The following is a 55559-nucleotide window of genomic DNA, read 5'->3' as shown; positions in this document are numbered from 1 at the left end:
ACCGGCGGTCAGGCGCTGCAGGAGGTCGTGCTGGTGGTGGAGGAGCAGGTCGAGGTCGAGCTGCAGCTCGTGGAACCGGCGAGCACGACCTCGCTGGCGTCCGAGTAGTCGGAGATCTCGAACGTCTCGGATTCGAGTTCGAGGATCTCGTCGGCGAGCGAGGCGAGGGGCGACTTCTCCATGATGGCTCCTTCGGTCGGTGGGCGGGGCCGTGGTGCCCCTCCATCAGAGCCGGTCGCGCCGTCAGCTCACCCCCCGGACCGCTGGCACCTCTCTGACAGGAAGTGTCAGCGCCCTGACGCCATCGCCCCGCGGACCCTGTCCGACCATGGGTCCCATGCTCTCCGACCTCATCAGGCCCCTGACGACCCTCTACCTGGAACTGCACCGGGATCCGGAGCTGTCGGGCCGGGAGCGGCGCACGGCGGCCCGGTTCGCGGGCGCGCTCGAAGCCGAGGGATACGCGGTGACGGGCGGGATCGGCGGGTACGGCGTCGCCGGGGTGCTGCGCAACGGCGCCGGGCCGACGGTGCTGCTGCGCGCCGAGCTCGACGCCCTGCCCGTTCGGGAGACGACGGGGCTCGCGTACGCGAGCGGGGGCGAGGCCGCCCACGCCTGCGGGCACGATCTGCACCTGGCCGCGGCGGCCGGGACCGCCGCCCTGCTGGCACGGGAACCGGGCGCCTGGCGCGGCACGCTCGTCGTGGTCGGCCAGCCCGCCGAGGAGACCCTGGAGGGCGCGCGGGCGATGCTGTCGGACGGGCTGTACGAGCGGACCGGGCGGCCCGACGCCGTGCTGGCGCAGCACGCCGCTCCGCTGCCGGCCGGGATGGTCGCGCACGGGTACGGGCCGATGACCGCCGGGAGCGTCACCTTCCGGATCGTCGTCCACGGCCGCGGAGGCCACGCCGGAGCCCCTCAGCTGACCGTGGACCCGGTGGTGACGGCCGCGCACGTGGTGACCCGGCTCCAGACGGTGGTGGCGCGCGAGGCGGCCCCGTCGGAGCAGGTGGCCGTCACCGTCGGCTCGTTCCGGGCGGGCGAGCGCGCGAACGTGGTGCCCGACCGGGCCGAACTGGGCGTCACCGTACGGGCGGCCGGCGAGGCGGCGCTGACCCGGGCGGCGGCGGCCGTGGAGCGGATCGTCCGCGCCGAGTGCGCCGCCTCGGACTGTCCCCGGGAGCCGGAGATCGTCCGGACCTGCTCCTCTCCGGTCACCCATCCCGATCCGGCGACGACCGCGGCCGTACGGGAGGCGCACGCGGCCGAGTTCGGCGCGGAGCGGGTGGCCATGTGGCCGCCCTCCCTGGCAACGGAGGACTTCGGGCTGTTCGGCGACGCGGGCCGGGCGCTGCACGGGGTGTCGGGGGTGCGCCTCGCGTACTGGATGCTGGGCGTGATCGGCCCGGCGGCCTGGGCGGCGGCGCCCGGCGCGAGCGCGGCGCAGAAGCTGGCCGTCCTGCCCGCCAACCACGCGCCGGATTTCGCGCCGGACGTGCGCACGGCGCTCCCGGCGAGCGTACGGGCCCTGCGGACGGCGGCGCTGAGCTGTCTGGGTTCGCCCCGATAGGCGCCCGTACGCCATCCGCGTCGCTTTCAGGCCATTTCGCACGATCCGAGAACCGTCCGCCGGGGTGGCGGCGTCGGTGGGTTCATCTCCTCGGTATCCGAGCACGGCGAAAGGTCCGAACGATGTCCAAGTCTGCGGCCAAGGCCAAGCGCACCGCTTCCCTCGCCCTCGCGGCCACCGCCGCGGGGGCCGCACTCACGCTCGCCCTCGTCACCGGCGCCTCCGCGACCGCCGGCGCGGGCGCACCGCAGGACGGCCGGGCGGCCGCCGCGGCTCCGTCCGCCTCCGGCAGCCCCGAGGGCGCGTTCTCCCGGATCGCCGTCTTCTACGGCGCCTACATCGACGCGGTGTACGACGGGGACGGCACGCGCGCGAAGCAGCTGCGGGCCGCCTACCTCTCCGCACCGCTCCAGCGCGAGCTGGCGAAGTGGGAGGAGACCAACCACGCGGACGGTGTCCTGCGCGCCCAGAACGTGCCGCTGGAGTGGAAGGTGACGTACGTCGACAGCGGCATGGGCAAGACCAATGCCGACGTCGCCTTGACCTGGAGCGGCAGCGACACCACCCGGCTGCACGTCCAGGCCGATCTGAAGACCCGCAAGATCCTGTCCATCACGGGCTGAACCGGAACTGAGGACGCTCCGGACATGCGGGTGGGGGCCACCGTCGGCGGCCCCCACCCGATCAGCGACGCGCGGCGATCAGGCCCCGCTCGCCTTCAGCATGTCCTCGCGCTCGACGATCTTCACGCGCGCGCGGCCCTCGGGCTCGCCCAGCGCCTTTTCGGCGGCGTCGAGCTTGTACCAGCCCTCCCACGTCGTGAAGCGGACGTCCCGCTCCGCCAGGAAGGACTCGACGGCCTCCGGTGCGGGCGCGGCGGGCGTCTGCAGGCGGCCGCCCGCGTGGTCCGCCAAGAGGTTCGCGACCGTCTCGTTCGCGTCGCCCTTGGTGTGGCCGATGAGGCCGATCGGACCGCGCCGGATCCAGCCGGTCACGTACGTGGACTTCAGGTGCTCGCCGGCCTCGATCACGCGGCCGCCCTCGTCCGGAACCGTGCCGCTGGCGACGTCCCACGGCAGCTTGGGCAGTTCGTCGGAGAGGTAGCCCACGGCGCGGTAGACGGACTGGACGTCCCAGTCGGTGAACCGGCCGGTGCCCTTGACGTTGCCCGTGCCGTCGAGCTCGGTGCGCTCGGTGCGCAGGCCGACGACCTTGCCGTCCTCGCCGAGGATCTCGGCGGGCGACTCGAAGAAGTGCAGGAAGAGCTTGTGCGGGCGCTCACCGATGTCGCGGATCGCCCAGTTCTCCAGCGTCTTGGCGACCATGTCGGTCTGCTTGTTCTTGCGGCGCTCGGCGATCGAGCCCTCGTCGTAGTCGATGTCCTCGGGGTTGACGATGACCTCGATGTTGGGCGAGTGGTCGAGCTCGCGCAGCTCCATCGGGCTGAACTTGGCCTGTGCCGGGCCCCGGCGGCCGAAGACGTGGACTTCGAGCGCCTTGTTGGCCCCCAGTCCTTCGTGGACGTTCGCGGGGATCTCGGTCGGCAGCAGTTCATCTGCGGTCTTCGCGAGGATGCGCGCGACGTCGAGGGCGACGTTGCCGACGCCGAGGACGGCGACCTTCTCGGCCTCCAGCGGCCAGGTGCGCGGGACGTCGGGGTGGCCGTCGTACCAGGAGACGAAGTCGGCGGCGCCGTAGGAGCCGTCGAGCTCGACGCCGGGTATCGCGAGCGCGCGGTCGGCCGTGGCTCCGGTGGAGAAGATCACCGCGTCGTAGAACGAGTGCAGCTCGTCGAGGCTGATGTCGTTCGGGTAGTCCACGTTGCCGAACAGGCGCACCTGCGGCTTGTCGAGCACCTGGTGGAGGGCGGTGATGATGCCCTTGATCCGCGGGTGGTCGGGGGCGACGCCGTACCGGATCAGGCCGAAGGGGGCGGGCATCCGCTCGAACAGGTCGATGGAGACACCCGGCTCGGCGGCCGCCTCGGACTTCAGCAGCGCGTCGGCGGCGTAGATTCCGGCGGGGCCGGCACCGACGATTGCTACCCGGAGGGGGCGAGGCATGACTGGTTCCCTTCGACCGAAAACACTGGATCAGGAGGAACCCTAAGCTAAGGGAACCCTAACCCAGCACCCGCCCCCCGCTTATGGCCCTATAAACAGAACTTATGACCTTCCCAAGACATCCTTGGGGGTGCCGGTCACACTGGAGTCCGGGAGGCACGCAGGAGGCACTCGGGAGGTACTCCATGGATCCGGTCGCGGCGCTGGAGCGCATCGCCTTCCTGCTGGAGCGCGGGCAGGCCCCGACCTACAGGGTGCAGGCCTTCCGGAAGGCGGCCGCCGCCCTGGTGCGCATGGGCGAGCCGGAGGTGCGCGAGCGCGTCGGAGCCGGAACCCTCGAAGCGGTCAAGGGCATCGGCCCGAAGACCGCCCAGGTCGTGCGGGAGGCGGTCGGCGGGGCGATCCCCGCGTACCTGCGGAAACTGGAGGACGAGATCGCGGCGCACCCCGAGGGCCCGCCGGCGAGCCCCGCCGCCCTGGCACTGCGCGCGGCCCTGCGCGGGGACTGTCACCTGCACTCCGAATGGTCCGACGGCGGCAGCCCGATCGAGGCCATGGGCCGGGCGGCGGCCGAACTGGGCCACGAGTGGGCCGTCCTCACCGACCACTCCCCGAGCCTCACCGTCGCCCGCGGGCTCTCCCCGGAGCGGCTGCGCGAGCAACTGGACGTGGTGGCGGAGCTGAACGAGGGGTGGGCCCCCTTCCGGCTGCTGACCGGCATCGAGTGCGACATCCTGCTCGACGGCTCCCTGGACCAGGAGCCGGAACTGCTGGACCGGCTGGACCTCGTGGTCGGATCCGTCCATTCGAAGCTGCGGATGGAGTCGCCCGCGATGACGCGCCGACTGCTGGCCGCCGTACGCAATCCCCTGATGGACGTCCTGGGCCACTGCACGGGGCGCCTCGTGACGGGCCGGGGGCGCCCCGAGTCCACCTTCGACGCGCAGGCGGTGTTCGACGCCTGCGCGCAGTCCGGGACCGCGGTGGAGATCAACAGCCGGCCCGAGCGGCTGGACCCGCCGCGCCGGCTGCTGCGGCTGGCCGTGGCGTCCGGGGCGCTGTTCGCGATCGACACGGACGCGCACGCCCCCGGTCAGCTGGACTGGCAGCCGACCGGCTGCGAACGGGCCGTGGAGTGCGGGGTGCCGGGCGAGCGGGTCGTCAACACCTGGCCCCGGGAGCAGCTGCTGGAGTGGACCCGGACCCGCCGCCCTCCGGCTCGGACCGCCGCGGCCTGAGCCGCAGGGCGGCTTCAGGCCCGCCCCGCGAGGCCGGCCCCGCGGACCACCAGCAGCACGACATCGGCCCCGGCGACCGCCATCGTCGCCAGGAACGGGATCCGGCTCCGGCCGGCCGGCCGCAGGGCCCCGAGGAGTACCGCCGCGGCCGTCGCCCCGAGCAGCCCCCAGCCGTACGCCGGCACCCGCCCCGGAGGTCCCGCGGCCAGGGCCACCGCCGAGCCGAGCACCAGGAGCCCGCCGAGGACCGCCGAGGCGCGCGCGCCGATGCGGTGCGGCAGGCCCGACACGCCCGTGGCCAGGTCGTCCTCGATGTCGGGCAGCACGTTGGCGAAGTGCGCGCCGGCACCCAGCAGGGCCGCCGCGGCCGTCAGCCACCACGGCGGCCACGGCGCACCCGGCAGCCCGAGGGTGACGAAGGCGGGGAGCAGCCCGAAGGCCAGGGCGTACGGGAGCCAGGAGGCGGCGGTGCTCTTCAGCCGCAGGTTGTACGCCCAAGCGGCGGCCACCCCGCACAGGTGGGCGCAGCCCGCGAGACGGCCGCCGGCCAGTGACAGCGGAACGCAGAGCAGCAGGGCCGCGAGCGCGGCGGCCGTCACCGCGGCGGGCCGTACGGCGCCGGAGACGAGGGGTTTGTCGGGGCGGCCGGTCACCAGGTCTCGGCCGAGGTCCACCCGGTCGTTGCACCAGCCCACCGACAGCTGGCCCGTGCCCACGGCCGCCGCGACGAGCGCGGCGCCGGGGAGGCCGCGCCCCACGGCCGCGGCCAGGGCGGCGGCCAGCAGGGTCACAGCCGCCGCGGGCACCGGATGACAGGCCCTGAGCAGGCCCGATACCGCGCCCGGCGGCCGCCCGGCGGCGGCTGCTGACGCGGGCTCGGGCAGGGTCGGGTCCATGGCTTCTGCTCTGGCGCGGGGCACGCGACCACGCTAAGCCGCGCCGCGCCAGGTATGCGGCATTCCTCAGGAAGTGTCAGTTGTTCCCTATGTTGAGGCAATGACGCGTGTCCTGGCCGTGAGCACTGTGTTCCCGCCCCACCGCTATCGGCAGTCCGAGATCGCGACGGCGCTCGCCCGCTTCCTTCCCCCGGGGTCCGACACCGCCCTCCTCCACCGGCTGCACGCCGCGGTGGGCGTCGACTCCCGCCACCTCGCGCTCCCACTGGAGCGCTACGGTCCGTCGAACGACTTCGGCGCCACGAACGCGCTCTTCGTGAAGGGCGCCGAGGAACTCGGCGCCCGCGCCGTCGAAGCCGCCCTCGCCGCGGCCCACCTGACGGCGCGGGAGGTCGACCTGGTCATGTCGACCACGGTGACGGGGCTCGCGACGCCCTCGCTGGAGGCCCGTCTCGCCACCCGGTCGGGCCTGCGCCCCGACGTGCGGCGGCTGCCGCTCTTCGGCCTGGGCTGCGCGGCGGGCGCCGCCGGACTGGGCCACCTCCACGACCATCTGACGGGCCGCCCCGACCACGCGGCCCTGCTGCTGTCCACGGAGCTCTGCTCGCTCACCCTCCAGCCCTCGGACACCTCGGTGGCGAACCTGGTGGCCGGGGCCCTCTTCGGCGACGGGGCCGGGGCCCTGATCGCGGTGGGCCGCGGGCATCCGCTGCACGGCACACGGCCAGGACCGTCGGTGGTGGCCGCGCGCAGCCGCCTCTACCCCGGCACCGAGGGGCTCCTCGGCTGGGACATCGGCCACTGGGGCTTCCGGATGGTGCTGGGCCGGGAACTGCCCGCCCTGGTCCGGCTGCACGTGGCCGAGGAGGTCGAGTCCTTCCTCGCCCGGCACGACCTCAAGCCGCCGGACGTCGACGCGTGGATCGTCCACCCCGGCGGCCCGAAGGTGCTCGACGCGCTGGCGGACGCGCTGTCCCTGCCCGACTCCGCCTTCGCGGCGAGCCGGCGCTCGCTCGCGGAAGCGGGCAACCTCTCCTCGGCCTCGGTCCTGCACATCCTGAACACGATCCAGGCCTCCGGGCCGCCCGCACCGGGCTCGGTCGGCCTGATGATCGCCTTCGGGCCGGGCTTCGCCTCCGAACTCGTCCTCCTGCGGTGGTGACGCCATGTCCGTGACAGCGCTCGCCTCCATGGACCCGTACTCAATGGACCCATACCCGATGCCCTATTCGATGGACCCCTACCTGCTCCTCATCGGTCTCGTCGCGGCCGAGCGGCTCGCCGAACTCGCCACGGCCCGTCGCAACACGCGCTGGAGCCTGTCCCGCGGCGCCGTCGAATACGGCCGCGGCCACTATCCCGCCATGGTCGCCCTGCACACCGCGCTCCTCGTCGGCTGTGTGGTGGAGCCGCTCCTCGCCGACCGCCCGTTCCTGCCGGCACTGGGCTGGCCGGCCCTCGCCCTGGTGATCGGCGCCCAGGGCCTGCGCTGGTGGTGCATCGCCACCCTCGGCCCGCGCTGGAACACCCGCGTGCTGGTCGTCCCGGGGCTGCCGCTGGTGGCGGCCGGTCCGTACCGGCTGCTGCGCCACCCGAACTACGTCGCCGTCGTCGTCGAGGGCGCTGCGCTGCCGCTGGTGCACACCGCCTGGGTCACGGCGGCCGCCTTCACCCTGCTGAACCTGCTGCTGCTCGGCGTGCGCGTCCGCTGCGAGGAGGACGCCCTCGCGCACGCCGCGCCGGTCTACCGCAGCGCCGTACCTGCGGAGGGCCGGGCCCGGTGATCGACCTGCTCGTCGCGGGCGGCGGCCCGGCCGGGCTGGCCACGGCCATCCACGGGGCACTGGCCGGGATGGAGGTCGTGGTCCTGGAGCCGCGCCCCACCCCCATCGACAAGGCCTGCGGCGAGGGCCTGATGCCGGGAGCCGTAAGGGGCCTGCGGGAACTCGGCGTGTCCGTACCGGGCCGGCCCTTCCACGGGATCCGCTACCTGGACGGAGTGAGCGGCCTGCACGCGGAAGGGAGGTTCCGCACCGGGCCGGGGCTCGGCGCCCGCCGGCCCGTCCTGCAGGCAGCGCTGGCGCAGCGGGCCGAGGAGCTCGGCGTACGGGTGCTCGCGCGGCGCGTCGGCGAGGTCCGCCAGGACGCGGACCGGGTCGGCGCCGCCGGCCTGACGGCCCGCCACCTCGTGGCGGCGGACGGCCTGCACTCCCCCGTCCGGCGCGGTCTGGGCCTGGCGCAGGCGCCGGCCCCGGGCCGGCCGCCGCGCTACGGGCTGCGCCGCCACTACGCGGTGGAGCCCTGGAGCGACCTGGTCGAGGTGCACTGGTCGGCGCACTGCGAGGCGTACGTGACCCCGCTGGGGCCCGGCCGGGTGGGCGTGGCCGTCCTCACCACCGAGCGCGCCCCCTTCGACGTACAGCTGGCCCGGTTCCCGCTGCTGGGCGCGCGGCTGGCCGGGGCCGCCGGTTCGCCGGTTCGCGGCGCCGGGCCGCTGCGCCAGCGGGCGCGGGTACGGGTCGCGGGGCGGGTGCTGTTCGTCGGGGACGCGGCGGGGTACGTGGACGCGCTGACCGGCGAGGGGCTGACCCTGGCCGTGACGGCGGCGGGGGAACTGGTGCGCTGTGTGAGGGAGGGCCGGCCGCAGGCGTACGAGCGGGCCTGGCGGGAGCTGTCGCGCAGCTACCGCGCGCTGACCGCGTCCCTGCTCTGGGCACGCCGGCAACCCCGGCTCGCGGGGCGGATCGTCCCGTGTGCGGCCCGGCTTCCCCGGGTGTTCACGCACGCGGTCAACCTGCTGGCGTAGAACGCGTCCGGGCATGCCACAGGGGCGGGACCGGCGGCGGGTGCCGCCGGTCCCGCCCCCGTCGCGGGGTCAGCCGCCGGCACCCGCCCGGGCCCGCGGCGGCCGCTTCACGAGCGCCAGACCGGCCAGGACGGCCGCGGCCGCGGCGCACAGCACCGCCGTGACGCCCGCCCAGGCCTGGGAAGCGCTCACCGCGCTCTCCAGCGGGTCGAACGCCGCGAGTCCGCCGACCACGTGCAGGGCGACGACGGCGACGGCGCCCACGGCGCCGGCCCGCCACGCCCCGGCGGAGTCGCGCACCGCGATCAGCGCGCCGAGCCCGAGGCACAGCACGGTGGCGAGGAGCGCGGCGATCGCGGTCGGGGTCTGCGACGACAGGGCCGTCACGTCGCTCGGCAGGTGCAGGGCACCGCAGAGCAGCAGGGCCGCGGCCACGGGCCAGCGCAGCACGTGGCGCAGCGGGCCGGAGGCAGCGGGGGCCGCGCCCCGGCTGCCGTTCGGACCGCGCCCGTACTTCCGGCGGTACTCCGCGGACTCGTACCGCTCGTCGTCGTACGGGTCGTCGAACGGCTCCTCGTCCGGGGGCGCCGGCCGCCGTCCGGGGCGTCGCGCGTACCGGGCCGGTGCTCCGTCGGAGCCCGCGGGCTGCCGGGCGGAGCGGCCGGCCCCCGGCGGACGGGCCGGGTGCACGGACGGGACGGACGGAACGGCCGGGGCCGCCGGGTCCGCGGGGTCCGCCGGGTCCGCTGGGTCCGCTGGGGCCGCTGGGGCCGCCGGGACGGCTCGGGCCGGGAGCGCGGGCTGGACGGCCGGGACGGGCCGCGGGGACCGGAAGACGGAGCCGGGGGGCTCGGGCTCGCCGTTCCGGGGGGCCGGGCCGGGGTCCGAGGGCGGCTCGTGCTCTTCGTCCGTGTCCGTCCCGAGGATGCCGACCAGCAGGGCCACGTCCTGGATCGGGCGGCCGACGGCGGCCGCGCGCAGCGTCTGGTGGCCGTGGCCGGGGCTCTGGCCGGTCTCCTCCAGGAGGGTCACCAGTTCGGCCACCTCCTCCAGGGGCCGACAGGTGCCGGCCGTCTCCAGCAGGGTGCGTATGGGCTCGGTGCCCGCCGGGGACGCCGGGGTCGTCGTACCGGTGGGGTCGGGGTCGTGGAGCTCGCGGGGGTCGTCGTCCTGCATCGCCGCGAGCGTGATGGGGTCGTTCATGGAAAGCTCCGTTCGCCGACGCGCGGGTCTACACATCGCACGCCGGTCAACGTGCGTCATGGGAAGCGCACGCTCGGTCACCATTCACCGGCACCCGGCTCCGCTGCGCCATACGGGGCGGGCAAACGGGGGAGCCGCCCCCGCCGGCCGGTCGTCGCGCCGGGCGGTTCGAGATGCGCCCGCGCGGCGCTGCTGTTTCGCTGAATCGGGTCTCCTTACCCCCCACACCCGAGGAGTGATCATGAGCGCAGGCGAATCCCGCGGCCGAGTCCGGCAGTTGCGCGAGAAGGCGCAGGAGCTGAAGACGGCGGCCGAACGCTCCACCGACCCGGAAGAGCGCCGCAGGCTCCAGGAGAAGGCCCGCCGGCTCCAGGAGCAGAGCGAGAAGGAAGACAAGATCGACGACCGGGGCATGGATCCCATGTGACCCGCACGGCTTCACCCGTCGGCCGGTCGCCCCGGGCACCGGCCGATGTCGCACGCCCGGTGACATGACACCACGTCAGGAGGCGGTACATGAAGGCTGCGGAGGCACTGGCCGATGCGTACGGGCGCATCCGCGAGGTGGTGCACGAGGCGGTCGAGGGGCTCTCGGCCGAGGAGTTGAACGCGCGGATCGACCCGAAGGCGAACTCGATCGCCTGGCTGGTGTGGCACCTGACCCGGGTGCAGGACGACCACATGGCGGACGCTTCGGGCCTGGAGCAGGTCTGGACGGCCCAGGAGTGGTTCGCCCGGTTCGCCCTGCCGCTGCCCGCCGAGGCCACCGGCTACGGGCACACGGCCAAACAGGTCGGGACGGTCCTGGTCGAGTCGGACGAGCTGCTGCTCGGATACTTCGACGCCGTGCACGAGCGCACCACCGAGTTCGTGCGGGGGCTCTCCGCCACCGATCTGGACCGCGTGGTCGACACGGGCTGGGACCCGCCGGTCACCTTGGGGGTACGACTGGTCAGCATCCTCGCCGACGACCTCCAGCACGCCGGCCAGGCCGCGTACGTACGGGGTGTCGTGCAGCGCCGATAGCGGGATCTCCGGACGAAGGGGATGAGGGCGGGGACGCAAGGGCAAACGACGAGAGGCGGTCGCCGGTGTCCCCTGGGCGCTTCGTACGACGCTGGAGCGCCCTGTGGTGCGCTCTCCTGCTGCTCTCCGCCGGAGCCGGACCGGCGTCCGCGGCGGGCGGGGCCCCCGATGATCGGCCCGTGGTGGACACCGACCGGGGGCCCGTACGGGGCAGCGCGCACGGCGCGCACCGGACCTTCGAGGGGATCCCGTACGCCGCGCCGCCGACCGGCCCGCTGCGCTGGCGGCTTCCGCAGCCCGCCGCGCGGTGGACGGGCGTACGCGACGCCGGGGCGCCCGGGGCGCGCTGCGTGCAGCTGCCGGCGGTGGGGCCGGGTGGGCCGAGCGGCTCCGAGGACTGCCTGTACCTGAACGTCACCGCGCCGTCGCCGGGTGGGAGCGGACGCCCGGTCATGGTCTGGTTCCACGGCGGCGGCTTCGTCAACGGAGCGGGTGACCCGTACCGCGCGGAGCGGCTTGCCGTCCAAGGCAGCGCCGTGGTCGTCACGGTCAACTACCGGCTCGGGATCTTCGGCCTGTTCGGGCATCCGGCGCTCGGCGGGGCCCCCGACTTCGCCATCGCCGACCAGCAGGCGGCCCTGCGCTGGGTGCGGTCCAACGCCGCCCGCTTCGGCGGCGATCCCTCCAACGTGACCCTCTTCGGCGAATCGGCGGGCGGCCTCGGCATCTGCGCGCACCTGACCTCACCCGCATCGGCCGGCCTGTTCGGGCGGGCGGTCCTGCAGAGCGGCTCCTGCTCGACCACCATGCCGCCCCGCTCGCTGCTGCCCACGCTGGGGCGCTACGAGCCCTTCGTCCCCGAGCGGCGCACCGTCGCGGCCGGGGTCACGACGGCGGCCGGGCTCGGCTGCGACCGGCCCGGTCCGGGCGCCGCGCTGGCCTGCCTGCGCGGGAAGGACGCGGCGGTGCTCGCGACGCCGGAGCTGATGCAGCGCTTCTCGCTCGTCTCCTACGGCGACGGCAACCGCGTACTGCCCGAGGAGCCCCGGCGGGCCTTGGAGGCCGGCCGCTTCCACCGGGTGCCGGTGGTCGAGGGCATCAACCTGGACGAGATGCGGATCTTCCTGGCGCAGAGCCTGGTGGCGTTCCCCATCGCCGACGCGGGCGCTTACCGGGCGCGGGTGGAGCGGTCGTTCGGCGCAGAGGCCGTCGCGGCCGTGGAGGCGCAGTACCCGGCGACGGCGTACCCGACCCCGGCGCTGGCCTTCGCCGCCGTGCTGTCCGACGCCTCGTTCATCTGCCCGGCGCTGCGCGACGGCCGGGCGATGGCCCGGTACGCGCCGGTGTACGCGTACCGGTTCAGCGACCGGGACGCGCCGGACTTCACGGGCCTGCCGGAGGTGCCGGGCTTCCCGTACGGTGCCTCGCACGGCCTCGAACTGCCCTATCTGTTCACGATGGACGCCGCCCTGACGGGCCCGCAGCGGGCGCTGTCGGAGCGGATGACCGCCGACTGGACGGCGTTCGCCCGCACCGGCAGGCCCCCGGCGTGGCCGCGGTTCGACGCGCCCGGACCGGTGCTGTCGCTGGCCCCGGGGCCGGGCGGGATCCACACGGTGAACGGGCCGGCGGAACACCACTGCGCGCTCTGGGACGCGCGGTGGCCGTGAGGCCGCCTCCACGCTCCCGCCCGCTCCCGCCCGCTCCCGCCCGCCCGCGCCTCACCAGGTCGAGGTGGCGATGACCTCTCCCGCGCCCGTGCGGACGGACACGGTGCCGTGGTCCTGGTACACCTGGCGCCGCCACGACACGAAGACGTCCGCGACCCGTCGCCCGTCCTCCCACAGGCCCTTGCCGACGGCTCGGGTGGAGAAGGTGACGATCGCCTCCCCGGCGTCCCGCCCCTTGCGCACCCGGGCCTCCTGGACGGCCTGCTCGGGCAGGAACTGGTCGGCCCGGGTGCGGTGCTGGGCGTAGTGGGCGTTGAAGTCCCGGGTCATGTCGAACCACCCGGCGCCACTGCAGGGCCCGGCGCCGTTGGTGACGTCCCCGTCCGTGGGCGGCCCGGCGTACCCGCCCCTCTCCTCATCGGTGGGCGGGCCCGCGTACCCGCCGCTCTCCTCATCGGTGGGAGGCCCGGCGTGGGCGCCACCCGACTCCTCCTCCGTGGGGGGATCGGGCAGCCCCGTACCGGCGCCGCCCGTCGTGCGGTCGAGGCCGCAGGTCTCCTTCGCCGGGGCAGCCGGTACGGGCGGCGGCGCGGCGGCTTCCGCGCCGGCGTGCCGCGCACCGCAGGCCGCCAGCACGGCGCACAGGAGCCCCGCCCCCAGCGCTCTCCCGGCCACCACCGCCACGGCCGTCCTCGTCATGATCATGTTCATCCCCCTCTTGCCATGGGAGAGGGAATCGAAGGGCCCGCGGTTCCACCCCGGGGGTTACGGTGCCGCCATGACCAGCCCGACGCGGCAACCCGTTCCCGGCCCCCTTCCCCTTGCCCTCCCCCTCCTCTTCCTCGACGTCGACGGACCGCTCATCCCGTTCGGGGCCACCTCCCGGGACCTCCCGGACGGCTACCCGACGTACGGCACACGACCCGACGCGAACCCCCTCCTCGCACGGCTCGATCCCGCTCTCGGACCCCGCCTCCTGGCGCTGCCGTGCGAACTGGTCTGGGCCACGACCTGGATGGCCGACGCGAACGCGTGGGTCGCGCCGCGGATGGGACTGCCGGACCTGCCGGTGATGGCCTGGCCGGACCCGTCCGAGGAGGAGGACCGGACGGGGACCCACTGGAAGACCCGCCCCCTGGTCGAGTACGCCGCCGGCCGCCCCTTCGCCTGGGTGGACGACGAGATCGCTCCCGCCGACCGCACCTGGGTCCGCGCACACCACCCGGGCCGGGCCCTGCTCCACCGCGTCGATCCCCGCTTCGGCCTCACCCCGGCAGACTTCACCACGCTCGCCACCTGGCTCCGTGGCCGCTCGCTCCCCCAGGAGGCCACCCCATGACGCCCGTCCCCACCCTGCCCGCGAACGCCACCTGGCACCAGACGGGTTCGCGTGTCTTCTGCCGGGCGGCCCGGGCCGACGGACGCTGGTGGGTCCTACGGCTCAACCACTTCCCCGAGCACCCCCTCTACACCCTGTTCATCGACGCACACGTCATCGGCGACATCGATGACGTCCCGGACGCCTGGCACCTGCCGGACCACGCCGCAGCTCCCGCGCTCACCCCGTCCGAGCGTGCCGAGGTGCTCGGCCTCATGGCCGGCCTCGGTCCGTACGGAGCCGAGGCCGGCCTCCCGTGCGACGGCGACTGGTGCACCTGCGACATCCTCACCGACGAGTACGCGGCGCGGCAGGCCTAAAGGGCCCCGCCCTCTCCCCAGGCCCAGGACGCCGCCACCAGGGAGCGTTCCGCCGCGGCCAGGTGGGTCGAGGCGGCCAGCCAGGCCCGGGCGTAACCGTCGGGCGAAGGGTCGGTCAGGCGGCCGAAGACGTCGCGGGGACGGCGGTCCGCCTCGGCGGCGAGGGCCGTGGCGAGTTCCGCCGCCGCGGTGAACCCGGCGCGGCGCAGCGGGGCGTACGCGGTGCGGGGTGCGGCGGTACGGGCCGCCTCGGCGACGGCGCGGCGGCCGCCCGCGACCCCGGTTTCGAGCAGTCGGCGTACCCGCCACAACGGTGAGTCGGCCAGGACGTCCGGCCCTTCGGCGGCCGAAGGCGCAGCCGCCGTACCGGGTGGGAAGTGACTGCCCTGGAGCACGTCGTAGCCGAGGTCGGCCCGGCCCAGCCATTCCTCGGGCAGGCGCAGGGTGTACTCCGCGCCGGGGACCGGGCCGACCGCCAGCGGGCGCAGCGTCGCGGCGCGGTCCAGGTCCGGCCGGCCCAGGACGCGGAGCAGCAGCCCCGGGTGGGCGGCGATGCGGCGCAGGTTGGCCGTGTGCGGCAGCTCGGGGTGGGGGTGGGCGGCGCGCAGCCGCAGCAGGGGCGCGTCCGCCCGTACCTCCCGGACCAGCAGGTCCTCCCCGGCCGCGCCGACGACCATGACCTCGCAGCCGAGCAGGGCCGGTTCGGCTCCCTCCGGGGCGGCGTCCCGGTCCGCCAGCCGGGCGGCCACGGCCTCGGCCGCCGGGCGGTCGAAGAGCGCGGCGGCCGGCTCCTCGGTCCACGGGACGCCGCGCAGCGGGGTCGCCTGGACCCCGCGTCCGGAGCCGAGACGGCCGTCGGCGGAGACCGTGGCCCCGGAGATGCGCAGCCCCCCGCGCGCGAGGCCCGCGTGGTCGAGGGCGGCTCCGCCGAGCGCCACGGAGGCGGATCCGGCGCCGCGGGCGCGGGCCGGGCCGCCGGGGCGGACGTCGGAGACGCAGTAGCGGGCGCCGTCCGCGGCGAGCAGGTGGGTGACCACTCCCCCGTACCCGGTGGCCGAGAGGACCGGCTCCCGGCACAGGCCGTACACCCGCAGGCTGCCGCCGGGTTGGTAGGCGCGGCGGACGGTGCCGGTCAGCGCGGGTCCGGCCGTACCGGAGGCCAGCTGTCCGGTGGTGTGGAGGAGCTCGCGGAAGGCTCCGGTGAGGTCGGACAGCCGGTGGCCGCCGCTGCGCTCCCGGGCGGCGCGCAGGCCGCGTACGACGCGCAGGGTGGCTGCCTCTGCGCGGGGCAGCCCTGCGAGCCGGGCGGTGTGCGCGGCCCGCAGCAGCTCGGCCTGGACCACCGCACCAGCGGCCGTGACCCCGGCGGCCAGCGCCTCGGCGGCGGCCCGCCAGAGCGCGGCGGCGGCGCGGCGCTGGGCCACGGTCAGGGCCTCGGGCGCGGGCCCGGCCCCTTCCCCCGGGGAGCCCCCGGACCCGGACCCGGACCCGGCCTCCGACCCTGATCCGGGCTCGGACGCGGACGCGGACGCGGTCCCCGGCGCGGAACCGGCCTCGGCTGCCGCCCCGGAGCCGAGCTCCGGGGCGGCCCCGGACCCCACCCCGGGGGCCGGAACGGCTTCGGGGTGCGGCGCGGCCGAGTCCGCCGGGTCGGCCAGGGGGGCCGCGCCCAGGACTGCCGCCCGGTGCAGGCAGCGCGGGGCCAACAGGCACGTACACGTGGCCTGTCCGGCCGCGGTCACCGCGCCGCTCGGACCCGGCCGCAGCGTGACGAGCGCGTCCTCGCCGAAGCGAACGGCCACCTCCCCGTCCTCCCCCGGGCGCGCTCGCGCCGCGCAGCCCTGAATGGCCGCGTCCAGCTTCTTGCGCAGCCGGGCCGTGAGGTGCTCGACGGCCTCGGCGAGGACCTCGGGGGCCACCGGCGGCAGGTTCGACTCGGTACTCGGCTCACTGCTCATCGGGATTCTCCACGGAGGCGGTCGCCCACCCAGCGGGCGAGGGCGAGCGGACTGAGGGCGGCCACCGGCATGCCGGCCGCCACGAGCTGCCGGGCGACCGGGACCGAGTACCGCGGCGCGCCCGCGTCGTCGAGCGCGGCGCAGCCCAGCAGATGGGCGCCGGACGCGGCCAGCGCGCGGACCTCCCCGAGGAGCCCGCCGATCGGCGCGCCCTCCTCGAAGTCGCTGACCACGACGACGAGCGTGCGGCTCGGCACGGTGATCAGGGAGCGGGCGTGCGCCAGACCCGCGGCGATGTGCGTACCGCCTCCGACGCGAACCTCCAGCAGCAGCGAGAGCGGGTCCTCGACCCGGTCGGTGAGGTCGACGACCTGCGTGGAGAAGGCCAGGAAGTGGGTGGACAGGGTCGGCACACCGCCGAGGACGGCGGCGGTGAGGGCCGACCAGATGACCGAGGCCTCCATGGAACCGGAGACGTCGACCACCAGGATCAGCCGCCAGTCCGCCTCGCGGCTGACCCGGGTGCTGAACACAGGCCGTTCCGGGACCACCACGACCCGGCCGTCGCCGAGGCGGCGCGTGTGCGCGAGGTTCGCGCGCAGGGTCCGGGCCAGGTCGAGCCCGCCTCCGGGGCGGCGCGTGGGACGCGGGGTGGCGAGGCCCGAGAGCGCCGGGCGCAGCCGGGTGGCGAGCTCCTTGGCGAGCTCGTCGACCAGCCGCTTGACCAGGGGCCGCAGCCGTCCCAGTTGGGCCTCCGGCATACCGCCGGCCAGCGACAGCACCGAGCTGAGCAGTTCCACGGAGGGGCGGACGGCCGCCGGGTCCAGCTGGCCCAGCACGTCGGCGCGGCCCGCGTCGGCCGCGTCGGCGAGCACCTCCTCGCGCACGTCGGCGCCGAAGAGCGATTCGAGCTCCTGCGACCATTCGCGGGCCGTGGGGAACGAGGCCTCCTGCCCACCGCCGCCGCCCCGGCCGCCGTCGAGGTCGCCGGAGCCCTCGCCGCGGCCGTGGCCGTACAGCTCGTCGAGCGCGTGGGCGTAGCGCCGCGCCCCGGCGGCGAGCCGGTCGCTCCGGCGGCCGAGCAGCAGGCGCCAGCGGTCGGCGGGGGCCAGCCGGTCACCGTCCCGCCGCAGGGGCGAGGTTGTGGGGGCGGGCGGTACGGATGGCTCCGGCTCGGGGCCGGGCTCGGGGTCGGAGCCGGGCTCGGGGTCGGAGCCGGGCTCGGGATCCGCAGGGGGCGCCTCGCCGAGCGGCAGCGCCTCAAGGGCCTTGAGCGCGGCGGCGCCCGCGGCGTCCGCGGCGGCCCACAGGGCGAGCAGTGCGGGCGGCGCGTCGAGGGACAGGTCGAGGCGGTCGCCGAGCCGCTCGGTGACGGTGTCCAGCAGCCGGTCGCGGGCGGCCGGGGCCAGTACGTCGAAGCCGCCGCGCAGGGCCGGGAGCCGGTCCAGGAACTCTTTGTCGGCGAGGCCGTCGATCCGGTCCAGGACCGGGGTGAGGGCGGCGGCGGAGGACTGGAGCAGCGGTCCGGCGGCGGCCAGGACCCCGCCGAGACGGCGGGCGAGGGAGCGCCGGCCGTCCGGGGTCGTGGCGCCGTCGATCCACCCGGCGGCCCGGTCGCCCAGGCCGGCGGCCGGGTCGAGATCGAGGAGGACGCGTACGGCCGATGCGGCGCCTTGCATCAACGGGGACGCGGTGGCGGCCAGTTCCGCCAGGGTGGCGTCCATCCTCAGGCCCAGGTGCAGGGTGGCGGCCCGGTCGGCGAGGGCCACGAGGGCGCGTGCGTCGGCGGGGTCCTCGCTGCCCGCGAGCCCGGGCAGGGACCGTACGGCGGCTTCGAGCAGCCGGCCGGTGAGGGCGGCCGCGGCGGCGCGGGACCCCTCGGAGGTGCCGGGCAGGTGTCCGCGCGCGAGGCCTTCCAACAGGTCCAGCGATGCGAGGAGTTCGGGCAGGGTGGCGGTCTGCGGAAGGACCTCGGCGGCCTCCTCCAGCCGTACGCCGACCAGTTCGGGCAGATCACACCGCGCGGCCGCGGCCAGGCCGGTGAGGATCTGGGCCGGGGTCGGACCGCCTTCGGCGGCGGCCCGCCGGGCGGTCTCCCGCAGGGTCCCGGCGGCGGCCTGTGCGGCGGTGACCCCGCGGACCCCGGCCAGGTCGAGGCGGGCCGGGACGGAAGGCGTCCAGGTCAGCCGCCACTTGGCGCCGAGGGCGGTGCCGTCGCCGGTGGCGGCCACGTCGAGGGGTTCCCCGTACCCGGCCCCGCAGACGGCCAGCCGCTGGAGCAGGACCTCGCGGCGGCCGTCGAGCGGGGAGCGGAGCGGGTCGAGGCGGACCTCGCGGGAGGCGGGGTCCTCGGGGCCGGGCAGCCGCAGCTCCGCGAGCTCGGCCTCGACGGAGGGGCCGAGTCCGGAGCGCGGGGCGTGCGGGGTGATCCGGCCGCGGCCGGTGCCCACGAGCACGGCCTCCAGCGCCCGGGCCAACGCCCTTCCCCGGCCGAGGGGTTCGCCCTGGCCGAGCACGGTGGTGACGGCTTCGAGGAGCTCGCCCCGGCCGGGCGCGGGCAGCCCGCGCAGGACGGCCAGGTCGCAGGCCAGCCGCAGGGTCTCGGCGGCCTCGCCGGTCCCTGCGGTGTGGCCGGCGCGGCGCAGCTCGCGGCAGATCCCGGTGAGGGCGACGGACGCGGCGTCACGCACGCGCCCGGCATCCCCACCGGCCCGGAACACGGCTTGCTGCCACAGCGGATCCCGGATCCCGGCGGGGTAGCCGGAGCGGGAGTCCAGCAGATCGAACGAGTAGGGCACGAGGGAAGTCACCGGGCCGCCTGCACCGGCCGCGGAAGCGGGGCCGGACACGGCCGAGGCAGCGGCACCGGATGCGGCACCGGCGCTGGATGCCGATTCGGATTCGGATTCGGATTCGGATTCGGATTCGGATTCGGATTCGGCACGAGCCCCGGAGCCCCGCGCCTGCTCCGCGGCCCCGCCACGAACGCCGGCCCCGGCCGCCCCGGTACCGTCGGCCGCGGCCGGGCCGGTGGCGGGCTCGCCGAGGAGGGCCGGGGCGTGGAACGCGCCCATGAGGGCGGCGACCCGTCGGCCGTCCGAGGCCGCGGCGTCGATGACCGCCCGCATGTGGGCCTCGCGGGCCAGGTCGGACGCCGGGACCGGACCGTCCTGGCGCAGGGCCCAGCCCACGCCGAGGGCGGCCCGCCGCACGGCCTCCGGGTCACAGCCGGGGGCCAGTACCTCCACGGCCCGGTCCCAGAGGTCGTCGCCGTCGCGCCCGGTGCCGGACGCGGCCAGCGCCCGGGCGTACGAACGGCGGCCGGGCGGAGCCGGGTCCCCGGACCGGGCCGCGGCCCATCCGGCGTCGGCCAGCGGGAGGTCGCAGCAACGGACCTCCGCCCCACGCTCACGAGCCCAGCGGATCGCCGCCAGCTCCGGCGAGAAGTCCGCGAACGGGTAGAACGCGAGCCCGCCCTCCCGCCCCGTGCCCGCCAGGGCGACGGGGGCGAGGGTCTCGGGGTCCGCCAAGTGCTCCAGCCACGGCTGGAAGTCGGTCGGCAGCTCGATGCAGACCACCTCCGCCTCCGAGGCGTCCAGGAGCGCCGGCACCACCGCCGCCACCGCCGGGCTGTGGTGCCGTACGCCCAGCAGGTACGGCGCCCTCGACCGGGCGAGCGCCTCGACGGCGATCCGCGGATCGGCCCCGGTCCCGGGTGTCCGCGCGGCCGGGGCCGCCGCACCGCCGGCATCCGCCTTCGCGCCGGCCGCCGGGCCGACGGGATCCGTGAGGGCGGCGGGCGCCTTCATCGGAGGTTCCCGCGGAGGTCCCACAGGCGGCGCCACATCGCCGAGCCGTCCTCAGCGCGACGGCGGACCGGGCCGTCCCAGTACCCGAGCAGGCGGCCGTGGTCGGCGGGGTCGTCCTTGCGGACCACGCCCAGCAGGTGCCCCGGCAGCAGGTCCAGCACGTCACCGCCCGGCAGGTACGCCGCGGCCACGCCCAGCGAGGCCGCCACCTGGACCGCCTCGGCGGTGGACATGACCGTGCCGGGCCGCTCCACGTCCCAGCCCTCCGCCGAGCGCCCCGACCGCAGATCCCGGAAGACCGTGACCAGCGCGTCGAGCACCGCGTCGTCCACTGCGAACGCCGCGCCCGCCCGTTGCACCGCCGCCACCGCCTGTCGGCGGATCAGCGTGGCCTCCGCGTCCGCGTCCGCGATCGGCGCGACCGTCTCGAAGTTGAAGCGCCGCTTGAGGGCGGCGGACATCTCGGAGACCCCGCGGTCCCGCAGGTTGGCGGTGGCGATGACCGTGAACCCGGGGGCCGCGGGGACCACCGCGTCCTCGGTGGCGGTCAGTTCGGGCACGCTCACCCGCCGGTCGGACAGGATCGACACCAGCGCGTCCTGCACCTCGGGCAGGCAGCGGGTGATCTCCTCCACCCGGACCACCCGCCCGGTCCGCATGGCGGACAGCACCGGGGAGTCGACGAGCGCCTGGGAGGTCGGACCCTGGGCGAGCAGCAGGGCGTAGTTCCAGCCGTACCGGAAGGCGTCCTCCGTGGTGCCGGCCGTGCCCTGCACGGTGAGCGCGCTGGTGCCGCAGACGGCGGCGGCCAGCAGCTCGGACAGCATCGACTTCGCGGTGCCGGGTTCGCCGGTGAGGAGCAGGCCGCGCTCCCCGGCGAGGGTGACGACGCAGCGCTCGACCAGCGCCCTTTCGCCGACGAACTTGGGGGCGATCACGAGCTTGGCCGGGAGCCCGGCGCGGCGGCGGCCCGCGATGGCCAGTTCCGCGCCCTCGCTGCCGCACACGAAGGTGACGACGGCGCGCGGGGTGAGCGCCCAGCCGGGCGGGCGGGGGCCGGTGTCCTGGGCGGCGAGGAAGGCGAGTTCGTCGGCGTACCGCTCCTCGGCGGGCAGCGACTGCCGGGCCGGGGAGCTCTGGACGGGTGTGTCGGTCACGGTCATGGCGTGGTGTTTCCTTCGCGAGATGTGCAGGTCGGCTACGGCGGTACGGGTGCCGGGCCGCGCGGCGCCCCCCGGGAGGCGGGGGGCGCCGCGGCCGGCTCGGGCGTCAGCGGCGGCGTGCGCGCGTCCGCTTGACCTTCAGGGCCTCGAAGCGCGGTACGTCGCCCTCGCGGACCCGCTGCCAGGCCCGTCGGTAGAGGTCCGCGGCCGGCTCGTCCGGCACCAGCACTCCCAGCACCGGCCGCCCGCCCGGGGCCAGCCCGTACATCGGCAGTTTCCACGTCTCCACCGGCAGCACCGGCGAGGACATCTCCGCCCAGCCGCCCGGCAGGAACAGCGAGCGCCCGGCCCGGGTGCGCGAGGCCGTCACCACGAGCTCGGTGGCGGCCAGTTCGGCGCGGGCGGCCTTCAGCCGGGCCGGCTTCCAGCCCGTCCAGCGGGCCACGTTGCGGTCGGTCGGGTCGGGCATGGCGAGGAGCGCCAGGTACACGGCGGCCGCGTCCGCGCCCAGCCCGTGCGCCTCGGACACCTCCGCCACCAGCTCGGGCACCGAGCGGCTCGGGTCCTGCGGCCACCACGTGCCGTCCTTGTCGACGGCCCCCGCCGCCGGCGCGCCCGGGTCCGCCAGCAGGCCGGCGAAGCGCGGCTCGTGTACGGCCCTCAGCGCCGTCTCCACCGAGGAGGGCTGCTGGTCGTCGCCGCGCAGTGCGGGCAGGTACGGGTCGGAGCCGGTCGAGTCGAGCAGGGCCGTGCGCAGGGCGGGCTTGGGCCGGTCGTCGTGGGTGGCCATGACCACCGCGCCGTACCGCTCGTACCCCTCGCCCGTCTCGGTCGGCGTGCCCGCGGCCTTGCGGAAGTCGGGCAGGTCGGTGAAGTGCCCGATGCTGAGCATCAGTCCGGGCGCGGCCAGCCGCTGTCGTACGGCGGTCAGGGCGGGCGGCAGCGCGGCGCGCAGGGGGTCACCGGCGGGCAGCCGGTGGGCCGTCCAGGCCGTCAGGGTCAGGGCGCCGGTCAGGACGATCGGGGTGAACGGCTCGGCGGCCGGCTCGGTGGGCTCGACGTGGTCCCCCTTGACCTCCCAGGCGACGTCGACGCTCAGGGCGGGCGACTGGGCCGGGCCGAAGATCGCGGCCAGCGCCCGGTGCGTGGACCAGCCGGTGTTCACGGCACGGGTGGCCTCGGCGAGCAGCCACTCGGGCACGGGCGTACGCCGGCCCACGCGAGCGTTCCACACCTGCGCGGCGGCGGCCACGTCCGGGCCCTCGGTCCACAGCCGCGCCGGGTCGGCGGGCAGCAGCGCGGCGACGGCCTCGCGCCGCACCTCGATCTGGAGGCTCCTGAGCTCGGACCGGGCGTGCTTCGCGTCGGCCGCCTTGACGCCCAGCGCGGTGCGCAGTTCGGCCGGCAGGAAATGGTGCTGGTAGCTGTCGATGTTGGGCAGGCCGGCCAGCAGCAGCCGCGCGAGGGTAGCGGACACGCCCGTGAGCCGGGCGAACTCCTCGGCCGCTTCCGGGAAGAACGGCACCGGACCGCGCTCCGCGGCCTCGGTCAGGAAGGCCGCCAGCCAGCCGGGGCCGCGCTCCCGGTCGCCGAGCGGGGCGTCTCCGCGCACGGTGTAGGGGCCGGGCACGGTGAAGCGGCCGGCCGGGTCGTACAGCAGTGCACCGAACTCGTGTCCGTCGGGCACGGACGCGTTGTGCTCGGTGAGGCCGAGGACGGCTCCGCCGCCCAGCGGGAGCAGGCTGCGGTGCGAGGTGTCGCGCTCGATGCCGTCGGAGGTGCGCAGGTGGCGCTGGTCGAGGTGGACCAGGACCCGGCGCCAGCGGTCCGCGGAGCCCTCGGCCGAGTCCAGCCCGAGCGCGTCCACCCGGCCGAGCAGGGCGCACAGGGCGGTCCGGTGCTCCTCGGTGGTACCGGCGGCGACGGCCCGGTACGCGATCGCCGCGGGCTGGTCCAGCAGCTGTGTGAACGGGAGGGCGGAGTACGGCAGTCCGGGGACGTCGAAGTGGAGCCTGCCGGGCACGGCGGCGGCTTCGGTTTCGGCGGCCGCCCGGACCAGCCCGTCCAGGTAGCGGTGGGCGACGTCGCTCTGGGCGCCCCAGCGGTAGTACCCGGTGCCGACGAGCCCCCGCAGCGCCTCGGCGATCAGTTCGTCGGTGGGGCCTTGCGGCTCCCGGTCACCGGCGCCCGAGTCGGGGTCCAGCCGGGCGGCGACCCCGTCCAGCGCCTCCTGCTGGGTGAGGGCGAAGCGCAGCGCCTCGACGATGCCCCCGATCAGCTGCGGGGCGGTGATCTGCGGCAGCGCCGCGCGGACCAGTCCGGGCAGGTCGGTGGCCGCTTCGGCGGCGGCGGCCGCCTTGAGCAGGACGCCGATCGAGGCGCCGTCGGCGGCGCGCAGGGCGGCCGAGGCCTGCGGGTCGCGCGGGCGCAGTGCGTACCAGAAGGGCAGCGGCGGGAGTTCGACGCCGCCGGTGGAGAAGGCGGCGGTGCGGTGGTCGCTGCGCGACCGGGCGGTGACCACGCCTTCCGGATCGCTGATGCTCAGCTCGCGCCAGCGGTGGCTGAGCGTGCGCGGCCGCTCGTCGCCGGGGAAGGTGAGCGCGGCGACGGGCATCTCGGAGCCCTCGGGCACGCCGACCCGGCGGCCGCCGGTGTCGGAGGCCTCCCAGCCCTGCCCGGGGACGCGCACGATCCGCCAGCCGAGCAGGCCGTCCGCGGGAGCGCCGAGGACGGAGCCCTCGACGGCGGGCGCGGGCCGCAGCCAGCAGGACTGGGTGGGGACGGTGTTGCCGTTGCCGGGGTGCGCGGTCAGTGCGTCGGCGAGGAAGCCGGGCACGGAGAACCGGCCGAGGGATCCGCCGGCCGGGTCGTACTCGCGCCAGCCGCCCTCGTGCTCCTGGTCGCGGTGCTGCCACACCCAGTACGAGGTCCCGTCGGACAGCAGCCGCCGCTCGCCGGGCAGTTTGGTGTCCCCGGCGTGCAGGACCCCGCCGCCGGTGGCGCGGCCGCCGCCCGGCAGGGGCAGGCTGATGTCCTCGGAGCGCAGGTTCCAGTAGCCGCCGGCGATGTCGACGGTGAAGACGTTGCCGGGGTCGGTGTGCCAGTAGCCCTTGATGTCCCCGGTGCCGTACTGGCCCCAGAAGACGAGCAGTTCGCCGTCGACGTAGTGGAATCCGTACCGGCGCGCGTTGCTGCTCGCCGCCCGCAGGTCGTGGGTGAGCACGGTGGCGTCGGCGTCGATGACGCGAACCTGCTGGGCGTTGGCGACGATCAGGTGGGGCCAGGCCTCGAAGACGGTCAGGTCGCTCCCGCTCCGGCCGGCCGGCGTCATCTCGGCGACGGCGCTCTCCCACGCGGGCCAGGAGAGTTCCTCGAAGAGCCCGGTGCGCAGGGTGCGGGCGAGGGTTTCGCCGAGGTCTGCGGCGGCCGCGGCGGCCACCTCCGCACGGGCGAGTTCGAGCGCTTCGGCGGGCAGCCAGGTCAGCCGGCGGATGGCGTCGGGCAGTCCGGGCAGCCCGGCGGCGGTGGAGGCCGCGGCCACCTCGTGCATCCATTCGGTGAGCATCGGGCGGCCTCCGGGCGCGGCGGCGAGCAGGCGCACGACCTCCACCGCGTGGGCATCACCGCCCAAGGCGTACGCGGCGCGCCGGAAGGCGGGCCGGAAGCGCTGGTCGGCGGCGATGGCGAGGAGGTCGCGCCGCTGGTCGCAGCGCGCCCAGTCGACCAGGTTCAGCTGATCGCGGCGTCGGCGGGAGTCGGAATCGGGCTCGGGGTCGGTGACCGGGACGTCCAGGGAGAGCAGCAGGTCCAGCAGGTCGGCGTCCTCGACGCCCACCTTCAGGCCCGCCTCGCGGCCGGGCCCGGCGAGCTCGGCCCGCGCGGCCAGTTCGGCCCGCAGCCGGTCGGCGGCGCGGGTGACGAGGTCGAGCAGCGCGGGCAGCGTGGGGCGCAGGCCCCAGCCGGTGTGCCGGGCGGCGTGGAAGCGCTCCAGCCAGCCGGCGGCGCCGTCGGAGCAGCGCTGCTCGGCGGGCAGGTCGGCGCTGACCAGCCCGGCGGTGGCGCCGGATTCCTCCAGCAGGCCGAGCCACAGCTCGGGGAGCTCGCCGTCCCCGCCGCCGGGCGGCATCAGGCCGAGCAGGGTGCCCCGTACGGCCGGCACCCGGCGGGCCAGCGCGACGAGCGCGGTGCGGTGGGCCTTCCACCAGCCGTACGCGGCGCGCAGCGTGGCGGGCAGCGGGAGCAGTTCGGCCAGGTACTCCTGCTCGGCCTCGGTGCCGGTCAGTCCGGCGGCGCGGGCGAGGCGGCGCAGTTCGGTCGCGGCCTGTGCGGAGGGCGGCAGTCCGCCCGCCGTGCGGCGCACGCACAGGCGGCGGAAGCGCATCAGGGCCTCGGCGGGGCCGACGCGGGCGGACAGTTCCTTGGCGTAGCCGGTGAGCACCTTCACCGGGAGGGCGCCGACCAGGGCGAATTCGAGGAACACCGCGTCGAGGCGGTCCTCGTCGACGGCCAGGCCGTGCTGTGCCTCGCTGGTGCGGGCGCGGCCGAACAGCTGGGCGGCGTACGTGGTGTTCTCGACGGCGAGGAAGACGCGGGCGGCCTGCTCGTAGAAGACGGGCAGGAAGTGCGGGACGGCGGCGCCGAGCCGGCCGGCCAGTTCGTGGCAGGCGTCGAGGGCGGCCTTGGGCTTGGTCTTGGCCGTACGGGCGAGCCGGTCGAGCTCGGGGACCACGGCGAGGGCGTGGTGTCCGTCCTGCGGGTGGTGGACGAGGACCCATTCGGGGAAGCCGAGGGCCTGGCGCTGGCCGAGGCCGACCACGGGCGGCGCGCCCTCGGCCTCGTCGGGCACGAGCCCGAGGAATCCGGCGGCGAGGTCCTCGGCCGGACCCAGTTCGGCGGCGGCGAGCCGGACGACGACGCGGTCGTCGGGCAGGGCGGGGTGGCGGTAGGTGCGCGCGGTCAGGTCGACCGCCGAGGGACCCGCGCCCTCGGTGCCGTTCGGCAGCACGGCGCCCGACTTGAGCAGCAGTTCGGCGGTTTCCGCCACCGTGTCCGCCGTGTCCGCCGTGCCCGTCGTGTTGGTGGTGGTGCTCATCGCGCGTCCCCGCCCTCTTCGATCTTGCGCCCCGCGTACAGTGCCGCGGCCATCCGCATTCCCTCGGACCAGGCGACCGGTCCGACCTCCGTCAGCCGCACCGCCCGGCCGTTCTCGTCGTGCCAGCTCAGCGCGCCGGTGCTCGTCTCGTCCTCGTAGTACGGCTCGCCGATCCAGACGGCCGCCTCCGTGCCCCGGCCGGTGTCGCGGACCTTGCAGGTCGCGTAGCCGCCGGAGACCCGGTACCCGAGGCCGGTCGCCCTCGCGGCCAGGCCGAACCGGCTCGCGAAGACCCCGCCCGCGTAGTCCCGCACCTCGGTGGCGGTGGCGGCCAGCCCTTCGGGCTTCTCCCAGGTCGGCCGGTGGATCTGCTCGACGCGCTGCACGATGCCGAGTTCGGCCGCGAAGTCCCGCACGTCGTCGAGGTCGGGCAGCAGCACCGGGTGCGGCAGGGTCACCGTGAGCGGGGAGAGCCGTACGGTCTCGCCGTCGAGGTTGACCACCTTGAGCTCACCGCCGGCGGTGGCGTCCCGCAGGAAGCCCACCTCGTCCGGATCCTCGCCGACGACGGCGATGTCGCGCAGCGCGCTCTGCCAGGCCTCGTCCGGCCAGACCCGGGAGAGCAGCGCCGTCGGCACGGGCAGCGAGGACACCATCCAGGTGTCCACCTGGGCGAGGCAGGCGGCCTCGTGCCGGTCCAGCCATTCGGCGAGCCGGCGCAGCCGGTCCACCTCGGGGTGGTCGCGCAGGGCCTTGGGCAGCGTCTTCAACTGCCGTCCCGCCGTGCGCCCGGTGGCGGACCGTGCCGCCACCTTCCCTTCCACCAGGGCGATCTCGTACCCCTCGCCCGCCGCCAGCCATGCCATCAGTACGTGCCCCTCCGCCTGCCCGAAACCCGGATGCGCGCAGCGTCGACCAAGGGGACGAAGCCCCTTTGAGCTGCGGTATGTCGGGAGACTAGCGAGGGTCACTGACAACGCCCGCCGAGGGGCCCCGCAAGACGCCCCGGGGAGCGCACGGCTCGACGGCGGCGGGGCCCGGCGGGCGGGTCGTCCGGTTGAATGTCCGGTTCTGGGTAGTCTTTCCGGGACAGTGTGCGAGGCGGAGCCGGCTCGGGGTGGGTTCATGGGACGTCAGATACGTGTGCGGGGTGCGGCCCTGACGGCGGCGGCGGTGCTGGCCGTGGCCGGGTGCTCGGGCACCGGCACCGCGCCGGGCAAGGACGCGAAGCCGTCGGCGGCCGGTTCGTCGCCTTCCGTTCCGGGCGGCTCGGACGGCAAACCGGCCGCGGGGGACGTGCTGCCCGGCATGGTCGGCGTCGAGGTGGCCCGTACGCAGCTGGCCGCGCTGAAGGTCGCACCGCCCGGGACCATGGCCGGCTACAGCCGGGCCAAGTTCACGCACTGGGCCGAGCAGGGCAACAAGTGCGACACCCGCGAGGTCGTCCTCAAGCGCGACGGCGCGGACGTCAGGCAGGACTCCGAGTGCAAGGCCGTCTCCGGCACCTGGAAGAGCCTGTACGACGGGGCCGTGGTCACCGAGGCCTCGAAGATGGACATCGACCACATCGTGCCGCTCGCCGAGGGCTGGCGCTCGGGCGCGGCCGGCTGGGACGCCGCGCGGCGCAAGGCCTTCGCGAACGATCTGACCCACCCTCAGCTGCTGTCGGTGACGGCGGCCACGAACCGCTCCAAGGGCGACCAGAGCCCCGACCTGTGGCAGCCGCCGGACAAGTCGAGCTGGTGCCAGTACGGGCGGGCCTGGACCACCGTGAAGTCGACGTACGGCCTGACCGTGACGGAAGCGGAGAAGAAGATGCTCACGACGATGCTGGACGGTTGCGCGGCATGACGGGACGAGGGCACACGGCCGGACGACGGCAGTGGTGCGGCGAGGTCCTCGCCGGGCCCGGCGGGGCCATGACGGACGAGGTCGGGGTGATCACCGGCCCGCTGACCCTGCGTACGACGACGCTCCCGGACGACGGCCTGGTCCGGATCGAGGTCCAGTACAACGACGCGGAGGAGTGGTACACCCTGACGGGCAGCCCGGTCCCCGACCGCGGCGACCCGGCGGCCGTCCACGCGGCCGCCCTCGCCGCCGTCCGCACCGGTCACGCCGCCGAAGCCCCGGGCGCGGCCACGTCCTGAGCGGCCGCGGCGGGCCCGGCCGGGTTCCGGCCCCGACCCGCCGCGACGGGCCCGGGCGGTGATCAGCATCATGATCCCCATGACACCGATATCCGCACCGACACCGATCACCGGCATGGACCTCACCGGTTTCACCGAGCGCGAGCAGGGGCTCTGGACCGACGAGCAGGGCCTGATCCTCTCGGTCCACTTCTTCCCGCTGGTCCCGGACCTGCCGGCGCCGCTGCACGACGGCGACCGGCTCCGGCACGGCCTCGCCCGGTCCGTGGCCCGGGCGGGCGGAGGGCTGATCGAGGCCGTCCCCGGCGAGGTGGACTCCGTCCCGGCCGTACGGCAACTGGTCAAGATCCGGCGGCCGAACACCGAGCACGGGCTGGCGTTCCTCGCCTCCTGGACCCTCCCCAAGGCGGCCTGCAGCACGGTGATCAAGGTGCAGGCGGCCGAACAGGGCACGAGCGGGATGCGGGAGGCCCTCGTCGGCGCCCGGGTGGGCCACGAGAACTACTTCCGCCCGCATCCGTACGGGCCGGACGTGTCGGGCGGTCTGCCCTACCACGTCGCCGACCTGGAGGAATGGGACGCGGAGTTCCCCGGGCACCCGCTGACCCTGGTCCGCGGCGCGCTGCGGCGGATCGCCCCGACGGTGGTCCTCGACGAGCGCTTCAAGGCCCTCCCGCCGTTCGGCCCGCCGGCCGCCCCCCGACGCCCGTGGTTCCGGCGGGCCTGACCCTTCGGCCGCCGACGGTCCCCCCGGGCGGTTCCCCGGGGGCGGTTCCCCGGGGTCAGGCCTCGTATTCCGTCAGGTCGATGCTGTGGACCTGGAGGAGGTGGCCGTGCTCCGGGTCCGTCGTGTCGAGGTCCGCCACCATGCCCAGCTTGCGGATCACGTTCTCGGACTCCTCGTGGCCCGACCGGTTGACCGCGATCACCCGGTCGAGGCCGCGGTCCTGAAGGGCGAACTCCAAGGTGGCCTGCGCGGCCTCGGAGGCATAGCCCTGGCCCCAGTACGACCGGCCGAGCCGCCAGCTGATCGCCACGAAGTCCCGTACCTCCGCCGGGGACTGCGCCACGCTCAGGCCGACCGCGCCGATCAGCTCACCCGAGGCCAGCAGCTCGACGGCGAACAGGCCGAAGCCCTCCTCGTCCCACTCCTCCTCCCAGCGCTCGATCTCCTCGGCGGTCTCGTCCAGGTCGAGGGTGGAGCCGTCGCCGATCCAGCGCATCACGTCGGGATCGGCGTTGATCTCCGACAGGGGGACGAGGTCGTCGTCGGTCCAGCGGCGCAGCAGCAGGCGGGGGGTGCGGATCTCGGTCATGCCCCCATCCTGCCGAACAGCGCCGACCAGCGGTAATCGGGTCCGCCCGGGCGGCCGCCGCGGACCCGCTCACCGCTCCCGGCCACGGGTCACGGGGTGTGGAAGCGGACCTCCGGCGCCTCGGGGCCCGGACCGTCGAGCAGCGGCTGCGGGATGCCCTTCAGATGGCGGTCGAAGAAGGCGCCGACGTAGCGGCGGGTCAGGTCGACCGAGCGGGCACCGGGCAGCGGCGACAGCGGGGGCAGCCCCAGCTGGTCGCTCATGGTGGGCCAGTCGGTGAAGGTGAAGTGGTTCGAGGCGTCGAAGGTGATCCAGCGCTTCCAGCCGTCGAGCCGCTTCCAGTTGGGGTCCCAGCTCGCCTCCCCGGTCCCGGTGTTGCCGGGCCGGGACTCCTCCGAGCCGAGCATCAGGAAGGGCCGGCCGCCGAGCCCGCCCGCCGGCACCGGCGAGAACACCCCGCCGTCCATGTCGATCCCGGCGCGGATCCGCGGATCGGCCGCCATGGCGGCGACCGCGGCGGAGCCGCCGATGGAGTGCCCGGCCATCGCGATCCGGCCCGGGTCGATGAGGCCGGCGTTCCGCCAGGCGGGGTGGCGGCCGGTGAGCCGGTCGAGCAGGAAGGACACGTCACGGGCCCGGTTCTCGGCGACCGCCTTGGCGCCCTCCTCGCTGTCGGCCTTCTCGCAGGCCAGGCAGGTCAGGACGCGCCCGCCGGGGAAGGCCGTCCCGGAGGTCTCGTACGCGTGGTCCACGGCGGCGACCACGTACCCGCGGGAGGCGAGCTCCTCCGCGAGGGAGGTGAGGGTGGCGCGAGGGACGGTGAACCCGGGCGACAGGACGATCAGCGGGTACCGGCCGGCCACGGGACGGGCCTCCGAGCGGGCGTGCGACTTGGTCCCCACCAGGCTCTCGACCGCGACGGCCCCGTCCAGCTTCCGGTCGGCCAGCAGCAGCCGGGCCTCCTCGTACGTGAGCCAGGGCCGCACCGGCCCTCCGGTGCCGCGCTGGGCCGGGTAGCGCATGGTCACCATCAGCTCCCGCGGCCCGGACCCCGCCCAGGGGTCGGTCCGGCTGCGGTCCACCAGGTGCAGGGTCTCCTGGCCGACCGCGAACCCGCCGGTGGGACGCGGCAGTTCGGGCAGCACCACCCGGGTGTCCGGCGATGCGGCGGCGGCCGGAGGCCCGGCGGCCGCCGCGGTGCCCGCGGCCGCGAGCGGCAGCGGCAGCAGGAGGGCGAGTAACGCGAGGGATGCGGTGGTTCGGCGTCGGTTCATGACCTCGAACCTACGCAGGAAGCCGTACGTGATCGTCACCTCACAGGAGGAGCCGGGCCTCCCCCTGCGAGGCACCCGGCTCACCCTCCGGGAGGAGCGTCAGGACACGGTGATCGCGTCCAGCTTCGCCCTCAGGTACGTGTGGGAGTCCACGGGTTCGTGCACCACCCGGCCCACCGGCGCGGGCAGGGACTCGACCCGGGTGTGCGGATCGCATTCGTAGAAGTAGACCAGTGAGACGAGCTCCTCGGTGGGGGCGTCGACGGGCGGCGGCAGCACCCGGTGGCGTCCCGCGCGCCAGCGGTCGCCCGTCCAGCGGGCCATCAGGTCGCCGATGTTCACGGTGAGCGCGGCCGGGTCGTACGGGGCGTCCTGCCAGCCGTCGGCGTCGGTGTGGATCTGGAGCCCGCCCGAGCCCGGCTCGCGGTCGAGGACCGTGACCGTCCCGAAGTCCGTGTGCGCCCCGATGCGGAACTGGCCGGGCAGCGGCTCGCCGAGCACCTCCGTGCCCGGGTACCAGTTGAGGTTGAACCCCCAGGTGGGGTGGCCGGTATGGCGGGTGAAGTGGTCGACATCGAGGCCGAGCGCGGTGGCGAGGAGCTCCAGCAGCTCGTCCGACAGGGCCCGCATCCGGGCGATGTACTCGACGACCGGCGGTTGCAGCGCCGGCACCTCGGCCGGCCAGGCGTTCGGCCGGAACCACTCGGCGTCCACGGACGGGTTCCCGGTGGGCTCGTCCGCCGCGCAGGACCAGGACTCCTTGAGGTCGGGCGGCGAGGCGGCCCCTTCCGCGTAGCTGTTGGCCTCGGCGCCCGGACCGAGCCAGCCGCGTCCCCCGACCGCGACCGCGTACGGCTCCTTGGCCTCGGCGGGCTTGCGGAAGAACTCCTTGGCCGCCTCCCGGATCCGCGCGGGCAGCCCCGGATCCACTCCGTGCCCGGTGATCAGCAGGAACCCCGCGGCCTGGAGCGCCTCGTCGACGCGGACGGCGATCCGCTCCCGCGCCCCGGCATCGCCGGAGCGCCACGGTCCGAGGTCGATCACGGGAACCCGGGAACGGGCGGAGGAAGAGGGAATCGGGGAACTCGCCATCAGGGCCTGCCTTCCGAGCCGGTGTCGGGCGTCCGCCTCCGAGGCTATCGTCCGGTCTCCTCGCGGGGACGCTGCTCCATGCCGCTGCACGGCGGGGAATAGTCGACGTACGGGAGGTGCGCGGACCACTGGGCGCGGGTGATCCGCGGTCCGGTGTGCGCGCACGCCCCCGCGATGACGCGCGCCTCGTCGGTCCCCGCCAGCCGGACCGTGGCGTCGAAGCCGCCGGAGGCCAGTACCGCCCCGTCCGGGCTGAAGGCGACCGAGCTGACGGCGGTGACATGGCCGGTCAGCGTGCTCAGCAGCCCGGGGTGGGCGGGGCGGGCCACGGTCCACACGCGCACCGTGCGGTCGTCGCTCGCGCTGGCGAGGGTGCGCCCGTCGGGGCTGAACACCACCGAGCCGACGACGTCGGTGTGGCCCGCGAGGACGGCGAGCGGGGCGGGGCGGCGCGGATCGGTGACGTTCCACAGGCGGATCGAGGTACGTCCGCCGCTGCCGGCGGCGAGCGTGTGCCCGTCGGGGGCGAAGGCCACCGAGAACACGGCGTTGTCGTGGCCCTCCAGGACGGCCAGCGGTTGCGGCCGCCGCGGGTCCGCCACGTCGGTGAGCCGTACGGCGCGGTCCTCGCCCGCGCTGGCGAGCGTACGGCCGTCCGGGCTGAAGGCGACGGAGCGGACGGCGTCCCGGTGCCCGGCGAGCCGGGCGAGCAGGGCGGGGCGGGAGGTGTCGGCCACGTCCCACAGCCCCACGCTGCCGTCGGTCCCGGAGGTGGCGAGCGTACGGCCGTCCGGGCCGTAGGCCAGGGAGCGCACGTCGCCCCCCTGGCCGGTGAGCGAGGCGAGCAGGGCCGGCCGGGACGGGTCCGCCGTGTCCCACAGCCGCACGCTCCCGTCGGCGGATCCGGTGGCGAGCGCGCGGCCGTCCGGCCGGTAGGACACGGAGCGCACGTCGTCGCCGTGACCGCCGAGCGTGGCCTCGGCGACGGGGGGGTCGGTGCCGTGCATCCGCCACAGCCGGGCGGTGTGGTCGCCGCTCGCGGTCGCCAACTGCCCGCCGTCCGGGCGGTAGGCGAGCGCGAGGACCTCTTTGGCGTGCACGGGCGTGGCCGTCATCAGCGTGCTGGCCAGGCTGTCGCGCGTCTTGGTGGTGGGCGCGAGGCGGTACGCGGTCAGGCTCAGCTGCACGGCCAGCCCCGGCTCGGTGTTGGCGAGGTCGGTGGCGCTGTCGGCGAGGTTCTGCGCGATGGCGTCGTTGCGCTGGCGGGTGACCTCGTCCTCGGCGCGCACGGCGTTGGCGGTGGCGACCCCGGCCACCACGACGAGGGCGGCGAGCAGGGTGACGAGGGTGCGCAGGCGGCGGGCGCGGCGGCGGGCGGTGTTGCCGGCGGCGGCCTCGGCCGCCGTGCTCGCGTCGAGGAAGGCCCGTTCCGCGGCGGTGAGTCCGATGGGGCGGGTGGCGGCCAGATCACGGGCGAGGTCGAGCCGGGTGCCGCGGTAGAGGGCTCCGGAGTCCCGGCCGAGGGCCTCCCAGGCCCGGGCGGCGTCGGTGAGGCGGCGGTGGAGGCGTAAGCGTTCGCGGTCGTCGGTCAGCCAGCCGCGCAGCCGGGGCCAGGCGCGGATGAGGGCCTCGTGGGTGAGTTCGACCCGCCCGTCGTCGAGTGTGAGCAGGCGCAGCCGAGCGGCCCGGGCGAGGACGGTCGCGGTGTCGGCGTCCTGGTTCAGCTCTTCGCGGGCCACGGGGCGTTTGGTGTCCTCCGTGCCCTCGCCGAGGGCGATGAGGTGGACGAAGATCTGCTGGGCGAGCCGCTGCTGACGTGCGGAGAGGGAGGCGTGGAGGGTTTCCGCGGACTGGGCGAGCGCACCCTCGAACCCGCCCGCCGCGTGGAATCCGTCCAGGGTCAGGGCGGCGCCGCGGCGGCGCCGCCAGGTCTCCAGGAGCGCGTGGGAGAGCAGGGGCAGGACCCCGACCTGCCCGTGGGCGTGGGCGACCAGCGTGGCCTGGAGGGCGCCTTCCACGGTGAGGCCGGCCCGTCGGGCCGGTTCGACGACGGCGCGGCGCAGTTCGGCCGCGCTCATCGGTCCGACGAGGACCTGGGCGTCGCGCAGCACCTCGACGAGGGCGGCGTACCGGGTGCAGTGGGCGTAGAAGTCGGCGCGTACGCCGAGGACGACGCGGCAGCCCGACCGGGGCCGCCGGGCCTGCGCGACGAGGGCGTCGATGCAGCCGGCTCGCTCCTCGGGGTCGGCGCAGACCGTGAAGACCTCCTCGAACTGGTCGACGATCAGCACGAGTTCGCCGCCGCCGGCCGCGTGCGCGTCCAGGGCTCGGCGCACCCGGTCGAGCGGGTGCGGCCCGGGGGTCAGGACGTGGACCGCGGCGGGCGGGGTCTGCGCGCTCAGCCGGGGCAGCAGCCCGGCGTGCAGGAGCGAGGACTTGCCGGCTCCGGAGGCGCCGACGAGGGCCACGACGGGCTGCCGGGAGAGGCTTGCGAGGAGGTCCTCGACGAGCCGCTCGCGGCCGAAGAACAGGCCCGCGTCCTCGGTGCGGAAGGCCGCGAGACCGACGTACGGAGTCCCGTGCGCCCCGCTCTCGGCCGGTTCCTCCTCGGGCTCCGGCGTTTCGGCCGCCGACAGCTGCGCGGCGACGGAGTGCCAGCGGCGCTCCCACTCCCCCACGTCGCCGCCGCAGGCGCGGACGTAGGACAGCGTCACGTCGAGGCTGGGCAGCCGCCGGCCGGACGCGGCACCGGACAGGGTCGCCACGGAGTAGTGGGCGCGGGAGGCCAGGTCCCGGTACGGCGGGGATCCGGCCTCGTGGCGCAGGCGGCGCAAGGCGGCGGCGAACCGCCTCAGCGGTCCGTCCTCACCCTCCAGCGGACGCTCCTTGCGGGCCATGCCCTCCCCTTTCCCACCTGGTGAGTTTGCTGCCCTCTGGGATGGATTGTTCAGCAATTGTTTGTTCACTGCCACCACGCCGACGCCGAACAACGGATCGCCGCTAGACCTGAGTTCGCCGCAGCACCGGCGCCCCGGCACTGCCGTCGCCGGCGCCGTCGCCGCGAGAGGAAGGAGCACACCGATGCAACGACACCACCCCGTCCGGGCCACGGCCGCGGCCGTGGCGGCCTTCCTGCTCCTGGGAGGCTGCGGACCGGCCGCCGGGTCCCCCGGTGGGCCTTCGCCCAAGGCCGCGGCCGGCCGGACCGCACCGCTCGCCCCCGCCCGTGAGCCGAGCGCGGCCGAAACCCGGCTGCTGGAGCGGGCCGAGCAGATCCTGATCAGCCGGTGCATGGACGGGCGGGGCTTCCCGTACGCCGTCACCGAGGCCCCGGACGCCGACGCGCGGTCCTTCCCGTACGGGGTGGACGACGTGGAGTGGGCGCGGGCCCACGGTTACGGCGGCCGGGACGAGCGCGCCGCGGCGCAGGCCCGGGAGGCCGATCCCAACCAGCGGTACTTCCGCGGGCTGTCGGCGTCCGGGCGGGCGGCCGCCCGTACCGCGCTCATGGGTTCAGCCCCCGTGGGGCTCTCCGCCACCGCGCCCACCGGGATGACCATCACCGCTTCCCCCGAGGGCTGCATCGCCGACGCCGAACGCACCCTCTACGGAGATCTGGCGACCTGGTTCCGCGTCAAGGTCGTCACGATGAACCTGCGGCCGGTGCGCGAGACGCGCGTACACGAGGACCGGCAGTACGCGGACGCCGTCGGGCAGTGGGCCGCGTGCATGCGGGCCGCCGGGCGCCCGTACGCGGGCCCCGACGCCTCCCGGCAGGCCGCGGCCCGGTTCGGCGAGAGCATGCCGCCGGCCGAGGCGGACGCGGCCGAGGCGGAACTGGCGGTCATCGAAGCGACCTGCGCGTCCGGCACTCCGCTGGCCCGGGTCTCCAAGGCTCTGGACCACACCTACGGCGAACAACTCCGTGCCCGGCACCGGGAAGAGATCGCGCTCAGGTGGCGGCTCCAGAACGGCGCGCTGCCGATGGCGCGCCAGGTAGGTGAAGAACACGGCTCCGAGGAACACGGCTCCGCAGAACAAGACCAGACACCGCACCCACGACCTTCCGGAGGATCCCATGCGTAAGTTCCGCACCCTGCTGCTCGCCGGCGCGCTCGCCGTACCGCTGCTGGCCGTCCCCTCGACCATGACCGCCGCCGGCGCCGCCACGGCCGGCACCGCCGCGACGGCCGAGGCCTCGGGCGCGGCCGCGGACGGCAACTACTGGGTCTGGGAGGACACCAACCGCGGCGGCCACTCGTGCGGCTGGAGCGGCGACGACGCCGACTGGCGCACCTGTGGGGCCGGCGGCAACTTCAACATGAACGACCGGGCCTCGTCCTGGTGGAACAACGGGTACGCCGGTTCCTTCGGGGACGTGCGCGTCTACGAGAACATCGGCTACGGCGGTGCGTCCACCTGCGCCCCGAACGGCGGCTCCGGCAACGTCCCGTGGGAGTGGAACGACCGCATCTCCTCCCACAAGTGGGTCACCAACTGCGGTTTCTGAGCGGCGGCGGCTACTGAGCGGCCGCCCGCAGGGTGTAACGGGCTCCACCGTCCTCGGTGGAGCCCGTCCGCTCGAACCCCACCCGGCCCAGCACGGCGTGGGACGGCGCGTTGTCGGCGTCCACCTCGGCGTGCAGCGCGGTCACGCCGGGCTGCGCGAAGGCCCAGACGACCAGGCCCTTCAGCGCGTCGGTGACGTACCCGTTGCCGCGGGCCGACGGCACGAGGTCGTAGCCGACCTCCGCGTTCCCCTCGGCGTCCGGGGCCCCGTGGAAGCCGATCCCGCCGATCGCGCGCCGGTCCTGCTCGCGGACGATGGCGTACGCGCCCCATCCCGGGCGGAACGCACCCTCCTCGCGCGCCTTGGCCACCATCCCGGAGGCGACCCGGGTGCCCTCGCCGGGGCCGTCCTCCGCCCAGGCGAAGCCGCCGGTGCCGCCGTCGCGGAGGTCTGCGGCGACGAGCGGGGAGATCTCGCAGAGCACGACGCGTTCCGCGGCGACGGGCTCGGCGTACCAGCGCCATGCCGTGCGCCGGGGCAGGCCCGGGAGGGCGCCGCGGCCGGTCGCCCACAGCAGGGTCGGCCACGGGGCCGCGACATCGCGCGGCACCTGCGGGAAGAGCCGGTCGAGGACCTGCTCGCAGAGGTCCGCGTCGGGCTCCCAGTCGTGGACGCCGAGACCGTTCAGGATGTCGTGGGTGTGCGCCAGCGTCTCGACGACGCCCATCGCGGCGAATCCGTCCGGACCCGCGAAGCCGTACGGATGCCAGGCCCGGACCGCGGGGTCGGTCACGGCCACGGCGGCGGACAGCAGTCCCCCGGTGGCCTCTATGACCTGGATCAGGCCGTCGGGGGTGGTGCCGGGGTCGGCGCTGATGTCGAAGGGGGCGTATCCGCTGGTGGAGCGCCCGGTGAGCTGGGTGGCGTACCCGATGAAATCGCTCGCCACGTGCACGGCGGTGTCGTGACAGCTCCACTCCAGGCCGGCGGCGGGGACGGACCAGTCGAGGTGCGCCACCTTCCGCAGGGCCTGTGCGGTGAGGGACACGGACCGGTTCACGGATTCTGAGTTCATGATCGTCATGGCCCGCACCCTAGGACCGCCGCCCCCGTCGGGGCCAGTGGATATCAGGGGCGGTCGCGAAGGCGTCACGGTCCGGAGTCCGGGAGCGGGGCGCCGCAGCGGGAGCAGGACCGGGCTCCGCGTTCCTCGGCGAGCCGTCCGCAGTCGGGACAGACCAGGTGGAGCAGGCAGGCAGGCTCCCCGCCCTCCTCCGCGGGCTCGGGGGCCCGGTCGGCGGCGGGCGGGGGCAGCTGTGCGTCTCGGGCGTTCGTCGTCATGTTCCGTCCTTCCCGTACCCGTACCCGTACCCGTACCCGTATCCCTCCCCGGATACGTGCCCCGCACACCTGACGGATATGGTCGTAGCCGGTCTGCGCCGGCCGTACCAGGGACGGGCGCGAGGCCGGGGCGGCGGTTGATCACCCTGCCCCCGTGCCGCCTCGACCGCGTTCCCCCGTCGTCCTGCCCCGGAATCCGTACATGAGCACCGTCCTGCCCTCCCCGTCCGCCACCACCGCTCCGTCCGCCGCCACCCCCGCCCCCGAATCCGCCGCCGGGTCCGCCCGGTCCCGGATCGCGGCCGGCCGGGCGCCCGCCCGCCCCACCACCGCGGCCGCCTTCCACAGCACCAGCGCGGTGACCGCGGTCCTGCTGGGGCTCGTCGGGATCGGCGCGCTGCTGCACGAGCCGGTGCTCATCCCGCCGCTGGCCGCCAGCGCCGCCCTCGTGCACAGTGCGCCCGCCCTGCCGCTGGCCCAGCCGCGCAGTGTGGTCATCGGCCATCTGCTGGCCACCGCCGTCGGCTACCTCGCCCTCGCCACGGCCGGCGGCAGCGCCTGGGTCGCGGCCCTCGCGGCCGGTGTCACGCTCGCGCTGCTGATGGCCGCCCGCACCCCGCACTCGCCCGCGTGCGCCACCTCCGTGGTGATCGTGCTCCAGAGCCCGGCCCCCGCCCGGTTCGTCCCGCTGCTGTTCGGCGCGACGGTGCTGCTCGTCCTGACCGGGTACGCCGCGTCGCGCATCCGGCGCAAGGCGCCGCGGTACCCCGCCTACTGGTGGTGACCCGTCCGGTCGTCCGCCGCGCGTCCGGCCGATGAATGGGCGGCGCTGCGGGAGTCTGTGGGAGGAGGCATCCGCAGCGGGATCGGGAGAGGTGGAGTGATGAGCGGCCTGCGCGACATCCTGGAACGGCACGTGAGCAGCGGATCGCTGCCCGGGGCGGTGGGCCTGGTGGCCCGCGGCGACCGGGTGGAGGTGGCGGCCGTCGGTTCGGCCGACCTCGACGGCACGGCTCCGATGGTCCGGGACTCGATCTTCCGGATCGCCTCGATGACCAAACCGGTGACGGCCGCGGCCGTGATGACGCTGGTCGAGGAGGGCCTGCTGGCCCTGGAGGACGAGATCGCGCCGTGGCTGCCGGAGCTGGCCTCGCCGCTGGTCGCCCGTACCCCCGGGAGCGCGCTCGACGACCTGGTGCCCGCCGAGCGCCCGATCACCGTGTTCGACCTGCTCACGTCGCGCGCCGGGTACGGGTTCCCGTCGGACTTCTCGCTGCCGGCGGTGGGCGCGCTCGTCAGCGAGCTCAAGCAGGGGTCGCCGCAGCCGCAGCACGTCGTGGGACCGGACGAATGGCTGAAGACGCTGTCGGGCGTTCCGATGCTGTGCCAGCCGGGCGAGGCGTTCCTCTACAACACCTGTTCCGACATCCTGGGGGTGCTGATCTCCCGGGTCTCGGGGCAGTCCCTGCCCGAGTTCATGGCCGAGCGGATCTTCGAGCCGCTGGGCATGGCCGACACCGGGTTCTGCGTTCCGCCCGCCGACCTGGGCCGGTTCACGAGTTTCTACCGCGAGGGCGACGGCGGACTCGTGCTGACCGACGCCCCCCACGGACAGTGGAGCAGCCTCCCGGCCTTCCCCTCCGGCGCCGGCGGCCTGGTCTCGACCGCCGACGACTGGTGCGCGTTCGGACGGATGCTGCTCGCGCAGGGGGCGCTGGAAGGGGGTCGGGGCCGGCTCCTGTCGGCCGTGTCCGTACGGAAGATGACCACCGACTGGCTGACCCCGGCCCAGCGGGCCGCCGGCGAACTGTTCCTGGAGGGCCAGGGCTGGGGGTTCGGCGGCTCGGTGGACGTCACGGTCCGCGATCCGTGGAACGTGCCGGGTCGGTACGGCTGGGTCGGCGGCACCGGAACCGCGGGCCACGTCACTCCGGCCACCGGCGCCGTGTCCATCCTGCTCACGCAGGTGGCGATGAACAGCCCGACGCCGCCCGCCCCGGTGCGCGACGTGTGGACGTACGCGGCCGAGGCCTGAAGCGCACCGGCACGCCGCACTCGAATTCCCGGCATGGTCCAGACTGGGGCAGCATGATCCGCCCCACGCACCTGCGCCCCGTCCCGTACCACTCCCAGTGGGAGTCCGCCGATCTCGTCCCCGAGTTCATCGCCGGCCGAAGCGCGGTCACCGATCCGCTGTGGCGCAGGTCGGGGGCCGGCACCGCGGAGGAGTACGCCTTCTGGGCGCCCCGCATGTGCGGCGTCGCCTGCCTGCGGATGGCCCTCGATCACTGGGGATTTCCCGTCCCGCCCTCCCTCCCGCTGCTGCGGGAGCTGTGCGACGCCGGGGCCTACGTACGCGAAGGAGACGCCGTGCACGGCCTGATCCACCGTCCCTTCGCCGCGTACGCGCGCGCCCGGTACGGCATCCGCGCCGAGGCCGTCCCCGACCTGTCGGCCGACCGGATCCGGGCCACGCTGGCCGCCGGCGGTCTGGCCGTGCTCTCGGTCCACAAGACCATCCGCACCCTCGACCCCGACCCGGCCGCAAGGGGCGGCCACCTGGTCCTGGCCGTCGCCGCCGACGACGACCACATCATGATCAACAACCCGTCCGGCTTCCCCGCCCACTCCCAACAACACGCCCCCGTGCCCTGGGCGGCGCTCCCCCGCTTCTACGCCGCCCGCGGCATCCTCCTCGAAGCGCCGGCCGCCTGAACGGCGGGGCCCCTGCGAACCCGCGGATTCGGGGTCACCGTGTTCGCCGTGCGCCTCGGGCGCCTCGTGCGCCTCGTGCGCTACAGGCGGACCGTCCAGTCGACGGTGGACCTCAGGGTGCGGGCGATCTTCGGGTCGCGGACCGAGGGGGTGCGCTCCTCGGCGGTGACCGACAGCTTGTGCGTGCGCAGGTCGAAGAGCCACAGCTCGGCGACGGCGACCTCGGTGCGGCCCGCGAACCGCTTCAGCTCACGGCCGTCGAGGTACCAGCGGACGTCGAGCTGCCGGCTCTGCGCGCCGGCCAGCCGGGGTACGGAGACCTTCGCCGTGTTGCGCAGCCGCAGCGTGCGGCCGGTGGGGGTGATCGGGGCGGCGGGCTTCGCGTGCTGGTAGAAGCCCGCGATCATCGCCTCGGTGCCGGGCAGGTTGAAGGGCTTGCCGAGCACGCGCATGATCGAGTTGTCGGTCGGCCGGTAGAGGCCGGTGACGTAGTAGCCGCCGCCCTCGTACGCGCCGACCGTGCCGCCGTCGGGCGACTCGGCGCCGAGCCAGCGGTACCACTTGGCCCGTTCGGCGGCCATCCGGTCGGCGGGCAGCGTGGAGGTGTTGGAGTCGGCGGGCTCCGCGCCCTCGTACTTCTCGTAGCCGGGGGTGTCGGGGTAGAAGTACTCGTCCGCCAGCTTGCCCAGCGAGTGGCCGGTCTCGTGGATGGCGACCTGCCCGGATTTCGCGTTGCCCGCGGAGGCAGTCGATATCCCCTCGTAGCCGAGGGTGGCGCTCGGCTCGTTGTACCCGGCCCCGCCGTACTTGGCGCTGTTGGACAGGACCAGGACCAGGTCGGCCGCCGGCGCCTTCGCCACGTAGGCGTCCACCTTCGGCTGGTCGACGCAGAGCAGCCGCTCGATGTCCTCGCACCAGAAGTACGAGCCGAGGGCGGTGTCGCGGACGGTGGCCGGGGTGGGGTCGCCGGAGACTCCGGAGTCGTGGGAGACGGCGTCGACCGTCCAGACGTTGAAGAGGTTCCGGTACGTGGAGTACGGCTCGACGGCGGTGATCTCGGCCCATTTGGCCCGGGCGTCGGCGTGGAAGCGGTCCTGCTCGGCGGCGGTGTAGCCGTCGCCGACGACGACGATGTCGAGCCGGTCGGACGTCGGACCGCTGTCGACCATCTTGGCGACCTCGCCGTCGGCGGCCCGCTCGGCTTCCGAGAGCTGCGGGGCCTTCTTCGCCTTGCCGGCGGCGGGGACGCGGACGTGGCCGGAGCCGGCGACCGTGCCGTCCTCGGGGCCGGGAATCTCCACCTGTGTCCCGGTCCCGCCCGTCGCCGGTATCGGCGGCGGCGCCGCGGCTGCCGTGCCGAGCGGGCCCGCGGCCAGCAGCAGGGCTGTCGTACACGCCGCGGCCAGGGCGGCGCGCAGCGTCAATCGGAGGGACGCGTCCATGGAGTTCTCCCCGGGAAGCCGGAAGTCACCGGAAGTTAAACGGTGCAATAAGTGCGCTGAATCGGTTGCTTAAACTAGAGGGCGCACGGGAGGTGCGCAATGGCCTGCCGCCCCTGCACCATGGGGAGTTGGAACGACCAGGGGGTCTACATGGACGAACCGGCCGAGATCGGCCGCAGGGTTGCGCGCATGCGCGCCGAACGCGGGCTGACACAGCGGGCGTTGGCGGAGCCCTCGTACACCTCCGCCTACATCTCGACCCTGGAGTCGGGCAAGGTCCGCCCCTCCGAGACGGCGCTGCGCTTCCTCGCCGAGCGGCTCGGCACCTCGTACGAGGAGCTGACCACCGGGCGCCCCGCCCATCTGGCCACCGAACTGCGCCTGGCCCTCACCGACGCCCAGCGGACGCTGGCCGCGGGGGCCGCCGCCGAGGCGGCCGTCCGGTACCGGCAGCTGCTGGCGGAGGCGGAACGGCTCGGTCTCGACGCCGAGCGGGCCGAGGCCCTGCTGGGCCTCGGCGACTGCGCGCTGGAGGCGGGCGAACTACCGGACGCCATCGGGCACTTCGAGGCGGCGGAGCGACTGCTGGCCGACGAACCGCTGCCCCGCCGGGCCCGCCCGATCCGGGGCCGGGCCGTCGCGCACCTGCTCGCCGGGGAACTCCGCTACGCCTGCTACCTGCTCGAATCGGCCATCGACGAGCTGAACGCGGGAGGGCTGGCCGATCCGGAGGCTCTGGTGCTGCTGTACGCCGCCGTGATCAGCCCGTACATCGACATGGGCGCCCACGCGCGGGCCGCGCACGCCGCCGAGCTGGCGCTGGCGCTGGCTCCGCAGGTGGCCGATCCGGCGCTGGTGGCGGGGATGCACCGGCAGGTCGCGCGTACGTTCCTCGCCGCGGGGCGGCCCGCGGACGCGGACGCCTCCCTCGCCAAGGCACAGGCGATCTACCGGCAGCTGCGGCTGCGGACGGATCTGGCGCACTGCCACTGGATGCGCGGCTACGTCCAGGCGCAGAGCGGCGATCTGGTGGCGGCGGAGGCGGAGTTGCGCACGGCCCGGGACATGCTCGCGGCCCGGCGGGCCGCCCTGTACACGGCGCAGGTCGAGGTGGAGCTCGCCGACGTGCTGCGCCGGCTGGGCCGCTGCGAGGAGGCCGCCGAGCTGCTGTCGGGGCTGCTGGAGCTGGGCGACAGCCATGGCGCCGTGCACGCGGGCGGGGCCCACCGGCTGCTCGGGCTGATGGCGGAGGAGCGGGGGGAGACCGAGTCCGCCGAGGAGCACTACGTCCAGGCACTGACCCTGCTGGAACGCAGCGGGGCCGGCGGGGATCTGGCGGATCTGTGCCGGCTGCTGGGTGACCTGCTGCGGCGTACGGGGCGGACCGAGGCCGCGCTGGACGCGTACCGGACGGGGCTCGGCCACCGCGCGGCGCCGGGCACCACCACGCTGGGCCCGGCGCCCGCGTCGCCGCTGCGGCGGTGACGCCGTGATGCGGTGACGCGGGCGGCCGGGCCCGGGGAGGTCAGTGGTTCTCGGTGGGCCGGAGGTCGCGCGGGATCATCGTCCAGGTGGTGGCCGCCGCGGCGACCGCGAGGAGGCCCGCGATGAGGAAGGCCGGGGTGATGGCGAGGGTGTAGGCCTGGGAGGCCGCCTCGATCAGGCCCTTGCCCACGGTGCCGCCCAGCCGTTCGGCGATGTGGGCGGCTTCGCCCACGGACTCGCGGACCGCCGCGGCGGTGGCGCCGTCCAGATCGAGGACCGGCAGGTTGCCGCGGTACAGGACGGCCGCGGTGCTGCCGAGGATGGCGACGCCCATGGCCGAGCCCAGTTCGTAGCAGGTCTCCTCGATGGCGGCCGCGCTGGAGACCTCCTCCGCGGGCGCGGTCGAGATCAGCGTCACCGAGGCGACGGTGGTGGCGATGCCGGCGCCCAGGCCCATGACGGTGAGGGCGACGGCGAACGCCGGGTAGCCGAGCTCGGCGAACTGCTGGAGCGTCCAGGGCAGCGCCATGCCGGCGGCCAGGAGCACCAGTCCGGCGCCCAGTACGTGCCGGATCGCGAAGCGCTGCATCAAGGTGGGGGCCACCATCGACGCACAGATCAGGGCGAGCGGGGCGGGCAGCAGGCGCAGCCCCGCTTCGAGCGGGGTGTAGCCCTGGCCGTACTGGAACCACTGGGTGACGAGGAAGAGGATCGCGCCCATGCCCACCATGGGCAGGAAGATCGCGGTGGCGGCGACGCTGAAGGCGGGCTTCGCGAACAGCCGGACCTGGAGCAGGGGGTTGTCCAGGCGCAGCTGACGGCGTACGAAGACGGTCAGCGCGAGGGCGGCGAGGGCCAGCAGGGCCCACGGGAGGGGGTCGGCGATCCCGCTCTTCCCGAGCTGCTTGATGCCGCCCGCGAGGGCGAGCATGCCGACGATCGACTGGCCGACGCCCCACCAGTCCCAGCGGCCGTCGCCGCGCGGGGAGCGGGATTCGGGGAGGTAGCGCAGGCCGGCCGCGACGATGACGGCGGCGACGGGGAGGTTCAGGAGGAAGGCGGAGTGCCAGCCGTAGTCCTGGACGAGGAGTCCGCCGATGACCGGGCCGAAGGCCATGCCGCCGCCGAAGACGGCGGCCCAGACGGCGAGCGCGAAGGCCCGCTCCTTGGCGTCGGTGAACACGGTGCGCAGGATCGACAGGGTGGACGGCATGATCGCCGCGCCGCCGACGCCGAGGAGGGCGCGGGCCGCGATCACGTGCCAGGCCTCGGTGGAGAAGACGGCGATGAGGGAGGCGACGGAGAAGATCACGAAGCCGGCCATGAGCAGCCGCTTGCGGCCCCAGCGGTCACCGAGGGCGCCTGCGGTGACGAGCAGGCCGGAGAGGGCGAGCGCGTAGACGTCGATGATCCACAGCTGCTGCACGGCGCCGGGCTGGAGATCGCCGACGAGGGAGGGGAAGGCCACGTTGAGGATCGTGGTGTCCATGGAGATCAGCAGCAGGCTGCCGGAGAGGATCGCGAGGACGATCCAGCGGCGCGGGTCGAGTGGAGCGGTGGGGCGGCGGGCGTGCATGGGGTTCCGTTCGGGTGAGCGGGCGGGGAGGCCCACCGCTTCGCACCGCAGTGAGCCTCCTTCGCCTCGAATGATACATCAACGTCTCATTCGAGGCGAAGGAGGCTCAGTCTGTGGGTACACCCGTACCTCTGTGGGTACACCCGTACCGGGAGCCCGCGAGGCCGAGCACGGCGGGTGGCGCCGCTCAGCCCTCGCCGGTCCGGGCGCGGGCACCGGACCGGGTCCGCCCCGGCGTCTGGGCGCGCTGCGGATGCCGGCGCACGTACTCGTGCTCCAGCTCGTTCATCCGCTGCGTGTGGGTGACCAGCGCCTCGTCCGACCCGTAGAGCAGGGTCTCGTGGCGGGTCCGGTGGATGGCCTCCAGCTCCTTGAGCAGCTTGCCGTCCTCCAGGTTCGCCGCCGAGGGACCGCCGTCATGCTCCGCCATGGCCCGACACCTCCTCCCCTCCATCATCCCCTCGGATGCCCTTTTCGTCCCGGCCGCACTTGATTCAGCCATCCTTCCCGCGCACTTTGCGCCGTGGCGCTGCGGCTACCCTTGCGCCATGACGATGCGTGCGGTTGTCCAGGTGAATGTGGACGCGATGATCGAGGACCTCAGGACACTCGTCGAGATCGAGTCCCCTTCGCGGGACCTCGACGCCCTGGGGGTATCGGCCAAGACCGTCGCCGCCATCATCGAGAACCGCCTCGGCGGGGAGGCCGTCATCATCGAGAGCGCGACCGGACCGCACGTCCACTGGTCGGGCGGCGGCGAACCGAGGGTGTTGATCCTCGGCCACCACGACACGGTGTTCCCGCTCGGCACCCTCGAACGCCGGCCGTTCGCCGTCGAGGACGGGCGGGTGACCGGTCCCGGGGTCTTCGACATGCTCGGCGGCCTGGTCCAGGCCGTCCACGGGCTCGCACTGCTCGACGACCTGTCGGGCGTCGAGATCCTGGTGACGGCCGACGAGGAGATCGGCTCCCCCTCTTCCCGGGCCCTCATCGAGGAACGCGCCCTGGCCTGCGGCGCGGTCCTGGTGTTCGAAGGAGCCGCCGACGGCGGGGCCCTGAAGACCGGACGCAAGGGCTGCGGCTCGTTCCACGTCTCCGTCGCGGGCCGGGCCTCGCACGCGGGCCTGGAGCCCGAGGCCGGGGTCAACGCCCTGATCGAGGCGGCACACCTCGTGCTGGACATCGCCGCGCTCGGCCGGCCCGAGATCGGCACGACCGTGACCCCGACCGTCGCGTCCGCGGGAGGCGTGGACAACGTCGTGCCCGCCGAGGCGACCGTCACCGCCGACGTGCGGGTCGAATCGGCCCGCGAACAGGCGCGCATCGAGTCCGCGTTCGCCGCGCTCGCCCCGCACCTCGAAGACGCGGAGATCTCGGTCCACGGGTCCATCGGCCGGCCCCCGATGCCGGAGTCGGCGTCCGCCGACCTCTTCGCCGTCGCCCAGCAGCTGCTCCCCGGCCTCGAAGGCCGCTCGGTCGGCGGCGGCAGCGACGGCAACTTCACGGCGGCGCTGGGAGTGCCGACCCTCGACGGGCTGGGCGCGGTCGGCGGCGGCGCGCACGCCGACCACGAGTACGTGGTCGTCGGGGCCATGGCCGAGCGGGCGAACCTCGTCGCCGGACTGGTGCGGGCGATCCGGGACGCGCACGCGGACGCGCAGCACTGAGTAGACAGTGTCTACCGAGCCTGGTAGACACTGTCCATGGACCCCCACAGCCCGCTGCCGCTCCGGGAACGCCTGATCGACGTCGGCGTCGACCTCGTGCTGACCGAAGGCACCGCCGCCCTCGGCCTGCGCGAGATCGCCCGCCGCGCCGGGGTGTCGCACGGCGCGCCCCGGCGCCACTTCCCCACCCACCACTGCCTGCTCTCGGCGATCGCCCGGCGCGGATTCGCCGACCTCGGCGACCGCTTCGCGGCGGCGACCGCCCCCGCCTCCTCGCCCCGCGAGCAGGTGCGGGCGCTCGGGTGCGCGTACGTCGGCTACGCACTGGAGAGCCGCGGGATGTTCGAGCTGATGTTCCGCCACGACCTGCTCGACAGCGAGGGCCGGGAAGGCACCGGGAAGGAAGGCGCCGCAGGGGAGGGCACCGGGGAGAAGGGCGTCGGGGAGAAGGGCACCCCGGAGCAGGCCGCCCGGGAACAGGCCCCGGCGCAGCAGCCGCGACTGCGCGAGTCCACGGTGCCCCTCTTCCGCCTCCTCGTCGGCCTCGTGTCCCGCTGCCGGCCCTCCGGGGATCCCGAGATCGTCGCCGCCGCCCTGTGGGCCAACCTGCACGGCGTGGCCCAGCTGTGGGCCTGGGGCAGTCTGCCCCTGGTCCTCGGCGACGCGGCCGCCCCCGGAGCCAGCGTCGAACGGCTCGTCGACGCCGCCCTCGACGCCCACCTCGGGCAGGACCGCCCGTGACCGGCACGCGGCAGCGGATCGCGCTGCTCGTCAGCGTCGGCGGCGCGATGCTCGTCGCGCTCGACGGCACGGTCCTCAGCGTGGCGCAGCCCAGTCTGCGCCACGAACTCGGGGCGAGCGTGGCCCAGGTCCAGTGGACCAGCACCGCCTACCTCCTCGCCGTGGCCGCCCTCCTCGTCACCGCCGGCCGCCTCGGTGACCGGTACGGGCACCGGCGGCTCCTCCTCATCGGCGTGCTCGGCTTCGCCGCGGCCTCCGCCGGGATCGCGCTGGCGCCCGGGGTCGGCTGGGTCATCGCCCTGCGCGCGGCCCAAGGGGTGTTCGGGGCCCTGCTGCAACCGGCGACCCTCGCGCTGCTGCGCCTCGCGTACCCGGCCGACCGGCTCTCCACCCCGGTGGCGGTGCGCACCAGTGCCATCGGCGCGGCCGCCGCGGCCGGTCCTCTGCTCGGGGGCGTGCTGGTCGCGCACGCGGGCTGGCGCTCCGTGTTCGTGCTGAACGTGCCCATCGCCCTCGCGATCGCCGCGCTCGCCCTCGCCGTACGGGTGCCCGCGCCGGACCGGACCGGGCCGGACGGCCCCGGACCGGACCGGCCCGCGCTGACCGGCGCGGCGCTGCTGGCCGCGGCCCTCGCCGTACTCGTGCACGCGCTGGCCGGTGTACCGGCCCACGGCTGGACCGCGCCGCCGACGCTGCTCGGGCTCGGCGGGGCAGCCGCCCTCGCGGGGGCGCTCGTACGGTACGAACGGCGGGCCGCGCAGCCCCTGGTACCGGCAGCCGTGGCCCGGTCCCGGCCGGTGGCGGCCTCGATGGCGCTGCTGCTGGCGGTCTCCGCCGGTATGTTCGGGGCGCTGTTCGCGGCGACCTTCCTGCTCCAGGACGTAAGGGGGCTCGACCCGCTCGCCACCGGCCTGCTGGTGCTCCCGCTGACCGGCTGCATGATCGCGGGCGCGCCACTGTCGGGCCTGGCGCTGCGCCGGCACGGGCCGCGCCGGACCGCGCTCGCCGGCACGGGGCTGGTCGTCCTCGGGATCGGCGGGCTCGCCGTGGCGGCGGGCCCGGCGGTCATGGCGGCCTTCGCGATGCTCGGCGCCGGGTTCGCCGCGGTCATGGTGACCGCCACCGGCACGGTGGTCGGGGACGCCCCGGCCGGGTACGCGGGGGTCGTCGGAGGGCTCAAGCAGACGTCGGTGAACGTCGGTCCGACCCTGGGCATCGCCGTCGCGGCGGGCTGGGGCGCGGGGGCCGGGGCCGCGCCGGGCGCGCTGTTCGCCCTGGCCGCGCTGGCGGCCGTGGGGCTGCTGCCCGCCTCACTGCTGCCGCGCGGCGCGGGCCGTGCAGCTGCGGGCGACGTCGTCGGCGAAGACCCGGGCCAGCGGGGACAGGGCCGACCAGCGGCGGACGGCCCAGCCGACCGGGAGCGGTGGCAGGGCGGGGACCGGGACGAGGCGCAGCGGGCCCTCTGATCCGGGGACCCGCCAGCCGGGCAGGGCGGGCACGACGGCGTGGCCGAGGCCCAGTTCGGCCAGCAGCAGGGCGGTGTCCCAGTCCGCCACGCTGGTGTCGGACCGTATCCGGATGCCGGACTGCGCGAAGGCGGCGTCGAGGTGGGCGCGGGACGCGGAGTTCTCCGGCAGCCGGATGTGGCGGATGCCGGTGAGGTCGGCCGGTTCGATGCGGGGCCGGGCGGCCAGGGCGTCGTCGGCGCAGACCGCGAGCACCCAGGGCAGCTCCAGCACCGGGCGCTGCTCGATGCCGCGCACGGGCCGGCCGATGGTGATCCAGGCGAGGTCCAGGTCGTCGGCGGCGAGGGCGTCGAAGCAGCTGCGGCTGGAGTTCTCGGTCTGGAACTCCAGGCTGACCTGCGGGTGGCGGCGCCGGAAATCGACGACGGCCTCGGACATGAAGTGCCGTACGGTCGTCGCGCCCGTGGTGATGCGCACCGATCCGCTGTCCCCGCGGACGAGTTCGTCGACGCGGCGCAGGGCGCCGTCCAGTCCGGCGATGCCGTCGGCGGCGGCCGCCTGGAGGATGCGCCCGGCCTCGGTGGGGACGACGCCGCGGGCGTGCCGCTCCAACAGCTCCGTGCCCGTCTCCTTTTCGAGGCGGCGCACGTGCTGGCTGACCGCGGACTGCGTACAGCCGAGGTCGCGGGCGACGGCACTGAGGCTGCCGGCCCGGCAGACGGCCACGAACACGCGGAGATCGTCGAGGGTCACGGGTGCAGGCTACCGGCTGCTCCAAGTCAGAGCTTGGCTCTTGATAGGGAATCAGAGGATTGACTTGGGTCTGGGGGTGGACAACGATCAATCCAGGGCCCAGGGCGGCAACCCGTCCGCGCCCGCGCCACGGTCCGGACCCGGCGCGGGCGTGGACGGGTGTCGACCCACCCGCCTCGTTCGGGCAACGGAATCCAGGCACGCGGAGAGGACCACGCCCATGCCGGCACCGACACGGGCCGAGCGCCGGGAGGCGCGCGCCCTCGCGCTGCTTCGGGAACTCGGCGCCGGGGACCTGGACCACCCCGGCGGCACCCTGCTGACGCATCTGGAACGCGTGCACGCACGCCTCGGGGCGTGGGGGGCCCGGCCCGCACTGCGGCTCGCGGGCCTGTGCCATGCCTGCTACGGGACGGACGGCTTCGCCACCGCCCTGCTGCCGGTCGGGCGACGGGCCGAACTGGCGGCGGTGATCGGCGCGGAGGCCGAGGAGATCGTCCACTTATACGCCGGCTGTGATCGCGCGGCCTCCTATCCGACGCTCGCCGCCGATGACCCGGCCACCGCCACCGGCAACGAGGCGGCGGTGGCGGTGGCGTTCCGCGACCGGTTCACCGGTCGCGTCCACTCCCCCGACCGGCAGTCCCGGCGGGACTTCGCCGAGCTGACCGCGGCGAACGAGCTCGACCTCGCCGTGATCGACCCGGCCTTCCGCGCGGCCCACGGGCCGGGCCTGCTCGCCCTGTTCACCCGGCTGCGCGGGCTGCTCACCGAGCCGGCCCGGCGGGACTGCCAGGCCGTGCTCGGAGGCCGCCCGCCCTGAGGCCGCCCGCCCTGACGGCGGCCGCCCTCAGGGCGTGAAGCCCCAGCGCTGCGCGGGGCTGCCGTCGCAGGCCGCGCGGGTGAGCCTGGTGCCGTTGGCGGTGGCCGCGCCGACGGGTGCCAGGCACTGCCCGAGCGTACGGAGGCTGCCGTCCGGACCCTGCTGCCAGCGCTGCCCGGCGGCCGCGCCGCAGGCCTGGACGGTGACCGAGGTCGCATCCGTACCGTCGAGGCAGACCCCGCCGAGGCCCGTGACCCGACCGTCGGCCGTCAGGCTCCAGCGCTGGTTGGGGCCGCCGTGGCAGGTGTACAGGGTGGGTTCGGTGCCGGGTGTGGTGGCACTGTGCGGCAGGTCCGCGCAGCGGGCGGACGCGGCCTGGACGAGGGTGGCGTCGGCCGGGAGCGGCGCGGCTCGCCCGGTCAGGCTGATCTCGGCGGCGCTGGTCCAGGGGCCGCGGCCGCCGGCTTCGGTCAGGGCGCGCAGGCGCAGGTAGCGGCCCGTCTTCGGGGCCGGGGAGACGGACTTGGCTGCCGCGGTGTCGGCGAAGGTGCCGGTGGCCACGGGTGGGCCCCAGTCGGTGGTGCTGTCGGAGACGTACACCTCGTAGCCGCCGATCCGGCCGTTGACACCGCCGTCCTGGCGGGGCAGGTAGCCGAGGCCGTCGACCGCGTAGCGGGCTCCCAGGTCGATGCGGATCTCGTGCGGAAGCGCCGCCGGGGTGCCCGCGGACCAGGCGGTGTGCCAGAGCGTGGCCGGATCGCCGTCGAAGGCGTTCCTGGCCGCGCCGTTCTCGGCGGCGGTCTCCTGGCTGTCGGCGGAGACCAGGGTCCACGCCGACTGCGGGACGGGGGCGGAGGTCACCGGGAGGGGGTCGGCCGCCGGGACGGAGGCGCCGGTGACCGTGACGCCGAACGCGCCCGACTTCGTACCGGACTTGACCCACAGGATGCCGCCGCGGTCGGCGGGGTCGAAGAACCAGCCGGTCGCGGCCGCGTCGTAGGCGGCCTTGGAGGTCTGGCGGCCCAGGGCGGCGCCGTCGGCGGCTACGGCGTCCGGAGAGGAGGCCAGGTGGAGGCTGAACTCGTAGCCGCGGGCGGCCGGTTTGCCGGTGTAGCCGCCGGTGGGGGCGCCGACGGAGACGGTGACCGTGCCGGAGCCGGCGGCCGGGGCCGCGACGTCCACCTGTTGGCGGGCGTACGCACCGGACTGGTAGGCGCGGGTGAGCCCGTCGTCCTCGTACAGGCTGAACGAGGAGTTCCCGCGCGGGTGGATGTCGTAGGTGAGGGTGGAGACGGGCTTCTCGCCGGTGTGGTTCATCTGCGGCCACATCGGGACGATCGCCCCGCCCTTGACGAACAGCGGCAGGGTGTCGAGCGGCGCCCGGTAGCCGTTCAGCCATCCGGGTCCCGCGTACGTCTTCCCGCTCCAGTAGTCCGTCCAGGTTCCGGCGGGCAGGTAGATGCCGTCGCGGACGGAGGTGTCGGAGACGACCGGCGCGACGAGGAAGGAATCACCGGCCATGAACTGGCCGCTGGTGAGGTTGGAGCGGGCCACCGGGTCGTCCGGGTACTCCAGGACCATGGCGCGGGTGCTCGGCACACCGCTCTCGTGCGCGGTGCGGCTCATCGTGTACAGGTACGGCATCAGCCGCATCTTGAGCTGGAGGTACTTGCGGTTGATGGAGAGGTACGGCTCGGCGAAGCGCCAGGGCTGCTTGTCCTGGTAGCCGGCGGCCGGGTTGGTGGCGCCCCAGCCCGACATGGTCATGAAGGCGGGGGTGAAGGCCTTCCACTGGAGGTCGCGGGCGTAGGTCTTGGGGCTGCCGCCGAAGATGCCGTCGACGTCGCCGGAGGCGTAGTTGAGGGCGGACAGGCCCGCGCCGGCGATGGCGGGGACGTGCCAGCGCATGTCGTCCCAGGTGCCGTTGGTGTCCCCGGTCCAGACGACGGCGTTGCGCTGGGTGCCTGCCCATCCGTCCACGGTCCAGACGTAGCGGCGGGCGTCGGAGTTCTTCTCGATGCCGTCGACGGCCTGCTGCACGCCGTTGAAAGCGCTCTTGTAGCCGCCGCCGATCCAGGCCACGTCCGTCTTCACACCGCGGGTGCCGGCCGTGCCCACCTCGTCGGCGATGGAGCCGAGACCGGTGGAGGTCCACAGTCCGGTCTGGAAGCCCTTGGCCTTGAGGGCGTCGACCGTCGATTTGAGCGGGGCGGTGTAGCCGCAGCCGTAACCGTCGTTGGGCAGGAACCACCCCGAGGGCATGTCGGCGGCGCGGGCGTCGGTGGCGTAACCGACCACGTCGGGGGTGGTCTGGTGGCGCAGGCGGTTGTGGTCGCCCTGGTACGCGGGGTTGGAGGCGTTGAAACAGTCGGCGTTGCCCAGTTCCATGCCCCACATCGGCGCCATGAACGGCTTGCCGCTCACATCGGTGTAGGCATCGAGTACGGATTTCAGCGAATCGCCGGTGAAGTACCAGGCGTCGAAGCGCTTCTCGTCGTGGGTGAGGGTGGTGGGGGCATTGAAACCATAGGAGCCGGGGGCCCAGGTGTTGCGCATGACGCCGTAGCCGTTGGTGGACATGTAGAAGGGGGCCGGGCTGGCGTTGTCGTTCTCGCGCCATTTGTTGTCGACGGCGATGGGAACGGTCTTGTCGCGCAGCGCCCATTCGCCGAGGCGCAGGCCGGTTCCGTAGAACTGCTCTTCGGCGCCGCGGGCCAGGTACTGGGTGGTCTGGGTTCCGGTCCAGGAGGTGGGCCGGGTCTCCTGCCAGACGAGGGTGGCGTTGTCGGCGCGGTAGACGGAGAACTGCAGGGGCGCCTTGTTGACGCGGATGTTCAGGGCGCCGGTGGTGATGCGGTAGTAGGCGCCCGCATCGGTGGAGGAGGCGTCGACGGGGCCGAAGTCGGTGGTGGGGGCGAGGTCGGAGCCGGCCGGGTCGTTGGTGAAGGCACCGTCGGGCGAGAGCCAGAGCCGGAAGATGTCGGCGCGGGCGATGACGACGCGGGCCTTCGCTCCGGCGGAGGTGCTGACGGTGAAGGTGTTTCCGGAGCGGGTGAGGCCGGTGGCGTCCCCGGCCGTCGCGGGAGCGGGAGCCGCGGCGGCGGGTGAGGTCATGGGCCCCGCGGCGGCCAGCCCGGCGACGGCGAGGGCCCCGGCGAGCAGCGCGGCGAGAGGGGCGCGCCGGCGCTCGGGCTTCTTGCGCATGCGGGTGGGGATACGGCTGTGCGTGCTGTGCGTGCTGCGCGTGCTGTGCGTGCGCCTGGGGATGCGGATGAGTCTCATGGGGCAGCTCCTCGTGCGGTCCGGATTGCGGACACACCGCTTTGGCATGCGCCTGGCAAGATAGCGGCCCACGGAGATCACTTGAAGGATGCTGCTCGAAATCGTCTCCAATCAAGCATCTTTGAGCATGCATCAGAGGGGGCTGCGGCCGGGGGAACGAGGTTCCCGGCGGGCGCGGACGTGCCGTTTCTGCGGTGAACCGGGCCGCCCGATCGGGTGAGGTGCGGCGGAGCCCCCTTCCGGCGGGACGAAGGGGACCGCTACAAACCCGTGCCGTGACCTCGAACCTGAAGAACCGCGCCTTGGCCGCCCTCGCCGCGGCCGTGCTGCCCCTGCTCATGACCTCCGCGCCGGCCCACGGCGCTCAGGCGGCGGCGCTGCCGCCGGGCGGTCCGACCAAGTTGGTGAACAGGAACTCCTCGAAGTGCGCCGATGTCGAGGAGTGGTCCAAGGTCAACGGCGGCAACGTCCACCAGTGGAGCTGCCGTCTGGACAACGACCTGAACCAGAAGTGGACGTTCCGCCGCACGGCAGACGGCTACTGGAACGTCGTCAACGAGAACAGCGGCAAGTGCCTGGACATCCAGGGCCCTTCGTACGCCGACGGAGCCCGTCTCCACCAGTGGACCTGCTCGGGCTACGGCAGCCAGAAGTGGGAGCTCCAGTACACCACCACCGAGTACTTCAAGCTGGTCAGCGCGTACAGCGGGAAGTGCACGGACGTGGAGGGCCCGTCGGTGAACGACGGGGCGCAGATCCACCAGTGGAGCTGCCGCAACCAGGACAACAACAGCCAGCAGTGGCGGTTCTTCACCGCCACCTAGTGCTCTGACCGCATACCTTCGGCAGGTTGAGCGGCTAGTGGGGCCATTAATGCCAGCTACCTGGCCGAGGCATCCGCCTATGCTCGGCTCGTGCAACCACGTTCCAACAGCAGCGATCCGTTGCTCACGGCGTTCCCAGCCGAGCTTGCAAGCGATGCCGAGGCAGTCCTGGCGGTGATGCCTGGTTCTCGGCTCCAGCCGCATGCCTCGTTCTCGGTCGTTGTAGAGGGCCAAAAAATTCTGATCCCTTACCGCCTCTACAACGACGAGCCGCCGACGGACGCGGTGGCATCGCTTTCGTCGCGCCAACGACAGCTTCTGCACTGCCTGTACTCAAGGCACTGCGACGGATTGGTCAGACAACGGCACTTGGAGAAGGTCGTTGATTCCACGAACCCCTGGGTTGTTCCCTTCGTCGTGCAGCTGGTCGGCGAGTACGTCTTGGAGATCCTGGTCGTCATCTGCGATGAGCTCCGTGATCTCGCCACCCCAGGCACCGGCGGCTACCTCGCTTACGGACAGTTCATCGTGGACAACCCGGCCTTCTTCGCGCGCGTACAACGCCAGGTCGTGAGCTACTGGAGCTGCTACTACCGGGGTACCTACGCGAGTTTTCGGGGCTACCCCGGGTGCACTCTCCTCGACCTCCTACGGTCCGCTGCCTCCGACAGAGCAGGGCATCCCTGGCCCAACCTCGCTCCAGCCGGCGCCAGGGTGGACGGCTACTGCTAGGGGGTGTCCGCAAAGTCCCGCCTGTCCCGCGGCGCCCGGCACGCGCCCGCCCTACGGGCGGACGCCGCCACTTTGCGGACACCCCTAGGGCCTGTTTGGAATGTTGATCGCTGGAGCGCCGGAAGCCTCGATCGGGGCTTCGAGCGCGCCTAGGGTCAAGGCCATGGACACGATGCAT

General features: G+C 74.7%; 46 protein-coding genes and 1 pseudogene. 26 read left to right on the top strand and 21 right to left on the bottom strand.

Annotated features, from left to right (window positions below; all coding sequences use genetic code 11):
• Window positions 1-8: 8 nt before the first annotated feature.
• Window positions 9-182 carry a thiazolylpeptide-type bacteriocin gene (locus AB0M92_RS33800; RefSeq protein ID WP_007268044.1) on the bottom strand — a complete coding sequence of 58 codons (174 nt, stop codon included), beginning with the start codon at window positions 180-182 and terminating at the stop codon, window positions 9-11.
• A gap of 155 nt (window positions 183-337) precedes the next feature.
• Here AB0M92_RS33800 and AB0M92_RS33795 point away from each other — a divergent pair, with 155 nt between their 5' ends.
• Both AB0M92_RS33795 and AB0M92_RS33790 read left to right on the top strand, forming a co-directional pair.
• A complete protein-coding gene (locus tag AB0M92_RS33795) occupies window positions 338-1570 on the top strand; it encodes an amidohydrolase (protein WP_366106176.1) in 1233 nt (410 codons plus the stop codon).
• Window positions 1571-1692: 122 nt separating this feature from the next.
• A complete protein-coding gene (locus AB0M92_RS33790; protein WP_366106175.1) occupies window positions 1693-2193 on the top strand; it encodes a hypothetical protein in 501 nt (166 codons plus the stop codon).
• A gap of 78 nt (window positions 2194-2271) precedes the next feature.
• On the opposite strand, the gene AB0M92_RS33785 is transcribed toward AB0M92_RS33790, so the two are convergent.
• Window positions 2272-3633, bottom strand: coding sequence for an FAD-dependent oxidoreductase (locus AB0M92_RS33785; RefSeq protein WP_366106174.1), 1362 nt, complete (start codon window positions 3631-3633; stop codon window positions 2272-2274).
• Between the two features lie 185 nt (window positions 3634-3818).
• On the opposite strand from AB0M92_RS33785, the gene AB0M92_RS33780 reads away from it, so the two are divergent.
• Window positions 3819-4871: a PHP domain-containing protein gene (locus AB0M92_RS33780; protein WP_366106172.1), complete on the top strand. Its 1053-nt coding sequence runs from the start codon at window positions 3819-3821 to the stop codon at window positions 4869-4871.
• Window positions 4872-4885: 14 nt separating this feature from the next.
• Here the strand turns inward: AB0M92_RS33780 and AB0M92_RS33775 are convergent, their stop codons facing one another.
• Window positions 4886-5791 carry a UbiA family prenyltransferase gene (locus AB0M92_RS33775; RefSeq protein WP_366106171.1) on the bottom strand — a complete coding sequence of 302 codons (906 nt, stop codon included), beginning with the start codon at window positions 5789-5791 and terminating at the stop codon, window positions 4886-4888.
• Between the two features lie 76 nt (window positions 5792-5867).
• Here AB0M92_RS33775 and AB0M92_RS33770 point away from each other — a divergent pair, with 76 nt between their 5' ends.
• From AB0M92_RS33770 to AB0M92_RS33760, 3 genes are all read left to right on the top strand, one after another.
• Entirely contained in the window at window positions 5868-6929 is a 1062-nt protein-coding gene (locus AB0M92_RS33770; RefSeq protein WP_366106170.1) for a 3-oxoacyl-[acyl-carrier-protein] synthase III C-terminal domain-containing protein, read from the top strand.
• Window positions 6930-6999: 70 nt separating this feature from the next.
• Window positions 7000-7551 carry an isoprenylcysteine carboxyl methyltransferase family protein gene (locus tag AB0M92_RS33765; protein ID WP_366106190.1) on the top strand — a complete coding sequence of 184 codons (552 nt, stop codon included), beginning with the start codon at window positions 7000-7002 and terminating at the stop codon, window positions 7549-7551.
• Window positions 7548-8573 (top strand): NAD(P)/FAD-dependent oxidoreductase, encoded by a 1026-nt coding sequence (locus tag AB0M92_RS33760; RefSeq protein WP_366106169.1) that lies wholly within the window; start codon window positions 7548-7550, stop codon window positions 8571-8573. Before AB0M92_RS33765 ends, AB0M92_RS33760 begins: the two co-directional genes overlap by 4 nt.
• 69 nt (window positions 8574-8642) lie before the next feature.
• On the opposite strand, the gene AB0M92_RS33755 is transcribed toward AB0M92_RS33760, so the two are convergent.
• Window positions 8643-9776 (bottom strand): hypothetical protein, encoded by a 1134-nt coding sequence (locus tag AB0M92_RS33755; RefSeq protein ID WP_366106168.1) that lies wholly within the window; start codon window positions 9774-9776, stop codon window positions 8643-8645.
• A 241-nt stretch (window positions 9777-10017) separates the two neighbouring features.
• Between AB0M92_RS33755 and AB0M92_RS33750 the strand changes: the two genes are divergently transcribed.
• The 3 genes from AB0M92_RS33750 (at window position 10018) to AB0M92_RS33740 (ending at window position 12472) form a co-directional block, all read left to right on the top strand.
• Window positions 10018-10203 carry a DUF6381 family protein gene (locus AB0M92_RS33750; RefSeq protein WP_366106167.1) on the top strand — a complete coding sequence of 62 codons (186 nt, stop codon included), beginning with the start codon at window positions 10018-10020 and terminating at the stop codon, window positions 10201-10203.
• A gap of 89 nt (window positions 10204-10292) precedes the next feature.
• Window positions 10293-10802, top strand: coding sequence for a DUF664 domain-containing protein (locus AB0M92_RS33745; protein WP_366106166.1), 510 nt, complete (start codon window positions 10293-10295; stop codon window positions 10800-10802).
• A 65-nt stretch (window positions 10803-10867) separates the two neighbouring features.
• The gene (locus AB0M92_RS33740; RefSeq protein ID WP_366106165.1) at window positions 10868-12472 is read left to right on the top strand and encodes a carboxylesterase family protein; all 1605 of its coding nucleotides are present in this window, start codon (window positions 10868-10870) and stop codon (window positions 12470-12472) included.
• Window positions 12473-12523: 51 nt separating this feature from the next.
• Here AB0M92_RS33740 and AB0M92_RS33735 read toward each other — a convergent pair whose 3' ends face one another.
• Window positions 12524-13177 (bottom strand): hypothetical protein, encoded by a 654-nt coding sequence (locus AB0M92_RS33735; protein WP_366106164.1) that lies wholly within the window; start codon window positions 13175-13177, stop codon window positions 12524-12526.
• 73 nt (window positions 13178-13250) lie between these two features.
• Here AB0M92_RS33735 and AB0M92_RS33730 point away from each other — a divergent pair, with 73 nt between their 5' ends.
• Together AB0M92_RS33730 and AB0M92_RS33725 are read left to right on the top strand one after the other, a co-directional pair.
• On the top strand, window positions 13251-13811 hold the full coding sequence (locus tag AB0M92_RS33730; protein WP_366106163.1) for an HAD domain-containing protein: 561 nt from the start codon (window positions 13251-13253) through the stop codon (window positions 13809-13811).
• Window positions 13808-14170, top strand: coding sequence for a hypothetical protein (locus AB0M92_RS33725; RefSeq protein ID WP_366106162.1), 363 nt, complete (start codon window positions 13808-13810; stop codon window positions 14168-14170). Before AB0M92_RS33730 ends, AB0M92_RS33725 begins: the two co-directional genes overlap by 4 nt.
• Here AB0M92_RS33725 and AB0M92_RS33720 read toward each other — a convergent pair.
• The 5 genes from AB0M92_RS33720 to AB0M92_RS33700 all read right to left on the bottom strand — a co-directional run bounded on the left by AB0M92_RS33720 (window position 14167) and on the right by AB0M92_RS33700 (window position 27058).
• Window positions 14167-16128, bottom strand: a complete 1962-nt coding sequence (locus AB0M92_RS33720) for a hypothetical protein (RefSeq protein WP_366106161.1) — start codon at window positions 16126-16128, stop codon at window positions 14167-14169. The genes AB0M92_RS33725 and AB0M92_RS33720 overlap by 4 nt on opposite strands.
• A complete protein-coding gene (locus AB0M92_RS33715) occupies window positions 16125-19937 on the bottom strand; it encodes a DUF5682 family protein (protein ID WP_366106160.1) in 3813 nt (1270 codons plus the stop codon). Before AB0M92_RS33715 ends, AB0M92_RS33720 begins: the two co-directional genes overlap by 4 nt.
• Window positions 19934-21100, bottom strand: a complete 1167-nt coding sequence (locus AB0M92_RS33710; RefSeq protein ID WP_366106159.1) for an AAA family ATPase — start codon at window positions 21098-21100, stop codon at window positions 19934-19936. The genes AB0M92_RS33715 and AB0M92_RS33710 overlap by 4 nt, the downstream gene beginning before the upstream one ends.
• 106 nt (window positions 21101-21206) lie before the next feature.
• Window positions 21207-26192, bottom strand: coding sequence for a DNA-binding protein (locus tag AB0M92_RS33705; RefSeq protein WP_366106158.1), 4986 nt, complete (start codon window positions 26190-26192; stop codon window positions 21207-21209).
• The gene (locus AB0M92_RS33700; RefSeq protein ID WP_366106157.1) at window positions 26189-27058 is read right to left on the bottom strand and encodes a DUF4132 domain-containing protein; all 870 of its coding nucleotides are present in this window, start codon (window positions 27056-27058) and stop codon (window positions 26189-26191) included. Before AB0M92_RS33700 ends, AB0M92_RS33705 begins: the two co-directional genes overlap by 4 nt.
• A 259-nt stretch (window positions 27059-27317) precedes the next feature.
• On the opposite strand from AB0M92_RS33700, the gene AB0M92_RS33695 reads away from it, so the two are divergent.
• The 3 genes from AB0M92_RS33695 to AB0M92_RS33685 all read left to right on the top strand — a co-directional run bounded on the left by AB0M92_RS33695 (window position 27318) and on the right by AB0M92_RS33685 (window position 29069).
• Window positions 27318-28043, top strand: coding sequence for an HNH endonuclease family protein (locus AB0M92_RS33695; RefSeq protein ID WP_366106156.1), 726 nt, complete (start codon window positions 27318-27320; stop codon window positions 28041-28043).
• Window positions 28040-28342, top strand: coding sequence for a hypothetical protein (locus AB0M92_RS33690; protein WP_366106155.1), 303 nt, complete (start codon window positions 28040-28042; stop codon window positions 28340-28342). Before AB0M92_RS33695 ends, AB0M92_RS33690 begins: the two co-directional genes overlap by 4 nt.
• Window positions 28343-28421: 79 nt before the next feature.
• On the top strand, window positions 28422-29069 hold the full coding sequence (locus tag AB0M92_RS33685) for a hypothetical protein (RefSeq protein ID WP_366106154.1): 648 nt from the start codon (window positions 28422-28424) through the stop codon (window positions 29067-29069).
• A 55-nt stretch (window positions 29070-29124) separates the two neighbouring features.
• Here the strand turns inward: AB0M92_RS33685 and AB0M92_RS33680 are convergent, their stop codons facing one another.
• The 4 genes from AB0M92_RS33680 to AB0M92_RS33665 all read right to left on the bottom strand — a co-directional run bounded on the left by AB0M92_RS33680 (window position 29125) and on the right by AB0M92_RS33665 (window position 34921).
• The gene (locus tag AB0M92_RS33680; protein WP_366106153.1) at window positions 29125-29658 is read right to left on the bottom strand and encodes a GNAT family N-acetyltransferase; all 534 of its coding nucleotides are present in this window, start codon (window positions 29656-29658) and stop codon (window positions 29125-29127) included.
• Window positions 29659-29747: 89 nt separating this feature from the next.
• Complete coding sequence (locus AB0M92_RS33675; RefSeq protein WP_366106152.1) at window positions 29748-30932, bottom strand: alpha/beta hydrolase; 1185 nt, start codon at window positions 30930-30932, stop codon at window positions 29748-29750.
• 99 nt (window positions 30933-31031) lie between these two features.
• Complete coding sequence (locus tag AB0M92_RS33670) at window positions 31032-32024, bottom strand: 2-oxoglutarate and iron-dependent oxygenase domain-containing protein (protein WP_366106151.1); 993 nt, start codon at window positions 32022-32024, stop codon at window positions 31032-31034.
• 44 nt (window positions 32025-32068) lie between these two features.
• Complete coding sequence (locus AB0M92_RS33665; RefSeq protein WP_366106150.1) at window positions 32069-34921, bottom strand: XRE family transcriptional regulator; 2853 nt, start codon at window positions 34919-34921, stop codon at window positions 32069-32071.
• Window positions 34922-35105: 184 nt separating this feature from the next.
• Between AB0M92_RS33665 and AB0M92_RS33660 the strand changes: the two genes are divergently transcribed.
• Window positions 35106-36110: a hypothetical protein gene (locus AB0M92_RS33660; protein ID WP_366106149.1), complete on the top strand. Its 1005-nt coding sequence runs from the start codon at window positions 35106-35108 to the stop codon at window positions 36108-36110.
• Window positions 36103-36534, top strand: a complete 432-nt coding sequence (locus AB0M92_RS33655; RefSeq protein ID WP_366106148.1) for a peptidase inhibitor family I36 protein — start codon at window positions 36103-36105, stop codon at window positions 36532-36534. The genes AB0M92_RS33660 and AB0M92_RS33655 overlap by 8 nt, the downstream gene beginning before the upstream one ends.
• Before the next feature lie 10 nt (window positions 36535-36544).
• Here the strand turns inward: AB0M92_RS33655 and AB0M92_RS33650 are convergent, their stop codons facing one another.
• Together AB0M92_RS33650 and AB0M92_RS33645 are read right to left on the bottom strand one after the other, a co-directional pair.
• Window positions 36545-37618, bottom strand: a complete 1074-nt coding sequence (locus AB0M92_RS33650) for a GNAT family protein (RefSeq protein WP_366106147.1) — start codon at window positions 37616-37618, stop codon at window positions 36545-36547.
• Between the two features lie 65 nt (window positions 37619-37683).
• Window positions 37684-37875, bottom strand: coding sequence for a hypothetical protein (locus tag AB0M92_RS33645; protein ID WP_366106146.1), 192 nt, complete (start codon window positions 37873-37875; stop codon window positions 37684-37686).
• Window positions 37876-38077: 202 nt separating this feature from the next.
• Here AB0M92_RS33645 and AB0M92_RS33640 point away from each other — a divergent pair, with 202 nt between their 5' ends.
• From AB0M92_RS33640 to AB0M92_RS33630, 3 genes are all read left to right on the top strand, one after another.
• Window positions 38078-38659: an HPP family protein gene (locus tag AB0M92_RS33640; RefSeq protein WP_366106145.1), complete on the top strand. Its 582-nt coding sequence runs from the start codon at window positions 38078-38080 to the stop codon at window positions 38657-38659.
• A gap of 99 nt (window positions 38660-38758) precedes the next feature.
• Window positions 38759-39910: a serine hydrolase domain-containing protein gene (locus AB0M92_RS33635; RefSeq protein WP_366106144.1), complete on the top strand. Its 1152-nt coding sequence runs from the start codon at window positions 38759-38761 to the stop codon at window positions 39908-39910.
• A 53-nt stretch (window positions 39911-39963) separates the two neighbouring features.
• Window positions 39964-40590 carry a C39 family peptidase gene (locus AB0M92_RS33630; protein ID WP_366106143.1) on the top strand — a complete coding sequence of 209 codons (627 nt, stop codon included), beginning with the start codon at window positions 39964-39966 and terminating at the stop codon, window positions 40588-40590.
• Between the two features lie 80 nt (window positions 40591-40670).
• On the opposite strand, the gene AB0M92_RS33625 is transcribed toward AB0M92_RS33630, so the two are convergent.
• Window positions 40671-42032 carry a M64 family metallopeptidase gene (locus AB0M92_RS33625; RefSeq protein ID WP_366106142.1) on the bottom strand — a complete coding sequence of 454 codons (1362 nt, stop codon included), beginning with the start codon at window positions 42030-42032 and terminating at the stop codon, window positions 40671-40673.
• Between the two features lie 150 nt (window positions 42033-42182).
• Here AB0M92_RS33625 and AB0M92_RS33620 point away from each other — a divergent pair, with 150 nt between their 5' ends.
• Entirely contained in the window at window positions 42183-43517 is a 1335-nt protein-coding gene (locus AB0M92_RS33620; RefSeq protein WP_366106189.1) for a tetratricopeptide repeat protein, read from the top strand.
• Window positions 43518-43557: 40 nt separating this feature from the next.
• Here the strand turns inward: AB0M92_RS33620 and AB0M92_RS33615 are convergent, their stop codons facing one another.
• A complete protein-coding gene (locus AB0M92_RS33615) occupies window positions 43558-45093 on the bottom strand; it encodes an MFS transporter (RefSeq protein ID WP_366106141.1) in 1536 nt (511 codons plus the stop codon).
• A gap of 187 nt (window positions 45094-45280) precedes the next feature.
• Window positions 45281-45523 (bottom strand): DUF6158 family protein, encoded by a 243-nt coding sequence (locus AB0M92_RS33610; RefSeq protein WP_048478198.1) that lies wholly within the window; start codon window positions 45521-45523, stop codon window positions 45281-45283.
• A gap of 118 nt (window positions 45524-45641) precedes the next feature.
• On the opposite strand from AB0M92_RS33610, the gene AB0M92_RS33605 reads away from it, so the two are divergent.
• The 3 genes and pseudogenes from AB0M92_RS33605 to AB0M92_RS33595 form a co-directional block, all read left to right on the top strand.
• Window positions 45642-46760 (top strand): M20 family metallopeptidase, encoded by a 1119-nt coding sequence (locus AB0M92_RS33605; RefSeq protein ID WP_366106140.1) that lies wholly within the window; start codon window positions 45642-45644, stop codon window positions 46758-46760.
• 36 nt (window positions 46761-46796) lie between these two features.
• Complete coding sequence (locus AB0M92_RS33600; protein WP_366106139.1) at window positions 46797-47501, top strand: TetR/AcrR family transcriptional regulator; 705 nt, start codon at window positions 46797-46799, stop codon at window positions 47499-47501.
• A 47-nt stretch (window positions 47502-47548) separates the two neighbouring features.
• A pseudogene (locus AB0M92_RS33595) lies at window positions 47549-48838 on the top strand (MFS transporter); the annotation flags it as partial.
• On the opposite strand, the gene AB0M92_RS33590 reads toward AB0M92_RS33595, so the two are convergent.
• Complete coding sequence (locus AB0M92_RS33590) at window positions 48812-49720, bottom strand: LysR family transcriptional regulator (protein ID WP_366106138.1); 909 nt, start codon at window positions 49718-49720, stop codon at window positions 48812-48814. The pseudogene AB0M92_RS33595 and the gene AB0M92_RS33590 sit on opposite strands and share 27 nt — an antisense overlap.
• Window positions 49721-49940: 220 nt before the next feature.
• Between AB0M92_RS33590 and AB0M92_RS33585 the strand changes: the two genes are divergently transcribed.
• Complete coding sequence (locus AB0M92_RS33585) at window positions 49941-50543, top strand: DUF6817 domain-containing protein (protein WP_366106137.1); 603 nt, start codon at window positions 49941-49943, stop codon at window positions 50541-50543.
• A gap of 27 nt (window positions 50544-50570) precedes the next feature.
• Here AB0M92_RS33585 and AB0M92_RS33580 read toward each other — a convergent pair whose 3' ends face one another.
• Window positions 50571-53825: a TIM-barrel domain-containing protein gene (locus AB0M92_RS33580; RefSeq protein ID WP_366106136.1), complete on the bottom strand. Its 3255-nt coding sequence runs from the start codon at window positions 53823-53825 to the stop codon at window positions 50571-50573.
• Between the two features lie 275 nt (window positions 53826-54100).
• Here AB0M92_RS33580 and AB0M92_RS33575 point away from each other — a divergent pair, with 275 nt between their 5' ends.
• Window positions 54101-54649, top strand: coding sequence for an RICIN domain-containing protein (locus tag AB0M92_RS33575; RefSeq protein WP_366106135.1), 549 nt, complete (start codon window positions 54101-54103; stop codon window positions 54647-54649).
• Between the two features lie 90 nt (window positions 54650-54739).
• A complete protein-coding gene (locus AB0M92_RS33570; RefSeq protein ID WP_366106134.1) occupies window positions 54740-55381 on the top strand; it encodes a hypothetical protein in 642 nt (213 codons plus the stop codon).
• Window positions 55382-55559 lie beyond the last annotated feature (178 nt).

The organism is Streptomyces sp. NPDC051582 (genome assembly GCF_040681715.1).
Classification (GTDB): domain Bacteria; phylum Actinomycetota; class Actinomycetes; order Streptomycetales; family Streptomycetaceae; genus Streptomyces.
The sequence above is the reverse complement of the archived record's forward strand: the minus strand, read 5'-3'. Positions and strand labels throughout refer to the sequence as shown.

Excerpts from the sequence above, each read along its gene's own strand:
- AB0M92_RS33780 (WP_366106172.1), top strand. The coding sequence starts at position 3,819 with ATGGATCCGGTCGCGGCGCTGGAGCGCATCGCCTTCCTGCTGGAGCGC.
- AB0M92_RS33685 (WP_366106154.1), top strand. The coding sequence starts at position 28,422 with ATGACACCGATATCCGCACCGACACCGATCACCGGCATGGACCTCACC.
- AB0M92_RS33695 (WP_366106156.1), top strand. The coding sequence starts at position 27,318 with ATGGGACGTCAGATACGTGTGCGGGGTGCGGCCCTGACGGCGGCGGCG.
- AB0M92_RS33770 (WP_366106170.1), top strand. The coding sequence starts at position 5,868 with ATGACGCGTGTCCTGGCCGTGAGCACTGTGTTCCCGCCCCACCGCTAT.
- AB0M92_RS33640 (WP_366106145.1), top strand. The coding sequence starts at position 38,078 with ATGAGCACCGTCCTGCCCTCCCCGTCCGCCACCACCGCTCCGTCCGCC.
- AB0M92_RS33790 (WP_366106175.1), top strand. The coding sequence starts at position 1,693 with ATGTCCAAGTCTGCGGCCAAGGCCAAGCGCACCGCTTCCCTCGCCCTC.
- AB0M92_RS33645 (WP_366106146.1), bottom strand. The coding sequence starts at position 37,875 with ATGACGACGAACGCCCGAGACGCACAGCTGCCCCCGCCCGCCGCCGAC.
- AB0M92_RS33795 (WP_366106176.1), top strand. The coding sequence starts at position 338 with ATGCTCTCCGACCTCATCAGGCCCCTGACGACCCTCTACCTGGAACTG.
- AB0M92_RS33725 (WP_366106162.1), top strand. The coding sequence starts at position 13,808 with ATGACGCCCGTCCCCACCCTGCCCGCGAACGCCACCTGGCACCAGACG.
- AB0M92_RS33610 (WP_048478198.1), bottom strand. The coding sequence starts at position 45,523 with ATGGCGGAGCATGACGGCGGTCCCTCGGCGGCGAACCTGGAGGACGGC.
- AB0M92_RS33635 (WP_366106144.1), top strand. The coding sequence starts at position 38,759 with ATGAGCGGCCTGCGCGACATCCTGGAACGGCACGTGAGCAGCGGATCG.
- AB0M92_RS33720 (WP_366106161.1), bottom strand. The coding sequence starts at position 16,128 with ATGAGCAGTGAGCCGAGTACCGAGTCGAACCTGCCGCCGGTGGCCCCC.
- AB0M92_RS33730 (WP_366106163.1), top strand. The coding sequence starts at position 13,251 with ATGACCAGCCCGACGCGGCAACCCGTTCCCGGCCCCCTTCCCCTTGCC.
- AB0M92_RS33700 (WP_366106157.1), bottom strand. The coding sequence starts at position 27,058 with ATGGCATGGCTGGCGGCGGGCGAGGGGTACGAGATCGCCCTGGTGGAA.
- AB0M92_RS33750 (WP_366106167.1), top strand. The coding sequence starts at position 10,018 with ATGAGCGCAGGCGAATCCCGCGGCCGAGTCCGGCAGTTGCGCGAGAAG.
- AB0M92_RS33605 (WP_366106140.1), top strand. The coding sequence starts at position 45,642 with ATGACGATGCGTGCGGTTGTCCAGGTGAATGTGGACGCGATGATCGAG.
- AB0M92_RS33765 (WP_366106190.1), top strand. The coding sequence starts at position 7,000 with ATGGACCCCTACCTGCTCCTCATCGGTCTCGTCGCGGCCGAGCGGCTC.
- AB0M92_RS33600 (WP_366106139.1), top strand. The coding sequence starts at position 46,797 with ATGGACCCCCACAGCCCGCTGCCGCTCCGGGAACGCCTGATCGACGTC.
- AB0M92_RS33665 (WP_366106150.1), bottom strand. The coding sequence starts at position 34,921 with ATGGCCCGCAAGGAGCGTCCGCTGGAGGGTGAGGACGGACCGCTGAGG.
- AB0M92_RS33630 (WP_366106143.1), top strand. The coding sequence starts at position 39,964 with ATGATCCGCCCCACGCACCTGCGCCCCGTCCCGTACCACTCCCAGTGG.
- AB0M92_RS33580 (WP_366106136.1), bottom strand. The coding sequence starts at position 53,825 with ATGAGACTCATCCGCATCCCCAGGCGCACGCACAGCACGCGCAGCACG.
- AB0M92_RS33690 (WP_366106155.1), top strand. The coding sequence starts at position 28,040 with ATGACGGGACGAGGGCACACGGCCGGACGACGGCAGTGGTGCGGCGAG.
- AB0M92_RS33585 (WP_366106137.1), top strand. The coding sequence starts at position 49,941 with ATGCCGGCACCGACACGGGCCGAGCGCCGGGAGGCGCGCGCCCTCGCG.
- AB0M92_RS33755 (WP_366106168.1), bottom strand. The coding sequence starts at position 9,776 with ATGAACGACCCCATCACGCTCGCGGCGATGCAGGACGACGACCCCCGC.
- AB0M92_RS33680 (WP_366106153.1), bottom strand. The coding sequence starts at position 29,658 with ATGACCGAGATCCGCACCCCCCGCCTGCTGCTGCGCCGCTGGACCGAC.
- AB0M92_RS33675 (WP_366106152.1), bottom strand. The coding sequence starts at position 30,932 with ATGAACCGACGCCGAACCACCGCATCCCTCGCGTTACTCGCCCTCCTG.
- AB0M92_RS33705 (WP_366106158.1), bottom strand. The coding sequence starts at position 26,192 with ATGAGCACCACCACCAACACGACGGGCACGGCGGACACGGCGGACACG.
- AB0M92_RS33615 (WP_366106141.1), bottom strand. The coding sequence starts at position 45,093 with ATGCACGCCCGCCGCCCCACCGCTCCACTCGACCCGCGCCGCTGGATC.
- AB0M92_RS33735 (WP_366106164.1), bottom strand. The coding sequence starts at position 13,177 with ATGATCATGACGAGGACGGCCGTGGCGGTGGTGGCCGGGAGAGCGCTG.
- AB0M92_RS33655 (WP_366106148.1), top strand. The coding sequence starts at position 36,103 with ATGCGTAAGTTCCGCACCCTGCTGCTCGCCGGCGCGCTCGCCGTACCG.
- AB0M92_RS33625 (WP_366106142.1), bottom strand. The coding sequence starts at position 42,032 with ATGGACGCGTCCCTCCGATTGACGCTGCGCGCCGCCCTGGCCGCGGCG.
- AB0M92_RS33785 (WP_366106174.1), bottom strand. The coding sequence starts at position 3,633 with ATGCCTCGCCCCCTCCGGGTAGCAATCGTCGGTGCCGGCCCCGCCGGA.
- AB0M92_RS33745 (WP_366106166.1), top strand. The coding sequence starts at position 10,293 with ATGAAGGCTGCGGAGGCACTGGCCGATGCGTACGGGCGCATCCGCGAG.
- AB0M92_RS33800 (WP_007268044.1), bottom strand. The coding sequence starts at position 182 with ATGGAGAAGTCGCCCCTCGCCTCGCTCGCCGACGAGATCCTCGAACTC.
- AB0M92_RS33670 (WP_366106151.1), bottom strand. The coding sequence starts at position 32,024 with ATGGCGAGTTCCCCGATTCCCTCTTCCTCCGCCCGTTCCCGGGTTCCC.
- AB0M92_RS33660 (WP_366106149.1), top strand. The coding sequence starts at position 35,106 with ATGCAACGACACCACCCCGTCCGGGCCACGGCCGCGGCCGTGGCGGCC.
- AB0M92_RS33650 (WP_366106147.1), bottom strand. The coding sequence starts at position 37,618 with ATGACGATCATGAACTCAGAATCCGTGAACCGGTCCGTGTCCCTCACC.
- AB0M92_RS33715 (WP_366106160.1), bottom strand. The coding sequence starts at position 19,937 with ATGAAGGCGCCCGCCGCCCTCACGGATCCCGTCGGCCCGGCGGCCGGC.
- AB0M92_RS33620 (WP_366106189.1), top strand. The coding sequence starts at position 42,183 with ATGGACGAACCGGCCGAGATCGGCCGCAGGGTTGCGCGCATGCGCGCC.
- AB0M92_RS33710 (WP_366106159.1), bottom strand. The coding sequence starts at position 21,100 with ATGACCGTGACCGACACACCCGTCCAGAGCTCCCCGGCCCGGCAGTCG.